Source organism: Sporacetigenium mesophilum DSM 16796 (assembly GCF_059569055.1).
The window spans coordinates 1-57,671 of sequence record NZ_JCANUR010000016.1; the positions used below are offsets into that span (position 1 = coordinate 1).

The following is a 57,671-nucleotide window of genomic DNA, read 5'->3' on the forward strand; positions in this document are numbered from 1 at the left end:
TTTTAATCAGGGTGTCCCGCGTTCGAGTCGCGGATGGGTCACCATATAACAAACTTAATAAGGCCCATTGGTCAAGCGGTCAAGACACCGCCCTTTCACGGCGGTAACAGGGGTTCGATTCCCCTATGGGTCACCAAAATTTGGGATTATAGCTCAGCTGGGAGAGCACCTGCCTTACAAGCAGGGGGTCACAGGTTCGAGCCCTGTTAATCCCACCATTTGCGGCCTGGTAGTTCAGTTGGTTAGAATGCCAGCCTGTCACGCTGGAGGTCGAGGGTTCGAGTCCCTTCCAGGTCGCCAAATTAATTTGTGAGAAAAATGTATATGCTAGTGTGGCTCAACGGTAGAGCAGCTGACTTGTAATCAGCAGGTTGTAGGTTCGATTCCTATCACTAGCTCCAATAAAAAATAACCTTAGGTATATACCTAAGGTTATTTTTTATTACAAACTATTTAATTTTACTTTCCCATCTTAAGTCATTTCCTACAAATTTAATTACTCTAAAGCTATCCAAAATTCTAGATAAAGTTCTTTGAGTATAAACTTTACCTATTTCCATAGGTGATAAGTTTGTAGATATTATCGTTTTCTTTCCTTCAACTAATCGAGAGTTTACTATATTAAATAGCTCGCTATTAGTAAAGGAATTAGTAACTTCTGTTCCTAAATCATCTATTATAAGAAGATCACATTCAAATAAATTTTTATAATTTTCTTCATTAATTACATCATTGCCTTTTTTAAACTTGTAGCTTTCTAATATATCCAAGATTTTAAATGATGTTTGATATATTACAACATAGCCTTTGTCTAGAAGCTCCTTAGCTATACAGTTACACATAAATGTTTTTCCTAATCCTGTTGAACCATAAAAAAGTAGGTTTTCTTCATTGTCATTTTCAAACTGTAAAACGAAATTTTCACATATAGATAGAATTGTTAAAATGTTTTCCCTAGGAGATATAGTACCATTTTCTGATTTAGAATTAGAAAATATAGATATATCAAAGTTTGAGAAGTTTTCTTTGTTTAACAATCTATCTAAATTAGACATTTTATAAGCTTCATTTATTATTTCCTGTTTAAGGCAATTACACTTTTCTCCATTAGATAAAAAACCCTTATCTTTACATGAGTCACAGTAGTACTTTAATTCTAAATAGTCAAGAGGTATGCCGTATTTAGATAATATTTCTTCTTTTTGATTTTTTAGATTATTCATCTTGTTTTTAGATTCATTTACAAGATTTTCACGCTTTTTAGGATCTAATAGAACAGCTCTTGCTAATTGTAAGCCTGTTTTAGATATTTCTTCGTCTATTTTTTTTATTTCTGAAATTTTATCATAAACTTCTTGTTTTCTTTTTTGAAGTGCATAGTCGTCATTATCTCTTCTTCTTTCATACTTTAAGAGTATTTCCCTTAACTTACTATCATTCATTTAATCACCTACTTAAATTTTTCTTTTTGGCTAGCTTCTATTAATTTTTCAAGTTCTTCAGGACTATATTTTGTAAAAGTTTCTTCAAAATTGTGAAACTTAGTTTTTGTATAAGTATTTGTTTGTTTATTTTGTTTTGGATGGCTATATTGTTTCGATTGATTATTTTGTATATTATCATTTGACTCTACATCCTTTATATTCTTGAATCCTTTTTCATTCCAACTTTTTAATACCCCATTTATATAAGCTATAGAAGGATTTGAAGTGTTTTTAGACTTAGAGCAGGCTTGTAATATAAGTTCTATATCAAAGTTCATTTTATCAATCCAATTATCTATAGTTTCCTTTTCTGACTTAGAAGGCTCCCTAGAAAATCCAAGTTCATTAAATATAGTTTTATATATAATATATCGTTCATTTCTAGTTGATAAAGATTCTTGTAAATCTTCAGGAGTATATATCTTAGCATCATACCAATTACGTATTATACCTTCTATATAATTAACTGTTTTTACTCCTCTTTTTTCTTTTGCAAATTCATATGCCATTTTTATCATATCTGGATTCATATTATATTTATCCATCATATCTAATATTTGAATTTTTTCATTTGGAACTAAAGGCCTGTTTATTGTTTCGTTTATAGAATTAAACATCTTTTGAACTTTAGGATTTTCATTTATGGATATTAAATCCTCTGTATTGCTATTTTTAGGCTGATTAGGTTTTAATATATTTTCTATATATAATTTCTTTAGATCTAAAAATTCAACAGAATAATCATATTCAGTTTTTTCATAATTTTTCTGCTTTCTTATAATACCTTTAGATTCCCAAAAATCCCAAGCGGCTAATACATCTGATAAAGGTACATTTAAATTTCTAGCTATAGAATTATTATTAAAATTAGGGTTATAAGATGAGTCACAAGCATATCTATATCCTAAGAGATAAACTTTGACGTATAAACCATTTGCCATGGGCATAAATATATCTATGAATATATTGTCAACAGGAGTTTCGCCTAAATCTATCTCATTAACTTCTTTAATGAACATACAAATCACCTCAGCATAAATTATAACACAAAATACAGTACAAAATTAGGTTATAGAAAATTAAAAAATTTATTCATTATTAAACAAGGAGGGAAATTATTTTGATTATAGTAATAACAAAAAAGGCAAGGAGAATATTTAGTTTATTATTATGTATAGCTATATTAATATGTGGATTTAATATATATAATAAACGTTATAAAGAAACATCTGCATTTAATAATATAAAAGAAGAACAAATAAATAATTATAGAATTAATGCAATATTTGATGAAGAAAGCAAGAGAATTATGTCTAGTCAAGTAGTTACATATGTAAACAATACAGGAGAAAATTTGAATGATATATATTTTCATATATACCCTAATGCCTTTTCAAAACCAGAATATGCACCTTTTGAAAAAGGCGAATTAAAGCAGGCATATCCTAAGGGGTTTAATGAAGGATACATAGATATAAAGAGAGTAGCTAATAAAAATAACATATTAGATTACAAAATAATGGGAGCTAAAGAAGATGTATTAGAAGTTAAACTAGATAAGAATTTAAAACCAAAGGATAAAATAGAAATAGAAATAAAGTATACAATAAAACTACCTAATTCAGTAGGTAGATTTGGATATGGAAATGACACTATAAATGTTACTAACTGGTTTCCTATAGCTTGTGTTTATGATGAGAGAGGTTGGAATACAAGCAGTTATGAATCTATAGGAGATCCATTTTATAGTGAGGTAAGTAATTATCAGGTAGATATATTGACTCCTAAAAAGTATGTTTTGGCCACTACTGGAAATATAGAAGATAAAAAAGTAAGTGAAGAAAAGACACTATACAAAGTTACTGCAAATAATGTCAGGGACTTTGCATTTATATTAAGTGACAAATTTAAGGTGAAATCAGATAATGTAGGTAAAACAAAAGTATTTAGCTATTATTTAAATGATAGTATGGGGGATATATCTTTAGATATGGCAAAGGAATCAATAAAGGTATTTAATAAATTATTTGGGCAATATCCACATGAAACTTATTCTGTTATAGCGAGTGACTTCTTTATAGGAGGAATGGAATATCCAACCTTAGTAATGATAGATAAAACATTATATAACAATAAGAGTAAGTTTATTTTAGAGTATATTATAGCGCATGAAACAGCACACCAATGGTGGTATTCAACTGTAGGTAATGATGAAATAAGTGAACCTTGGATAGATGAAGCTTTAACTGAGTACTCTACTGTATTGTATTTTGAACAAAGATATGGCAAAAACGCAAAACAGGAATTGATGAATCAGATGATTTATCAGTCAAAAAATCATTCTGTAGAAGATATATTTAAGCCTACTACAGAATACAAAGATTCTATAGATTATAGTTTAGGGGTATACACTAAAGGCGCAGTAGTATTTGATAATATAAGAGAAGATGTTGGAGATGAATTGTTTTTTAATGTTCTTCAACAGTATTATAAAATGTACTCATTTAAAAATGTAAGTGGAGACGAATTTGTTCAAATTTGGAGCAAAGAAGGGGTAGATATAAACAAGATGATAAGTCAATATAAATAAATTTCCATAAATAAGTCTTTGAATTTTTATTCAAAGACTTGTTTTTTTTGGTATAATATATCCTATGGCATGACGGAAAGGGGAACATTATGTTTAAATATTGTTCAGTAGGAAGTGGAAGTAGTGGCAACTGTCACTATGTAGGATATAAAAATACTAATTTAATTATAGATGCTGGATTAAGTGGAAAAAGAATAGAAACAAATTTATCTAAGGCTGATGTAGATATAAAAACTGTAAAAGGGATACTTATAACTCATGAGCATTCAGACCATATTAAAGGGGCTGGGATATTATCTAGAAAGCATGATATACCTATATATGCTAATAAAAATACTTGGGAAGCTATGAAAGATAAAATAGGAAATGTAAAGGATTATAATATAAAAATATTTGAAAGTAATAAACAATTTGAAATAGAAGATATTCTTATCAAACCATTTTTAATAGGTCATGATGCAGCAGAACCGGTAGCGTATAATTTCTATAATGGTAAGGAAAAAATATCAATAGCAACTGACCTAGGATGTATAAATGATAGTATAAGAGACAATGTATTTGATTCTAAATTAGTTGTATTAGAATCAAATTATGATGAGAGCATGTTAATGATGGGATCATACCCTTATTATTTGAAAAGAAGAGTATTATCAAGTAAAGGCCATCTTTCTAATGAGGATGCAGCAAACTTTTGTACGGAATTAATAAAAAAAGGGACACAGACAATATTACTGGCTCATTTAAGTAAGGAAAATAACTTCCCGGAATTAGCATATGAAACATCTAAGGGAATACTTAGTCAAAATAATATAAAAGTTGATAAAGATGTAAAACTTAAGGTTTTATTAAGAGAAGAATTATCAGAGCTATATGCTGTGTAAGGGAGTACTATATGAATATAAAAATAATAAGTGTAGGAAAAATAAAGGAAAAGTATATTAAGTTAGGAATAGATGAGTTTAGCAAAAGGCTATCTAAATACTGTAAACTAGATATAGTAGAAGTAGACGATGAAAAGGCACCAGAAAATTTAAGTGAAAAAGAAATGGATATAATAAAATATAAAGAAGGTCAAAAAATATTAGGTAACATTAAGAATAACACCTACGTAATAGCTTTAGCTATAGATGGGAAAAATTTATCTTCTGAAGAATTAGCAGATAAAATGAGTAACTTAAGTATAAGTGGAAACAGTAATATAGCATTTGTAATAGGTGGGTCCTTGGGTCTGTCTAAAGATGTATTAGATAGATCTGATTTTAAGCTGTCGTTTTCAAAGATGACATTTCCACATCAACTTATGAGGCTTATTTTATTAGAGCAAGTGTATAGAGGGTTTAGAATAATTAAAAATGAACCGTACCATAAGTAACGGAGCTTTTTATAGCTTTTAAACTAAAAGTCCTTATCATATTATAAAGAGTTTGAAATTATTTAAATTAACTAGAAAATGTCACGCAGAGCGTGACATTTTCTAGTTGTGATTATTAAGAGCGCTTTTATCCATTTTATTTGATATTATACATATTTTAAAGTTTATGATACCCTAGTGTATTTCTAATTTTGGACTAAATAATCAATAATTATGCAGTGAGAGTATATAAAAGGCATATAGTAAGGTATATTTATGGGAATAGATGTGTTTTATAACTTAAGGGATAAATTTATATCCAATTCCCCAAACAGTTAATATATGATTAGGGGATTTAAAATTATCCTCGATTTTTTTTCTTAAATTATGTATATATACCATAATTGCATTTTCATCAATAATAGTTTCGTCCCAAATATTTTTGTAAATTTGCTGTTTAGTAAAAACTTGATGAGGATTTTCTATAAAAAAATTCATTATCTGAGTCTCTTTATAAGATAAATCAATTAAAATTCCGTCTTTATAAAGCTTATAAGTTTTCAAATCGAACTTAAAAGATCCTCTAATAATAAAGCTTGATGGAGAAATCTGTAGCTTATTAAATTCTTTATAGATTCGAAGTTGAGCTTTTATATGAGCATTTAAAACAGCAGGGCTAAAAGGTTTAGTAATATAATTATCTGCACCAAGGCCTAGACCTAGAATTTTATCATAATCTTCGCTTCGTCCACTTAAAAGAAGTATAGAGGACTTAACTTCAAGGTTTTTAATTTCTTTAATTAATTCGAATCCATTATAATCTCCTAGCATGACATCTAAAATAATTAAATCAAACACTTTATTTTTAAGGATTTCAAGAGCTAATTCGCCGCAAGAGGCTTCTTCAAATAAATAATTTTCATGAGCTAAACTTTTCTTTACTAATTTTCTTATGTATTCTTCATCATCAACAATAAGAATTTTTTCTTTTGCCATATAAAGCCTCCTAGAGATTATATAAAGACTTAGATTCTAACCATAAAATATGTTATTATAATAACATATTTTATGGTGATTTTCAATTTATCCAGATTCAGAGGTTTAATATATGGAGGTATTTATTTGAAACATAACAGATCATTTTTCAAAACAGCATTAATCATATATTTAATATTGTTACCAATATTGATATTAATTGGATATAAGAACTTTTCACACCATAAGGATACCGTAGTAAGACAACAACAAGAACATCTTTTAACAATAGCAAAATCTATTTCAAGTAATATAAACGTATATTTTAATGATAAGACTGATAATCTATACTTATTATCACAAAATCTTGTAATAACGGACGCATTAAATGAGAATGAAACTATAAGAAAATATAGATTATGCCAAGTCACGATGCAAGATTTTTATAAAAAGTATGGCGATGAAATGGAGAGTATTTCACTATTAAATGATAAAGGAATGTTGGTATATAAGTATCCTGAGAATAGTCATAAAAAAGAAATAACAATAGATGATTCTACAATAAATAATGTATTAAAAAATAAAAAGGCATTTATCACAAAAGAATATGAAATTAAACCACACCAATTTGTAATTAGCATACTACAGCCAGTTGTTAAACATAATAAGGTCACTGGTATTTTAGTTAGTACAATCGATATAAATAAGTTATATAAGAGCTTAATTGATCCAATAAAGGCAGGGAAAAAAGGATATGCAATGATAAAGAATAGAGAAGGCATAATTGTAATGCATCCTGTAACGGAGCAAATAGGAATAGAATCAATAAGAGTAAGAAAAGAAAGGTTTCCAGAGTTTGATTGGAAGGAGTTAGAGGATTTAAATCGTAAACAACTAGAGGAAAAGGAAGGATACCATATTTACCACTCAAAATGGTGGCAGGATAATGAACTTAAACGGATAAAAAAAGTAAGTGCATATACAACTATACAAAATGATAGTATTTCTTGGATTATATCTGTACAAATGGACTATTCGGAAATTGAGCAACCAATTAAAGGAACACTTATCAATATTTCTCTAATTGCTGTAATTATTATAATTTTTATATTAGTAGCAACCTATATAATTTTTAAAATAGACAAGGAGCGAAAGGCCCTAGAAATAGAGGCTAAGTATCTAAAGGAATTAAACAAAGCTTGGGATAAACTTATTAAAAGTGAAGCTAGATTAAAGCATTCTCAAAAGCTTCAAACTATTGGAATGTTAACTAGTGGAATTGCTCATGAATTTAGAAATTTATTATCACCTATACTTGGTTATTCAGAAATAATATTAGAAAATATAGATAGTGAGGAGAGTATAACGGAAGATGTAATAGAAATAAAGAAAAGTGCTTTAAGAGGAAAAGAAATTATAGAACAAATTTTAAAATTTAGCAGGAATGAAAATGGTATAGATAAATTTAAGCTTTTAGAAATAGAGTACGTTATAAAGGAAAGTATTAAACTAATAAGATCTATTATACCTAACAATATAAAGATAGTAGAAAATATTAGTAGCAACGATATGGTACTTGGAAGTGCAACTCAATTAGAGCAAGTTTTGATTAACTTGTATACAAATTCATATCACGCTATGAAAAAAAATGGAGGTATATTGGAAATTAACGTAGAAAGGGTGTATATTAATTCACAGAGATATAATGAACTTAATTTGGGGGAAGGCACATATGTTAAGATACAAGTCAAGGATGCTGGTGTAGGTATGGATAAAGAAATATTGAGTCAAATATTTAATCCATTTTTTACAACAAAGGAAACAGGAGAAGGTACGGGTTTGGGATTATCTGTCGTCCAAGGGATTGTTAAGAAGCATAATGGGAATATTATTTTAAAAAGTCATATAAATGTAGGTACAGTTGCAGAGATATATTTACCTTCCGTAAAATATATTAAAGATGCATAAAAATAAATTTCATATTATATTAAAAGGTTTGCGTATTTATAAGAATATGCAAACCTTTTTGTGCTTAATTTAGAATAAATTTTTATATTCTTAATAAAATTTAAGATTTACTAAGAATATTTTAAGATTTGCTTATTATAATCTACCTTAGAGTAAGTTAAATAACAAACAAGATAGGAGGAAAAGGCAATGAAAAACTTTAAAAGAATTATAGCTACATGCCTTTCATTAGTAATGATATTGCTAATGGTAGGGTGTCAATCAACTGCAAGTAATGAGAATAGCGGGGTTTTTATAGGAGAAGCTAAGGGTAAAAATGGAAAAATTAAAATGGAAGTTACAATTGAAGATTCTAACATTAAAAACATCGAGGTTGTAGAAAATAATGAATCTGATTTCACAAAAAGTGTCTTTGAACAACTACCAAAAGATATTATAAATGCTAATACAGCAGATGTAGATGTTATTTCAGGTGCAACCCTTACATCAAATGCTATAATTGAAGCAGTTAAGAATGCTATAGAAAAATCGGGTATCATATTAGCAGCAAAAGCTACTTCAAAGGTAAGTGATAAGGAAGAAGATACATCTACCGATATTGTAATAATAGGAGCAGGTGGAGCTGGTCTTACAGCTGCAATTGAAGCTACTAAAGAAGGTAAGGAAGTAATAGTAGTTGAGAAAAATTCCTTTATGGGTGGAAATACAAATTATGCTACAGGTGGAATGAATGCTGCAGGAACAAAATATCAAGAAGCTGAGGGAATAAAAGATACTCCAGAGCTTTTTTATAAAGATACAATGGAAGGCGGACATAATTTAAACGATCCTGAATTATTAAAAACACTTACAGAGCAGTCAGCAGAAGCTATATATTGGCTTGAAGGTTTGGGAGCAGATTTATCAAAAATATCAAGATCTGGTGGACAGAGTGTTGATAGAATTCATACAACAAAAGACGGAGCACCTATAGGAAGTTATCTTATCAGTGTTTTTGAAGAAAATATTGATAAGTTAGGAATAGATGTTAGAGTAAACACAAAAGCAGTAGAAATACTTTCAGAGGGAAACAAGGTAAGTGGTATAAAGGTAGAAAATTCACAGGGACAACAATATAAAATAAATGCAAAGGCAGTTATTATTGCAAGTGGAGGTTTTGGAGCTAATAAAGAACTAGTTACTAAATATAAGCCAGAATTAAAAGACTTTAGTACAACAAATCAACCAGGTGCTACTGGTGATGCTTTTAAAATGGTTGAAAAACTAGATGTAGATTTAGTTGACATGGAACAAATTCAAATTCATCCAACTGCGGTAGGAAATGAATTAATTTCAGAAGGAGTAAGAGGAGAAGGTGCTATACTTGTTAATAAGGCAGGAAAAAGATTTATAAACGAACTTGAAACTCGTGATACTGTGTCTAAAGCAATTTTAAGTCAAGAAGATAAAAAAGCTTTCTTAGTACTAGATTCAGGAGTAGTTAGTAGATTAGCTGCTATTAAGAAGTATAAAGATGCTGGATTAATAACAGAAGCATCATCTTTAAAGGAACTAGCAGAAAAAGTAGGTGTTAGTGCAGAGGAACTAGAAAAAACTGTAAAAAATTATAATAGTTATTTTAAAAATAAGAATGATAAGGAATTTGGTAGAAGAGTCTTAGCTGGAGAATTAAATAAAGGTCCTTTCTATGTAGCGGAAGTTAAACCAGCAATTCACCACACTATGGGTGGAATTAAGATAAATACAAAAGCAGAAGTTTTAAATAATTCAGGTGAAATAGTAGAAGGCTTATTTGCTGCAGGAGAAGTTACTGGCGGTGTACACGGAGGTAATAGACTAGGCGGAAATGCTGTAGCTGATATAACTATATTCGGTAGAATTGCAGGTAAGAGCGCAGTTGATTTTATAAAATAAATAGATTTGTACATATTCAAAACAGATTTAGCACTTAGAAGTGCTGAGTCTGTTTTTTAGTTTTTATATAATTAAATAGGTCTACTGTTGAAGGCCACGAATAAATGTTATTCAGATAAAGGTATCAGTGGTAAATGTATAAATGCTAGACCCGTATTAGAAGAAATGTTAAAAGGAATAACTGATGTAGAATTAGCTCTTTCGATCATAAATTAATTAGATAAAGTAGGAAAATAGGTTTTGAGAAGAGAAGATATTGAACTAGAAAAATTAAATCATATAATAAAATCATGGATAAATGAAAACTAAATCTGTATTAAGATAGACTTTATACTTTTTGACGAGGTCTTAAAGGCATAGTATATAGTATAAAAACCTCATTTGAAGGTGATACGTGGAACCATATCATAAGTAAATATAAAAATATTATAGAATTATCTATAGAATAAAAGGAAATGGCAAAGTTAAAAAACAATGCCATTTTCTTTTATTCTATAGGAATTATAATCAATAAAGTATAATAGTGTAAGTAATTTTATATCATATAGCAAATAAGGTGTAATTAATATGTCCTAAGTATAAATGTAATAATAACTAAAATAGTCATGTGTGCAGGATAAAAAACATAGCCAATATACTTATTAAGCCTAACTCTGCTTGAATTTATCCTTTCAAAACTCAAGATAGGAATTAATGCAAGAGCTCCCCATGCATTAAAATAGTATTTTTGAATTTGCGAGAATCCGTTTTGAAAGCTAAGTTGACTCAATGCAAATTTTATATTGAAGAAATTGTTCCAAAGTATTGTCAATGAATATTGAGAGTTAAATAGGGCAACTCTGTAATAAACATGGAATGAGTATAATAATAAAATGCCCATTATAAGAGCCTTATAATTTTCCTTGAAGATATGAAACAATAAAACTAAAGTTAATGCAAGTAAGCCATATTCCAAAGAAAAACCTTTTACAATGAAGCTTATTACTTCAGGAAGGATGATTATTGCAACAGCCAATATGAGCAAGAATATTCCATATAAAAGGTGCTTATAATTTCTATCCTCAATGAAATTCTTAATCCTTAAGATTCCCATATCATAAACATAAAGCAATCCTATGGCTGTAATAAATGTAAACAGTACATTAAAATGAACAGGATTAAATTTAAGGTCTGGATTAAAAAAGGAATATGGTATTTGCGTTATTAAAGCAAATAAGGAAAGCCTAAAAACATATTTTTTGAGATTAGAGGTCTTAGAGTATCCTAACGCAATTTGATAGGCGAATATAGGAAAAGCCAATCTGCCTATAATTCTGAAAATAACCTCATCTGGAAAATACATATATCCAATATGATCAATAAGCATTGTTACAAATGCCAGGAGCTTTAATATATCATTGCGATGCGTATTTCTCTGTAGAACTTCTTTTTCAATAAGCGATGTTTCAATCATAATGTCCCCCTATAATGTATATTTATTCCAAATAATTATAACACTTATAATCTAAATTAATATCCTAAAATTTACAGATAAGTTGGTAATTTATGTAATTATGTATTAAGATTATAGTGTAAATATTTACATACTAAAAACAAGGGGGATAAAGGTTTGAAAAGCTATATAAAAACAATATTTTTATTAACTGCAATGATACTAGTGATAATTATTTCAACAGGTTGTCAGAAACAAACAGCATATGATACGGTTGAATCCTACGGGGATAAATGGGGAAAAAATGACTATGAAGGTATGTATAAAATGCTTTCAAGTAATGCAAAAGAAAGAATAAGTAAAGATGAATTTATAAGTAGACACACTAATATATATAACGGAATAGAAGCAGAAAATATAGATATAAGAATTAAAGACGAAGATAAAGATAAGTCTAATATACATTTTTCTATTAATATGGATACATTAGCAGGGAAGTTAGAGATATCAGATTATATTGTAGTTATGAAAAAGGAAAAGCTAGATGGTAATAATCAGTGGACAGTAGATTGGAATGAATCTATGATATTTCCGGGTATGGATAAAGACGATAAGGTTAGCGTAGAACGATTTAACGCTAAACGTGGAGAGATATATGATAGAAATGGGAAAGGATTAGCTATAAATGATACAGTTATTAATATAGGGATACACCCGAATAAGTTTGAACAAAACAAAGAGTCTAGCATATCTCAGATGGCCAAGATATTAGATATTAAAGAATCATATATAGAAGATAAGTTAAGTAAAAATAGTAATCCTGAAAACTTTGTTCCAATAGTCAAAGTATTACCAAGTGAAAAAGATAAAATAGCTCAAGTTATGGAAATACAAGGAGTATTACATACTAAGTCAGAGGGAAGAGTATATCCTGGAGGAGAAGCATTTGGTTCTTTAGTAGGGTATATTAGACCGATAAATGCAGATGAGTTAGAAAAAAGAAAAGGACAAGGCTATAGCTCTACTAGTATGTTGGGAATAATTGGGTTAGAGCAAGAATATGAAAAAAGACTTAAAGAAGATAAGGGTGGAGTAATATATATATCAAAACAAGAAAATGGGAAAGAAATAGAAAAAATTGAAATTGCTAAAAAACAACCTAAAAATGGAGAGGATATAAAGTTATCTATAGATTTTGAAATACAAAAGAAAATATATGATGAAATGAATAAAGACCTAGGGGCTTCTACAGCAATAAATCCTAAAAATGGAGAAATATTAGCTATGGTAAGCTCTCCATCATTCGACTCAAATTTATATACTACATATATACCTGAAAGCCTAAGAAAGGAATGGGAAGATAACTCAAATAAACAATTTGAAAATAGATTTAATAATGTATATTCTCCGGGATCTACCTTTAAGCTTATTACTGCTGCAGTAGGCTTAGAAAAGGGAATTATAAATCCTAATGAATCTGTAGAGATAAATGGAAGTAAGTGGCAACCTAATGCTTCTTGGGGAGATTATAAAGTTACTAGAGTTTCAGATACAAAGAATTCTGTTAATTTAAATGATGCATTTATATATTCTGATAACATATATTTTGCCATGAAAGCCCTTGAAATAGGGAAAGATAATTTTATAAAAGAAGCTAGTAAGTTTGGATTTAATGAAAGATTACCAATAGACTATACTATAGAGAAATCAAAGATAGCTAAAGATAATATTATTAAAGATGATATGTTATTAGCTAATACAGGTTATGGGCAAGGAGAGGTACTTATGAGTCCTCTACATGTAGCTTTAGTATACAGTTCTATTGTAAACGATGGAAATATTATGACACCAATACTAGAAATTAAAGAAGAAAAAAATCATAAGGTATGGAAGAAAAATGTGATTTCAAAAGAAAATGCAAAAGTTTTATTAAATTCTCTTACCGAAGTTATTGAAAATAAATTAGGTACAGGTCACGATGCTAAAATTAATGGAGTACAATTAGCAGGTAAAACGGGGACAGCTGAACTAAAGAAGAGTTTAGATGATAAAGAAGGAAAAGAAAATGGATGGTTTGTTTGTATGGATACAGATAACCCTGAAATAGTAGTGTCTATGATTATAGAAGATGTGAAAAATCGCGGCGGAAGTCATTATGTTGTTTCTAAGGTAAAAAATATAATGGATTACTATTTAAATAAGTAAAGGATTATTGCTTCAGTATAAATAAATAGAGCGTAAAAGGGACTAACTTTATTAAAGTTAGTCCCTTTTTATATCCAAGAATTCAATAGCGTAAATTAAAGGCTCTTAAAGATAAAATCTCCAAAATGAAAGATTTAATATATATAATTCATTTTATTGTATTTTTAAAAAATACAAAAAACATATTGATTATTTATAAAATGTGTAATATTATATGTTTAAGGCGAAATGGACATATTTATATTAAAAAATAATTAAACCAAAAGTGAATTATAAATTAAATATCATGCAAAATATATTTAAATATTTAAAGAATGAATGTATAAACCTTATAAATAACTAACCTAAGGAGGTAAAGAAGTATATGTGTATAATAAATAAAATAAATTCTAAAGAGATAAAAATAGTAGATACAACATTAAGAGATGGCGAACAAACTGCAGGAGTTGTATTTGCAAATCATGAAAAGGTTATGATTGCACAAATGCTAAGTGATCTTGGGATAAACCAATTAGAGGTTGGTATACCGGCTATGGGTGGAGATGAAAAAGAAACTATTAAAGCTATATGTAAAAGAAATTTAAAATCTAGTATTATGGCATGGAACAGAGCGGTAATAAAAGATATAGAGCACTCTATTGATTGTGGTGTAGATGCTGTAGCTATATCAGTATCAGTATCAGATATTCATATAAAGAACAAATTAAAAACATCTAGAGAATGGGTAATAGAAAACATGGTGAAATCTGTCGAGTACGCAAAGAAAAATGGATTATACATATCTGTAAATGGAGAAGACGCATCTAGAGCAGATTTAGATTTTTTAACGCAATTTATAGAAGCAGCAAAAGGTGCAGGGGCAGATAGATTTAGATACTGTGATACAGTAGGTGTAATGGAGCCATTTACTATTAGAAAAAATATAGAAAAATTATATGAAAGAACTAAATTTGATATAGAAATGCATACTCACAATGATTTTGGAATGGCAACTGCTAATGCTTTAGCGGGGGTAGCCGGTGGTGCAAACTATATAGGTGTTACAGTAAATGGATTAGGTGAAAGAGCAGGGAATGCAGCGTTAGAAGAGGTATTAATGTCTCTTAAACATGTTTATGGATATGGCATAAATATAGACACTAGAAAGTTTAAAGAATTATCTGAGTACGTTTCACGAGCATCAGGAAGAGAACTTCCTGCATGGAAGGCGATAGTTGGAAGTAACATGTTTAGACATGAGTCAGGTATACATGCAGACGGAGCTTTAAAGAATCCTAAAAACTACGAAGCCTTTGATCCAAGTGAAGTAGGGCTTGAAAGACAAATTGTAATAGGAAAGCACTCAGGAAAGGCAGCTATAGTAAATAAGTTTCTAGAATATGATATTGAACTTTCCGATATTATGGCAAGTGAATTGTTAGAAAAGATTAGATCTTTTTCTATAGGAATGAAGAGAAGTCTATTTGATAAAGAGATAGTTCAAATATATCATGATTTGGTAAATTATAAAAATTTGAACAGGGGGTAAGAACATTGACAGAAAACTTGGTTTATAAAATTTTAAAAAAACATTTAGTAGAAGGAAATCTTAACTCAGAGAATTCAGTAGGTATAAAAATAGACCAAACACTAACACAAGATTCAACAGGAACTATGGCTTATCTTCAATTAGAAGCTATGGGTATAGATAAAGTAAAAACAAAAAGAAGCGTAGCCTTTGTAGACCATAATATGCTCCAACAAGGATTTGAAAATGCCGATGATCATAAATATATACAAACAGTAGCTGACAAACATGGAGTATATTTCTCAAGGCCTGGAAACGGGATTTGCCATCAAGTGTTTTTAGAAAGATTTTCAACTCCTGGGGATACACTTTTAGGATCAGATAGTCATACTCCAACTGCCGGAGGAGTAGGAATGATTGCAATTGGAGCAGGAGGACTTGATGTTGCATTAGCAATGGCTGGAGGTACATACTATATAAACACGCCTAAGATTTGTAAAGTAAATTTAATAGGAAGGCTAAATAATATGGTATCTTCTAAGGACATCATATTAGAGGTACTTAGAAAAGTAAGTGTTAAAGGTGGAGTAGGAAAAATATTTGAATACTGTGGAGAAAGTTTAAAATATTTATCAGTACCTCAAAGAGCGACAATAACAAATATGGGAGCAGAATTAGGAGCTACAACCTCAATATTCCCAAGTGATGAAAGAACACTAGAATTTTTCAAGGCTCAAGGAAGAGAAAATGAATGGATAGAACTAAAGGCAGATGAAGATGCAACTTACGATGAAGAAATTACTATAGATTTATCAAAGTTAAAACCATTAGCAGCTATACCTCATAGTCCTGATAATGTAGATGATATTGAAAATATTGGAGAAATTAAGATAGATCAAGTAGCAATAGGAAGTTGCACAAATTCTTCATATGAAGACTTAATGAAGGTAGCTCAAATATTAAAAGGGCATAAGGTTCATAACGATGTAAGTTTAGTTATAGCTCCAGGTTCAAGACAAGTTATGGAGATGCTAGCTAGAAATGGAGCTTTGGCAGATATAATAAGTTCAGGAGCTAGAATTTTAGAAAATTCATGTGGTCCATGTATAGGAATGGGTCAATCTCCTGGAACTAACTCGGTTTCACTGAGAACATTTAACAGAAACTTCTATGGTAGAAGTGGAACATTATCAGCAGATGTATATTTAGTAAGTCCTGAAACAGCAGCAGTAAGTGCCATATATGGAAAGCTAACAGACCCAAGCAAATTCGATGTGAAATTTGAAAATTTAACAGTAGATAAATTTTTAATAGATGATAGTATGATTATAAAACCTTCAACTAATGGAAAAAATGTAGAAGTTGTTAGAGGGCCAAATATAAAGCCATTCCCTGTAAATAAAGAATTAGAAGAAGAATTAGAAGGGAACATTATATTAAAAGTAGAGGACAACATTACAACAGACCATATAATGCCATCAGATTCAAAATTACTTCCATTTAGAAGCAATATACCTCATCTTTCAAATTATTGCTTCAATACTATAGATACAGAATTCCCGAAGAGAGCAAAGGATAATGCTGGAGGATTTATAGTTGGAGGAGACAATTACGGTCAAGGTTCAAGTAGAGAACATGCAGCCTTAGCACCTCTTTATCTTGGTGTTAAAGGAGTAATAGTAAAAAGTTTTGCAAGAATTCATAAAGCAAATTTAATAAATAGCGGAATAATTCCTATGGAATTTTGTGATGACAAAGATTATGAAAACTTAGCTCTTTTAGATAAATTACAAATAGCAGATATATTAAATAAGTTAGATTCTAATGAAGTAGAAGTAAGAAATATGACTAAAGGAAATTCATTTAAAGTTAAATTAGATTTATCATCGAAAGAAGTAGAAGTACTGAAAGCCGGAGGGAAGTTAAACTATACAAAGATAAAAGCAGAGTAACTAAAAGACTGGAGGATTGGAGTATGTATAAAATAACGCTCATACCAGGAGACGGAATAGGTCCAGAAGTATCAAAGGCTATGAAAAGAGTAGTGGAAGCTACTGGAGTTAATATAGAATGGGAAGAAATAAATGCAGGGGAAGGCGTTATGGAGGAGTATGGGACTCCACTTCCACAACATGTAATAGATATTATAAAAAAGAATAAAGTTGCAATAAAAGGACCAGTAACTACCCCTGTTGGCAAGGGTTTTAGAAGTGTAAATGTAACACTTAGACAAGAATTAGATTTATATGTAAATTTAAGACCTGTTAAAAGTTTTAAAGGTATAAAGAGTAGATATGAAAATGTAGATTTAGTAATAGTTAGAGAAAATACAGAAGACCTATATGCAGGAATAGAGCACAAACTTGGTGACTATGGAGCTGAAAGCATAAAAATAATAACAAAAGGAGCAAGTGAAAGAATAGTAGATTTTGCTTGTAAATATGTAAAAGATAACAAAAGAGACAAATTAACAGCAGTACATAAGGCAAATATAATGAAGTTATCAGATGGATTATTTTTAAGTGTATTTAGAGATATAGCATCAAAATACGATATAGAATCTGATGATTTAATAGTAGATGCAGCTGCTATGAACCTTGTATTAAATCCAGAAAAATATGATGTTATGGTAATGCCAAATCTTTATGGTGATATACTATCTGATTTGTGTGCAGGACTTGTTGGAGGACTTGGTATAATACCTGGAGCAAATATAGGCAAAGAATATGCTATATTTGAGGCAGTTCATGGGAGTGCTCCTCAAATAGCAGGTCAAAATAAGGCTAATCCAACTGCTCTTATTCAGTCTGCAGTTATGATGCTTAGATATATAGGTGAATATGACAATGCAAAAAGAATTGAGGATGCTTTATCAGAGGTGTTTTTAAGAGGTGAAAAGATTACCGTAGATCTTGGGGGTAGTGCTAGTACTGACGAATTTGCTGATGAGATTTGCAAGTATATTTAAAATATAAATATTATATAAAAAGAGTTGCCTTAAATGAATCTAGTCATATTAAGGCAACTCTTTATTTTAAAGCAGTTTTTCTATATGTACTATAATATCTTTAGGTTCTGAAGTAGGCTCAAATCTATCTACTACATTTCCGTTTCTATCTACTAAAAACTTAGTAAAGTTCCATTTTACTGAATTTCCTTCTAAAATATCGGGGAAGTTTTTTTCCAAAATATCAGTTAAAGGTTGTCCAATTGGGTGATTTAAGTCAAAACCTTTAAAAGGAACAGATTCACTTAAATATTTAAATAGTGGATGAGCATTATCTCCTCTTACATCTGTCTTTTCAAATAATGGGAATGTAACTCCATAGTTAAGTGAACAGAAATTCTTTACTTCGCTATTCTCGCCAGGTTCTTGTTCAGCAAATTGATTGCTTGGAAAACCTAATATCTCAAGTCCTTGTGATTTATATTTTTTGTATATTTCTTCAAGTCCTTCATATTGAGGAGTAAATCCACATTTACTTGCAGTATTAACTATAAGTAATACCTTGCCTTTGTATTGTTCAAAAGTTATTTCATCTCCATCTATTGTTTTTGCTTTAAAATCGTAAATTGACATAACAATACCTCCATTTATTTTATTTTTACGAAGGGAATAATAATAAACCCTAGATATTAATAATTTACCCAGATAAATACATATTAAACTATTGATATAAAATAAATTAAAGGTAAAATAGTATAGGGCGATAACTTATATAAGTAATAAAATATAAAAAGGGGAATGATTAAATGAATTATATAGTGTATTTAATTAATGGGGAAAAGATAGCTACATTTACTAGTGACTGGAAATTTAAAGAGAAGGAACAAATATTTATTCATTTAAAAGATGGTAAGAAGAACTTTGTAATAAAACATATTACACATGATTTAGGGCTAAATAATGAACATGTTATTAGATTATATGGACATGAAAAGAAAGTATATTAAGAAATTTTAAGGTATAGTTTTAATGGAATATAGTGTTTTTTAGTAATGTTTGATAATATATAACTAACTGCATTTAATATAACATTAAAAAAGAGGTGCTATATGAGAGATATTTACAAAATACATTATAATTCGCCTTTAGGACTAATACAAATAACGGCATTAAAGGATAAAATATTATCGTTAGATTTTGTTGAAGATAAAGATTATATAAATGAAGATGTTCCTAATATACTTAAAGAAGCATATAAGCAGCTAGATGAATACTTTAAAGGAATTAGGAAAAATTTTGATTTAGATTTATTTTTTGGTGGAACAGAATTTCAAAATAAAGTTTGGAATGAACTATGCAATATACCTTATGGTGAAACAGCAACATACAAAGATATGGCTATAAGAATAGGAAATGAAAAAGCTTGTAGGGCAGTAGGGAATGCTAATAATAAGAATAATATAGGTATAATTATACCTTGTCATAGAGTTATAGGCAGCAATGGAAAGTTAGTAGGCTATGAAGGCGGGTTATGGAGAAAAGAATGGTTGTTAGAACATGAAAAAAGACATAGATAATTTATCTATGTCTTTTTTGCTAAAATGCCCAGTTACCATCTTTAAATATATCTATACTTGCTCCATCATAAGTTTCCCCTATTATATTCATATCAGAAGAACCTACCATGAAGTCTACGTGAGTCAAACTATCGTTAACTCCACTAGCTTCCTTTTCTTCTTTACTCATATTAACTCCATTTTCTATACATCCAAGGTAAGCAGAACCTATAGCTAGGTGACAAGATGCATTTTCATCATAAAGAGTATTATAGAAAACTATATTAGTATCTGAAATAGGAGATTTAAATGGGACTAAAGCTACTTCTCCTAAATAATGAGAACCTTCATCTGTATCTATTAAATTTGCCAAAGTTTCATATCCCTTTTCGGCAGTAAATTCAACTATCTTTCCATCTTTAAAGGTTAGAGTAAAGTTATCTATAGTATTTCCACCGTATATAAGAGGTTTAGTACTTGAAACTATACCATTAACACCAAATTTTGAAGGCATAGAGAATATTTCTTCAGTGGGTATATTTGCAATGAAATCTATACCATTAGGGTCTTGAGAAGCTCCACCGCTCCATATATGATCTTTAGGTAACTCTATAGTTAAATCTGTTTTAGGTGATTTAAAATATAATTTTTTAAATTTCTTTTCATTTAAGAAATTCATTCTATTTTTCAAATCATCGGTATGTTTTTTCCATGATTCTACAGGGTCTTCTTGATCTACTCTTGTTACTTTAAATATAGCATCCCATAATTTTTGAGTTCTTTCTTCCTCAGAAAACCCAGGAAAAATTTTAGCTGACCATTCTTTAGTTGGAACAGAAACTATACTCCATCTACACTTATCAGCTGATACATATTCTCTCCATTTTTTTCTTGCTATACCAGAAGATTTTTGAGCATTAGCTACTCTTTTAGGGTCTACATCTTTTAATAAATCTGGATTTTGAGCATATATACTTAAAAATGCTGCACCTTCTTCAGCCATATCTTCATATCCTTTAGCTAGCCACATAGGATATTCATTAAAGACCTCATCAGGAGCATTTAAATATTTTATTAAGGTGCATTCTTCGTCTGACCATTCTATATGTACATTTTTTGCCCCACATTCATATGCTTTTTTTGCTATCTTTCTAACGAAAGGTGCAGTTTCTATAGGTGCATTTATAACAAGTGTTTGCATTGGTTGAATATTTACGCCAATTTTTACTGCAAGTTCGGCATATTTCTCTAAATTTTTCTCTAAAACCATTTACATACCTCCTTAAATATTATTAAAAATAATATAACATTAATTAAATTTAATGTCATAAAAAATATACATTTTTTGGAATATAATTATGTATTTAATATTGTTTTATAAAATAAAAAGGTAGCTAAAAAGCTACCTTAATGCCATGTATTATAATAGATTACTTACCAGAGCCTATACCTTGTTCTTTAAGTTTTTTAAGCATATCTTCAGTCATCTTGTCTAAATCATACTCATATTTAAAGCCCCATTCGTTTATAGCAGCAGATGGGTCTATTGAGTTAGGCCATGAGTCAGCTATAGTTTGTCTTACAGGGTCTACATTGTATCTCATTTCAAATTCAGGCATAAATTTCTTTATTGATGCTGCTATTTCATCAGGCTCAAAACTCATCGCAGTTATATTAAATGCATTTCTGTGTATTAGTTTTTTAGGATCAGCTTCCATTAAATCTACTATAGCTTGTAGTGCATCAGGCATATACATCATGTCCATTTTTGTGCCTTGAGCTATGAAAGATTCATAACTTTTATTTTTAAGTGCTTCATAGTATATATCTACTGCATAGTCAGTTGTACCACCACCAGGAGGTGTTACATAAGATATAAGACCTGGGAATCTAACCCCTCTTGTATCTAAACCAAATTTATTAAAGTAGTAATCACATAATAATTCTCCAGCAACTTTAGTTACACCATACATAGTATTAGGTCTTTGTATAGTATCTTGAGGAGTAAGATCCTTTGGAGAGTTAGGACCAAATGCAGCTATAGAACTTGGTGTAAAGAATTGAGCGTTAATTTCTTTAGCAACTTCTAATGCATTTACAAGTCCCCCCATATTTAACTGCCAAGCAAATAAAGGATTTCTTTCACCTACAGCTGATAGCAATGATGCTAGATGAATAATAGAATCTACGTTATATTTTTTAGCTAAACTTCCCATTCTATCCATATCTTGAACATCTAGTATTTCAAAAGGTCCACTATCTGCAACTATATTATTTTCTAATTTTCTTATATCTGTAGCTATAACATTATCATTACCGTATTCTTTTCTTAATTTCATTGTTAATTCAGAGCCGATTTGGCCAAGAGATCCGGTTACAAGTATTTTTTTCATGATAATATCCTCCTAAGTTTAATATTATTTTATAATGTCTAATTCTTTGCCAACCTTTTCATAAATAGATAATGCTTTATCTAACATTTCTTTAGTGTGCGCTGCTGTCGGCATATTTCTAACTCTACCAGTTCCTTGAGGAACAGTAGGAAATACTATTGCCTTAGCATAAACGCCTTCTTCATATAATCTCTTACTAAACAATTGAGTTTTAGATTCATCACCTATTATACAAGGAGTTATAGGTGTTTCACTGTTTCCTATATTAAATCCTAATTTTTTAAGACCTTCTTTTAGGTAGTTACCATTTTCCCAAACTTTTTTTACTAATTCATCACTTTCAATTAGAATATTTATAGCCTCTGTGGCAGCTGCAGCAGCTCCTGGAGTCAATGAAGTAGAGAATAAGAATGGTCTACCTCTAACTTTTAACCAATCGATAAGCTTTTGAGAACCTGCTACATATCCACCCACAGCTCCTATAGCTTTAGATAAAGTTCCTATTTGAAAATCTATTTTATCTGATAATCCAAAATGTTTAGCTGTACCAGCACCTTTTCCTGTTACTCCTGATCCATGAGCATCATCTACATATGTAATTAGATTAAATTCTTCAGCTATTTCAACGATTTCAGGAAGCTTAGCTATGTCTCCATCCATTGAAAATACACCGTCTGTTATTATCATTACCTTTTTATATTGTCCACTTTCTACTGCTTCTTTAGCTTTAGCTCTTAAGTCATCCATGTCTGAATGTTTATATCTTATTACCTTTGCTCTAGACAATCTAGAACCATCTATTATAGAAGCGTGATTTAATTCATCAGATAATATTGCGTCATTTTTATCCATAACAGCTTGAATAGCCCCCATATTACAGTTAAATCCGGATTGGAAAGCGATAGCTGCTTCAGTACCTTTAAACTCAGCTATTTTCTTTTCTAAAATATCATGTATATCTAGTGTTCCATTTATTGTTCTAACAGCGCCAGCACCAGCACCATATTTTTGAGTAGCTTCGATAGTAGCCTTTTTCAATCTATCATCACTAGCTAAACCTAGATAGTTGTTTGAAGATAGATTTATAAGTTCCTTATCATTTATATGTATTGTAGGTCCATTAGGTCCCTGTAAAGGCTCTATTGTATTGTAAAGACCCTTGTCTCTTAAGTCATTTAAATTTTCATCTAAAAATAACTCTAAGGCATTATGTTTAGAATTTGAATTATTAGCCATTGTAATCACTCCTTTTAGAATTAATTATCTATTATAGAATTACCCACATTAATAAATAATAAACATTTTTCAAAATTTATTTAATTTTTTGTCAAAATATAGGGCATCTAAAAATAAGGCAGCTAAAATGCTACCTTATTTAAGTTATTCAGCGAAGCTAACTTCTGAATTTATGCCTTTTTCTTTTAGTTTTTGCAACATGTCTTCTGTCATCTTGGCTAAATCATAACTAACTTTAAATCCCCATTCAACCATAGCGCAAGTCGGATCTATTGAATTAGGCCAAGAATCGGCTATAGATTGTCTAATAGGATCTACATTATATGTTATCTCAAAATCTGGTATATGTTTTTTTATTTCATCTGATATATCTTTAGGCGTAAAATTCATAGCGGTGATATTAAATGCATTTCTATGTACTAGCTTACTAGGGTCATACTCCATTAAGTCTATTATAGATTGTAGGGCATCAGGCATATACATCATATCCATCTTTGTATCTGGAGCTATATAACATTCATAATTTTTGTTTTTAAGTGCCTCATAGTATATATCTACTGCATAATCAGTTGTTCCACCACCAGGAGGTGTCATATAAGATATAAGGCCTGGAAATCTAACTCCTCTTGCATCTACACCAAACTTACTAAAATAATAATCGCACAATAGCTCTCCAGCAACTTTAGTTATACCATACATGGTATTAGGTCTTTGTATAGAATCTTGAGGGGTATAATCTTTAGGAGAATTAGTGCCAAATGCAGCTATAGAACTTGGAGTAAAGAATTTACAGTTAAGTTCCCTAGATACTTCAAGAGCATTAACAAGTCCACCCATATTTAAATCCCAAGTATGAAGAGGTTTTTGTTCACCTACAGCTGACAATAAAGATGCTAGATGTATAATAGTATCTACTTTATATTTATTAGCTATATTGCCCATTGACTTAATATCTGCAACATCTAATATTTCAAAAGGTCCACTGTTTACAATAGCATTATCCTCATGCATTCTTATGTTTGTAGCTATAACATTATCTTTACCATATTCATTTCTTAATTTTATTGTTAACTCAGATCCAATTTGACCAAGTGCACCAGTTATAAGTATTTTCTTCATATTACTAATCCCCCCGCTAAAATAAAAATAAGTCCTTTAGGTATATTGTAAGTTTCCTAAACGATAATTGTAAATAATAATCGTAGTCGAAAATCTTCTATATTTATACAAATAAGTTAATAAAAATTTATAAGAATACATACTATAAGGACAGGATACAAACTATGATATTAATTTTAATTAATGAGTATTGACAATTAGGTTTAGAAATATTAATATTAAAGCTAATTTGAAAAATTCTAGACATAAAGGGGGTTAAGATAAGATGCTTATAGACCAAAATAAAACTCCGTTATTCGATGCATTAAAATCTTATCATGAGAGAAATGTTATACCTTTTGATGTGCCAGGGCACAAACACGGAAGTGGATTAAAAGAGTTTGGAAACTATGTAGGAAATACTGTTTTAGAAATAGATGTTAACTCTATGAAATGTTTAGATAACCTTAGTAACCCTATAAGTGTTATAAAGGAAGCAGAAACTTTAATGGCCAACGCATATGGGGCTGACCATGCATTCTTTTTAGTAAACGGGACTTCATCAGGGGTTCAGGCTATGATAATGGCTATGTGCAAGCCTGGTGATAAAATAATAATACCTAGAAATGTTCATAAATCAGCTATAAATGCCATTATACTTTGTGGTGCGATACCTGTTTATGTTCAACCAGAAGTAGATTACAACTTAGGAATAAGTATGGGAGTTTCAGTTGAAAAAATAGAAAAAGCTATAGCAGAAAACTCAGATGCAAAAGCTGTATTTCTTATAAATCCCACTTACTATGGAGCAACTTCTGACCTGAAAAAGATAATAAAAAGAGCTCATAATCATGGGTTAGCTGTACTAGTAGATGAAGCACATGGTGCGCACTTTGGTTTCCATAAGGAAATACCTAGAGGGGCTATGAGTCTTGGAGCGGATATGGCAGCTGTCAGTGTACACAAAACAGGTGGGTCATTAACTCAAAGCTCAGTTCTTTTATTAAATGAAGGTCTTGTAGACAAAACTCATGTTAGAACTACATTAAATTTAACACAGACAACAAGCGCATCTTATCTTCTTATGTCTAGTTTGGACGTGGCTAGAAAAGCCCTTGCAACAGAGGGAGATAAGATTATAGATAGAGTTTTAAATTTATCAAGAAAAGCTAGGGAAGAAATAAATAAAATAGATGGATTATATGCTTTTGGAAAAGAGTTAATAGGAAATCCTGGTGTATATGATTTTGACGAAACAAAATTAAGTGTTTGCGTAAAAGGTTTAGGCCTTACAGGATTTAAAGTATATGATATATTAAGGGATGAATATAACATACAATTAGAACTAGGAGATGTATGTAATATATTAGCAATAATAAGTGTCGGAGATACTGAGGAAAGTATAATTGAATTAATTAAGGCTCTACAAGATATAGCTATTAAATATAAGACTAAACCTATAGAATTTGAAAATATAGCTTTAGAGAATCCTGAAATAGTAGTAAGCCCAAGAGATGCCTTTTATACAAGGAAAAAGGTAATAAAACTTGATGACGCAGAAGGACAAATAAGTGGAGAGTCAATAATGGCTTATCCTCCAGGAATACCAATAGTAACCCCAGGAGAAAGAATAAATAAAGAAATAATAAACTATATAAAATTCTTAAAAACACAACATAGTATGTTGTCAGATACAGAAGATCCAGATGTTGAAACTATAAAAGTATTAGGGATGTAGGCATAAAGGAATAAAGTTATATAACTTTATTCCTTTATTTTTGGAAAAACCCTTGACAAATTTTCAAAAAACATTATATTTAATATGTAGAAACTTTTAGTTTACCAAAATGAAACACATTAAATAACTATTAGTTTACTAAAATGAAACAAAATAAATTTCAAATAAAAGCCTTTGTTTAAAAACATTATAGGGCTTATTATTTTGTTTAATAACTCAAAAGTGGAAAATAATACAATAGTTAATTTTATAATATTTCAGATAATAAAGATAATAAGACATATTATGTAACAAATAAATTTTATATAAATGTAAAGGAGATTATAAAAATGAAAATAGAACAATTAGGAAGACATATATTAGTTGAGTTTTATAACTGTGATAAAGATATATTAAACAATCATACATTAGTAGAAAAGTATATGGTAGAAGCAGCTGAAGCATCTAAAGCTACAGTTGTTGAAAGTGTATTTCACATGTTTAATCCATGGGGAGTAAGTGGAGCTGTTATAATACAAGAATCTCACTTAACGATACACACTTGGCCAGAATATGGATATGCTTCAGTAGATTTATTTACTTGTGGAGATACAGTAAATCCATGGGATGCTTTTGATTATCTAGAAAGAACACTAAAAGCTGAGAGAAGTGAAACTACAGAAGTTGCTAGAGGTATAGTTGATAAAGTTAAGAGATTTTCTGGGGTACAAGAAGATGTAGTTGTATGCCATAAACCAATAATAAACGAGTAATAATAAATAATATATAAAAAAATAACCAATAATATATACAGTAATTATAAACCAATGTATAAACTAATGAACGGAGGAATTTTTGATGGAATTATGGTACACAGAAGAGTGGACAGAAAATGTTAGATTTTCTTCAAAGGTTAAAGAAACTTTATTTTCTGGACAAAGTGACTTTCAAAAAGTAGATGTAATAGATACAGTAGAATTCGGAAAAATGCTTACGTTAGATGGGCTTGTTATGGTTAATGAAAAAGATGAATTTGTATATCACGATATGATTTCTCATATAGCTATGGCAACTAACCCACAAATAAAGAATGTATTAGTTATAGGTGGCGGCGATGGCGGTACTGTAAGAGAAATAACTAGATATTCTACAGTAGAAAAAATAGATATGGTAGAAATAGATGAAATGGTTGTTAGAGTATCTCAAAAGTATCTACCTATAACAGCTGAAAAATTAGAAGACCCAAGAGTTAATTTATACTTTGAAGATGGTATAGAATTTGTCAAGGGAAAAGAAAATATGTACGACCTAATATTAGTAGACTCAACTGATCCAATAGGACCTGGAGAAGGACTATTTACAACAGAATTCTATACAAATTGTTTTAAGGCATTAACAGAAAACGGAATACTAGTTAACCAAAACGAAAGTCCTTATTTTGCTCATAATGCTAGAGAAATGAGAAGAGCTCATAATAAAATAAAAAATATATTCCCTATATCAAAAGTATATCAATGCCATATACCAACTTATCCATCAGGGCATTGGTTATTTGGATTTGCATCTAAGAAACTAGATCCTATAAAAGATTTAGATGCTAGCAAGTGGAATTCATTAGGAATAAAAACTAAGTACTACAATACAGATTTACACGTAGGATGTTTTGCATTACCAAGCTATGTTAGGGAGATGCTAGAAAATGAAGCTGAATAAAAACGTATCTACTTTTATAGGTTTTGATAATGAATATAATGAATCTGAGATAGTAGTATTTGGAGCACCATTTGATGGAACAACATCATTTAGACCAGGAACTAGATTTGCTCCAAACATAATGAGAAATGAATCATATGGACTTGAAACTTACAGCCCATATTTAGATAAAGATTTAGAAGACATAAATGTATTTGATGCAGGTGATTTAGACTTTCCATTTGGAAATCCTCAAAAGGTTCTAGATGAGATATATGGTTTCACTAAGAATATAGTAGAAGATGGTAAAAAGCCTGTTATGATAGGAGGAGAACACTTAGTTTCATATTCTCCGATAAAAGCAATATATGAAAAATATCCAGACTTACACATAATACATTTTGATGCTCATACAGATTTAAGAGAAAACTATATGGGAGAAAAATTATCTCATGCAGCAGTAATAAAAATGGCTTGGGATCTTTTAGGAGATGGAAAGATATATCAATTTGGAATAAGATCTGGAGAAAAAGTAGAGTTTGAATGGGCAAAACAACATACTAAACTTACAAAGTTTTCTTGTGAAGGCTTAAAGGAAGCCGCTAAAGAACTAAAAGATAAACCAGTATATATAACTATAGATTTAGATATTTTAGATCCATCTATATTCCCGGGGACAGGAACAATAGAACCTGGAGGAATAACATTCAAAGAAATGATGGATGCTATAAATGATATAAAAGACTTAAATATAGTCGGGGCAGATGTAGTAGAACTATCCCCTCATTATGATCCAAGCGGGACTTCAACTGCTGTAGCGTGTAAAGTGCTTAGGGAGTTAGTCTTAGCTATAGATAAGTAAAAAACGGGATAATAATCCCGTTTTTTTAATGAAGATTTTTAATAAAATCAATTATAACTTGGTTAAGGGGGCTAAGTATGGATATATATGATGCAATTTTTTATAGAAGATCTATAAAAAAATACTCTAATAAAAGAATAAGTAAGGATTTAATGCAAGTGATAAAGGACATAACAGATAGTTTAGATAGCTTAGATAAAGATATAGATATACAAGCTCATATAATAGAGAGAGAAGATAAGATAAAAAGGAATAAAACATTTAGATTAAATGCCCCATATTATATACTTCTAACTTCAGAACAAAAAGAAGGATACTTGCAAAATACAGGATATACATTACAAAAGGTGTTATTAGAGTTAGTAACATTGGGATTAGGAACATGTTGGATAGGCTCGTCTTTTAATAAAAAAGATATAGCAGATAATATAGATATTAAAGAAGGACATATACCTGTTATTATGATGGCTTTTGGATATGCAGATAAAAATGAAAAATTATTTAGAAAAGATATAGAAGAATTTAAAAGAAGAAGTATAAAAGATATATGCAAGAAGGTTGATAGTAATTGGAATGATATATTAGAATCTGCTAGATTAGCTCCATCTTTTAAAAACTCACAACCGTGGTTTTTTTATCAAGGAAATGGATGTATAAATTTATATAGAAAAATAGGAATGCATAAAGGTAAATTAGAGTATATGAATAAAATCGATATAGGAATAGTATTAAGACATATTCATATATCAGGAGAGCATTATGGAAGAGAAATATATACAAAGAAACTTGGCTTAAAAGATAAATTAGCTAAATCCTATGAAATAAGTATAATACCTAAAACTTAATAGCTAAATGTTTCACGTATAACCTAAAAAATAAATTAATTTAAAACATTAGTGAATAAAGTGAATATAATAATTATATAATTTACTATGAATTATTGATATATATATTGGTAAATATAATAAAAGGAAATCTCTTTTTAGGAGGTTTGAATAAATGGACAACAAGTTAAAACAATTAAGTAATGGATTTAAATTATATTTATTAATATCTCTTATAGGTTATACTGCATTATCTCTCATAGTACTAACTTATATATATGTAATTCCTCTAGATTTTGACTCTATAAAAACTAATATATTCTTGACCTTAGGAGTAGTATCAGTACTAGGAATGACATCAGTAATAGGTATACTGTACTTTAGAAAATGGGGAGTATATTGGTTTATATTAGCACTTCTAATAACTAGTGCTATATCATTTATAGTAAAAGAGTTTCCTCAGATACTATTATATATTACACTAGTTGGAATACTTATGAGAAATATAAAACCTATATGGAGCGAATTTAAGTAAGCCCTATTATTATGGGGCTTATTTTTTTAGACATATAAAAACCTTATATACATATCATTCATTTAAGTATGTATATAAGGTATGTAAATTTATTTGCTATTTAAATTCATTTAATCTTTCTTTTCTATGTTCTTGCTTTTTTTCTAATCTTTGTAAATCTTTATTGTTTATATGGTCTTTATTGTTTTGTAAATATCCTTGTGCATATTCATATCTTTTTTGAACACTTTCATATTCACTTGGAGCAGTATTGTGTTCTCCATATGCAATTAAATTTTTAAGATTTTCTATTTCTGACTCTCTATTGTGTTGTACTTCTTTAGCTCTTTGCAAAGACTCTGGAGAACTTATATTAGAATACTGCTCTAAATGTCTTTCAGTTCTAGTATGTTTATCAACTAAATTAACTAAGTGAGCTACTCTCCTGGAGTTTTCGTTTTGAGTAAATGAGTTTTTATTGTTCATAAGAAAATCCTCCTTTTATATTAGTAAGTCTTAACTTAGACTCAATAATATTATTGCACTTAAAGAGGATATGAATTCTTTATAATCTTTACCAACTAATATAGTACTGAAATATATTAGTTGGCAAAGATTATCCTTGGTCTGGTGTTGGCGGAGTATAAACTCTTTGAGCTAATTCTTGATCTAGCATCAACAAACCAGCAGGATTATTATTTAATAATCTTAACTTTTTAACAATTTTATCCATGCTTTCTTCTTCTTCTGCTTGTTCATTTACAAACCATTGTAAAAAGGCTGATGTAGTGTGGTCTCTTTCGTCTATAGCTATATCTAATATTTCGTGAATAGATTTAGTTATGAATTTTTCGTGGCCTAGAGCTAGTTCAAATATCTCAAGGGGACTTGAAAATTCAGACTGTGGCTTTTCTAAAGCTTCAAGAACTACTTTTCCTCCAGCTCTACCTATATAATTAAATATCTTATATGCATGGTCTCTTTCTTCTCTTGCTTGAGCATTAAAGAAATTTGCAAAACCATCTAGATTATTATCTAAGAAATATGCTTCCATAGATATGTAAAAATATTCAGAAAAAAATTCTTTTTGAACTTGGTCATTTAAAGCACTTATCATTTTTTCACTTGCCATAAAAAACACCTCCATATAATATTAAATACCATAAGAATACTTAATCATATCCTATATATTATATTATTAAGTATCGATAATAATTTATTACCTATAAATTATTAAATTTAAACATATCAAATTAAAACTAATAGAATATAAAATAAAAAACTAATAAAACTATATAGTAAATATAAAAAGCAATATGATATAATACTTAAATTGATGTTATTACATAGGAGGTAAGAAATGTTATTATTAGCGGACAAATGGAAGCAATATGAACTTATAGATACAGGAGATGGAGAAAAGTTAGAACGTTGGGGTGATTATGTATTAAGAAGACCAGACCCTCAAATAGCATGGCCTTTGGAAGAAGAATGGAATTTATGGAAAAATCCACATGGACATTACCATAGAAGTAGTAAAGGCGGAGGAGAATGGGAACACAAAAAGAAATATCCTCAGCAATGGACTATAGATTATAATGAATTAAAGTTCCATATAAAGCCTACTGGTTTTAAGCATACTGGATTATTTCCAGAACAAGCAGCTAACTGGGATTGGATGATAGAAAAAATAAAAAAGTCAGGTAGACCGATAAAAGTGTTAAATTTATTTGCATATACTGGTGGAGCTACTGTAGCTTGTGCCTATGCAGGTGCAGAAGAAGTGTGCCATGTGGATGCATCTAAAGGTATGGTAAATTGGGCCAAAGAAAATATAGAATTATCAGAACTTCAAGATAAAAAAGTTCGTTTTATTGTAGATGATGTATTTAAGTTTGTACAAAGAGAAATTAGAAGAGGAAAGAAGTATGATGCTATAATAATGGATCCTCCTTCTTATGGGAGAGGACCTAAAGGTGAAATATGGCAAATAGAAGAAAAGCTTCATGAGTTTATTGAACTATGTATGAATATTTTATCAGATGACCCGTTATTTTTCTTGATAAATTCATATACAACAGGTTTTTCACCTATAGTTTTAGAAAATTTATTAACTATGTCTGTAGGTAAAAGGTATACTCACGGGAAAGTATACGGTGGAGAACTAGGCATACCTATAAGCAAATCGAATATGGTGCTTCCTTGTGGTATATTTGGGAGATGGGAGTCTAAATAATGGTACATATTATATATGAAGACAACCATTTGCTAGTTGTTCAAAAACCTGTCAATGTACTATCTCAAGAGGATGAAACTAATGATAAAGATATGCTCACTATATTAAAGGAATATATAAAGGAAAAATATAATAAACCTGGAAATGTGTATCTAGGCCTTGTTCATAGACTAGATAGACCTGTTGGTGGAGTGATGATATTCGCCAAAACTTCTAAGGCAGCATCTAGATTATCTGAGCAGGTGAGAAATAAGACCTTTAAAAAAACTTATTTCGCAGTAATACACGGGAATATGAATAAAAAGGATACTTTAAAAGACTATTTATATAAAGATAGTAAAACTAACATAGTTACTGTAGTTAAAAAGGGATATCCAAATTCCAAGGATGCAGAATTGGATTATGAAATACTTGAATCAGAAGATAATTTAAGTTTAGTAAAAATCAATTTGAAAACAGGAAGATCTCATCAAATAAGGGTACAGTTTGCAAGTAGAGGACATGCTTTATATGGAGATCAGAAATATGGGAAAAATGTGAATAAGGTAGGGCAACAAATAGCTCTATGGTCTAATTCTATAGAAATAGTACATCCTATAACCAAAGAAAAACAAATATTCAAGTCAATTCCACCAGATGAATATCCTTGGAATTTATTTAACATAAAATAAAGGCTAAAATTTTTAGCCTTTATTTTTTCTATAGGTCTCTGCTATTTTTAGTCCTGAATTTATATCTTTTTTATTTATAGATTCAATATATTTAATTATATCCCCAACATAAGGTATATTCTCTCCAAAATACTGAACTTCTAATTCTTCTCTAGCTTTATTGATAGAGCAAGACCCCTCTGAACACTTACCACAGCCTTTACATTGAGCAAGGACTTGTCCAAGTTTTTCTTGATAATGTTTATCCCTTGATATTACATTATATCTAAGAACTAATAATACTAACAATGCTATAATACCTAAATAAGCGACTATATTAATAGGATTTATAGCATAACCATATCCAGATGACCTTAAAGAATTATATAAGCCTAAGCTACCGAAAAATATAAATATTACAGATGCTAACATTTTCATAGTAGCCTCAGGTATTTTCTTACCTAATAATTTACCAACTATTATACCGATACCGCCTACTACAATCATTCCTGTTACAGTACCTAGTAATGTAAACAATGGATATTGAGCTGTAGCCCCTAATGTCATAGCTGTAAGTTGAGTTTTATCTCCTAGTTCTCCTATAAAGAATGCAAGCGCCACAGTTACAACAGGTCCATAGTTACCTTTCGTTTCATTTTCTTCATCTTCTTCAGCCTCAAATTTTAGAGACCATAATCCAAAAAATATAAATAAGAAGGCTGCGAATATTTGAATAATACCTATAGGTATGAATTTGGTTAAAAGACTTCCTAAAACTATAGCTAAGCCATGATTTGCTGCAGAACCTATAGCTATACCAGTTATAACACTAGACATTTTATATTTTGAGCCAAATGCTAAGGCTAAAAACTGAGTTTTGTCTCCCATTTCTGCAATGAATATCAAAGCAAATGCAGTTAAAAAAGATTGTAACAATAGGTACACCTCCATAAATAAAATACACATAAATAAATATATCATATGTATATAAATAAAATTGTAGATTTTTGTTAAAAAGATATAAATTTATTTATAATATATAATAGATATTAATAACGATGAGATAAAAAGGAGCTCTTATGACATATTACAATGGATTTTTTATAAATGAACCTATGGGAAATAATGAATTTTCATATTATGAAAGAAAAAATAAAAGTATATATGTACCACCATTATTAGAAGGTGACCTGAATGATGTTTGTATAGGTGATAATATCGTTTTTAGCGAAATTGAAGATAATAAAGAAATAAATGCTATAGGATTAAAGAACATAGTTAAATATAAGCTAGGAACAAAGGATATATATATATTTGATAATCACAATCATGCATTTTATTTTTGGATAATTAGCTTACAAAATGGAAAATTTAATAAGGGATGTAAGTTAGTACATATAGATCAACATAAAGATATGAGAGAGCCTGAAGACTATACCGTAGACATTAACGATATTAAAAATGTTTTTAGATATACTAATTATGTTTTAAACGTTGGGAATTTTATAAAACCTGCGTTATATCATAATATATTTTCTGACGTTGTAATAATAGATAGCTCATATGGATTTACAATTGATGTTAAAGATGATTACGTACTAGATATAGATTTGGATATATTCTCCAGAGATATGGATTATATTGATTATAATATAAAAATAAATAAAATAAGAAATTATATAAATAATACTAATGTTATAACGATAGCTACAAGCCCATTCTTTATAAATCAAAACTATGCTATAAAAGTGTTAAAAGATATGTTTAATTATGGTATAATATAGAGGTTAATGAAATACTAAGGAGGAAAAAAATGAACTTATATACAAAATGGAGAAATTTAAGCGAAAATCATGGACAACATGAAGAAGAAGTGAAATTCTGGGAAGATTATCTAAGAAAAGAAATGGAAATATACAACGAAATATTAAATAATAAAACAGAAGTTGTAGAAGGTAAAGTATCAGAATTAGCAGCTAAACACAATATATCAGTTGAATATTTCATGGGATTTATAGATGGTATTAGTGAAAGCTTAAAAAATGAAGTAAACTTAGAAGAAATAGAAGAAGATACTAATATAAAGCTAGATATAGATTGGGAAAAGCTATACTACAACATGGTTCAAGTAGAAGCTCATTGGTTATATAATTTAGATGGATGGAAAGATATATTACCAGAAGACTTAAGAAACCAAATTGAAAAAACTTATAAATCTTCTAAAACTGTAGTTAGAGAAGATAAAATAGGAAGAAATGATCCATGCCCATGTGCAAGTGGAAAAAAATATAAAAAGTGTTGTGGAAAGTAAGGATTATAAATGTTTATACTTAAATATATAGATGAAGATGATAATCTTTCTACAAAAGAATTTGATACTTTAAGTGATTTAAAGGATTATGTTAAAAATAATAAATTTGAAAATATATGGCATCAAGTAGAAGAGATAAAAAAGGTAATTCCGAATTTAAAAGCAGAATAATAAAAGGTTCCTAGAAAAAATCTAGGAACCTTTTATTATTTATTTCTATATAGACTAGATAACTCACTTGCTAATTGTGCTGCAACTATTGCATTATTATAAACTAGCTTTATATTAGACTCTAAGCTCTTACCTGATGTTGTAGTTTTTACCTTGTCCAGTAAGAAAGGAGTAACTTTTTTTCCAGATATATTATTTTCTGCTGCCTCAGCTAAAGCATTCTTTATAGCTGTATTTATAAGATTATAATCCATTTCATATTCTTTTGGAATTGGATTTCCTACAACAACTCCTCCTTTTAAATTTAAGTCCCATTTTGATTTTAGCGCAATTGCCAGTTCTTTTGCAGAGTCTACTCTGTAGTCAACCTTAAATCCACTTTGTCTAGTATAAAAAGCCGGGAATTCATCTGTTTTATATCCTACAACAGGAACACCATTAGTTTCTAAATATTCTAATGTAAGGCCTATATCTAGTATAGACTTAGCTCCTGCACAAACAACAGCCACATTAGTATTAGCAAGCTCTAATAAATCTGATGATATATCAAATGTTTGCTGTGCCCCTCTATGGACACCTCCTATACCACCTGTAGCAAATATCTTAATGCCGGCAAGAGATGCTATTATCATAGTAGATGCAACTGTAGTAGCGCCAGTTAACTTTTTTGATATTATAAAAGGTAAGTCTCTTCTGCTAGCTTTTACAACATTATTACTGTTAGCTAATAGCTCTATTTCTTCATCGGTAAGTCCTACTTTTAATTTTCCATCTATTATAGCTATAGTGGCGGGTATAGCTCCGTTATCCCTAATTAGTTTGCTAACTGTTTTTGCCATTTCTATGTTTTGAGGATAAGGCATTCCATGCGATATTATAGTTGACTCCAAAGCTACCACAGGTTCACCTGATCTTAAGGCTTTTTTAACCTCTTCGTGTATTTCTAAATAATTTTCTAACATAATGTCATCTCCTTTAGTAAATTTTCAATATTTTCAACAGACATATTTGGATTTATAGTATTTTTGTGCGATAGGGCAAGTAACGATGCTTCTGTAGAAAATCTAGCATTTTGTTCTAAATTAAAATTATTCACATACTCTATAGAATTTTATACATATAAAATATAGGTATAAGCTCTATGATAGCAATAGTGCTTAGTTCGTTATATTATACTCACTATAAGAGGAACATTATTTTTTCTTGAACATAAAATATATTAATACTATTTGATATAAGGGAGGACAATTATGAGAGTAGGAGACATGGTAGTTAGAAAGTCCCATAATAAGGATATAGTTTTTAGAATAGTAGGGTTTGTTGAAGATGACTCAAGAAAAAAAATGGCTTTATTAAAAGGGGTAGCTCTTAGAATAATAGCAGATTCCTATATTGATGATTTAGAAAGAATAGAGGAATATGATATTCATAGGTATATAATAGACCGAGAAGTTGAGAGTTTGCTTTATAAGGTATTAAGAGATATGAAGGAAAAGGAAAAAAAGTATTATAGACAGACTAATACTAATGCAACAAATACCTATGGAAGACCAGGAAAGGTACTTCATTTAGATGGAGATAGCGAATATCTCAAAATATGTTTAGAAGTATACTCTAAACTAGGAATACCAGCAGTAGGAAAGGCTATATCAGAAGAAAATCAATATAAGGAAATAAGAGCTCTTCTTGAAGAGCATAATCCAGATATATTAGTTATAACTGGACATGACTCAATATTAAACAGTAAGGGCGATTTAAAAGATGTAGGTAACTATAGAAACACTACTAACTTTATAAAGGCAGTAAAAGAAGCAAGAAAATATGAACCTAGTTTAGATAATTTGGTTATATTTGCTGGAGCTTGTCAATCTAATTACGAAGAGATATTAAAATGCGGAGCAAACTTTGCAAGTTCGCCTCACAGAATAATGATCCATGCATTAGATCCAGTTTTTATAGTAGAGAAAATAGCATGTTCTAGAATAGATAAAGTAGTTCCTTTGGAAGAAGTATTTGAACATACTATAACAGGAACTAAAGGTGTCGGTGGTCTAGAGACAAAGGGTAAATATAGACTAGCGATGCCCAAGTCTATATACAATTAATGGAAAATGATAAAAAAATATATAAAAGCATATAATTTTAAAAAGTATAGTATTGACTTTTATAAAAAAAATATATAAAATATTTAGTTTATATTTGACAAATAACGATAAATGTGATATTATGTAAACATCAAAGGATTAAAGAAGGTGATCAAATGGCCACTGTACAAACCCTAAACAAAATAAGACAAAACTTAGAGAAATATTTAGGTAAACACATATTGCTTAAGGCAAATAAGGGAAGAAAGCAGATAATAACTAGAAAAGGTATTCTTGAAAAAGTATATCCTAGCGTCTTTGTTATAAAAGTAGATGATGAAAATGGATGCACTAGACTATCTTATAGTTATTCAGACTTATTGACATCTAATGTGAAACTCCAAGTATTTAAAAATCAAGATAAATTAAATGTAAGCTAAAAAATTACACCTATTAAAAATAGGTGTAATTTTTTTTGCATTTTATAAATATAAATATAATGTGATAAATTATATATTTTTAACAGGGGGGAAAACATATGGATTTAATAAAAGACATAATCAAAGTAGATAATAGAGTCGATTTTGGTAGATTCCAAACATTTATTGAGGCAGAAGTTGTAGTTCCGGATAAGAAAGATGATGTATATGACATAATAAAAACTGAAGGATACATATCTCTAAAAAAACAAGAAGTTTTAGATGGAAAGATAATATTAAGAGGTAGCTTCAATTATAACGTTATATACTTAAGTGAAGATAAAAAAACTGTATCTAATGTAGAAGGTAGAATAGACTTAAATGAGGTAGTTGAAAAAGATAATATAATAGCTGAAATGGAAAATATGTTAAAAGCAGAGGTTGAGCATATAGATTGTAATATAGTAAATGAGAGAAAAATAAGAGTAGGAGCTTTGGTAAATGTAAAAGGAAGCCTATTTGAAAAATCAAGAATAGACATAGTAAAAGATATCGCTCAAGTAGAAGATATACAAAAACATAGAAAAGAAGTTCAATATGAAGATATAGTTGGAATAGAGAAATCAGAAAGTGTTATAAGAGACACTGTTTCTATAAATAATCAAGAAATAGAAAGTTTAGTATCATTAAGCCCGAAGGTAAGATTAAAAGAAACTAGAGTTTCAGACAATAAGGTTATAGTAGGTGGAACATTAGAAATAAATCCGGTTGCATACACATATGAGGGAGAATTAGTAGAGTTAGACAGATTTGGACTAGATTTTACTCAATTTATAGAGGTGCCAGGGGCTTCTGAAGGCATGAGAGAAGAAGCTATGGTTGAAATAGTAGACTTTATGTACACATTAAAACAAAATGAGGAAAACACAGCTAGTTTATTAGAAATAGATGCAACGTTAAGATCTAAGGTTAAAGTTTGTGAAGATGTATCAAGAGAAGTACTACAAGATGCATATTGTCCATATAGAAACTTAAAATTTGAAAATAGAAATGTAGAATTAAATAAAATAGTTGACGGTGGAGTAGAGTACTTTAATATAAGAGAAACTATAAGAAATAGTAATGAAGACATACAAATAAAAGATATAGTTAATGTAGATGCTAATATATTCTTAGAAAATAGTTCTTTAATAGAAGGTAAAAATACTGTAGAGGGAATCGTTAAAGTAGATTTATTATATACTCCAGTAGAAGGATTAAGACCTGTTTATAAGTTAACTGAGGAGATTCCATTTAAGCATACTATAGACTTACCACAAGATAAGGATACTATGAGTTCATATAGTACAGTAGAAGTTGATAGAGTTGAGTATGATTTAAATAGAGATCAAATAGATATAAGCATAAAAGCTAAAAGATATACTGAAGTATTAGATAGAGTTAAGGATACTTTTATAGTTAAAGGTGAAGACCATGGAGTAATAGATATGTCTTTAAGACCAAGTATAACTATATATATAGCAAAAGATGGAGATAAAATATGGGATGTTGCTAAGAGATATAACACTACAATAGACGAAATAATAGAAGTAAATGAGTTAAAGAAAGAAGATGGATTAAGAGAAGGTCAGTGTTTAATAATAGAAAAAAAGGTAGTATGTGAACTTTAAAACAAATTTTATAAAAAATAGGGTTTAGTAGCCCTATTTTTTTTTATTTTGTAGTATAATATAAATGTTATACGTTATACAAAATACAAGGAGGAACATATGGCCTGTATAAATTTGAAGAGTAGAGCTAAAATCAACTTATCTATAGATGTATTAGGAAAAAGAAATGATGGATACCATATAGTTGAAATGATTATGCAAACGATAGATTTATATGATTATATAGAGATAAGTGAAAGAGATGATAATAAGATAAACATAAAAAGTAACAATGTAAATATACCTTTAAATGAGGATAATATAGTTTATAAGGCTTCAAATCTAATAAAAGGAAAGTTCAATATAAATAAAGGGTTAGATATATATATACAAAAAAATATACCTGTAGCAGCAGGTATGGCAGGTGGAAGTTCTAATGCTGCTGCTATTTTAGTTGGATTAAATGAAATGTGGAATTTAAATATAAGCGAGCAAGATCTTATGGATATAGGCCTCAAATTAGGAGCAGATGTCCCGTTTTGTATAAATGGAGGAGCCTCATTAGCACAAGGCATAGGAGAAAAGCTTACAAAGATAAACTGTTTAAATGGGACATACATCCTTGTATGTAAACCTGATATATTTGTATCTACAGCAGAAGTATATAAAAATTTAGATATGAATAAGGTGCCTAAGAGACCTAATAATAAATTTTTAATAAATTGTTTAGAAAATCAAGAAATTAAAGTATTAGCTGAAAATATGGTAAATGTATTAGAAAGTGTTACATCTAATAATTATGAAGATATAAATAAGATAAAAAATATAATGATTGAATATGGCGCATTAGGATCTATGATGAGTGGTAGTGGACCAACTGTCTTTGGATTATTTGATGAATATGAAAAGGCAATTAAGGCAAGTGAGTACCTAAAAAAACAATATAATCAGACATATTTGGTAGGAAGCAGTGAGAGGGGTGTTGAATTTGAAAGATAGTTTAGAAAAATTAAATTTAGATGATTACAAGCCATTAAGGGATATAGTATTTGAAAATTTAAGAGAAGCTATATTAGAAGGAAGATTAGAACCAGGCCAAAGGCTTATGGAAGTTCAATTGGCTGAACAGCTAGGGGTAAGTAGAACTCCAGTGAGAGAAGCTATAAGAAAGTTAGAATTAGAAGGTCTAGTTATTATGCTTCCTAGAAAAGGCGCTTATGTTGCAAATGTGTCTTTGAAAGACATAATAGATGTACTAGAGATAAGAGCATCATTAGAAGGGTTAGCTGCCTTTCTTGCAGCAGAAAGAATAAGTGATGAAGAAATAGTAAAGTTAAAGAAAATAGCTGAAGAATTTAAGCAAAGCTTTATAAATAATGAAGATATAGAAGTACAATTAAAAAAAGATATCGAGTTTCATGAATGTATATTTAATGCAACTAACAATAAAAAGTTAGTTCAATTAATAAATTCTATATGGGAACAAGTTCATAGATTTAGAGTAACATATCTATCTGATATTGATATGTCGTTAAGGATAATAGAAGAACATCAAAGGATATTAGATGCAATATCAAATAGAGACTCTGAATTAGCTCAAAAATGTGCTATAGAACATATAGAAATAGCAGAAAGTTTTATGATGGATAAAGCTGGGAAAAGCGGTATTATATAAAAAGCCTTGTGTAAATCACAAGGCTTTTTTTATTTTATAAAAATATTGCACATAAAACATTTATAAATGGGAAAAATAAGTTTAAAAAAAACATTTTTAAATATGTATAAATAAAAAATAAATGGGAATAATTCAAATGTAAATAATAAATCGGGGGGATAAAAAAATGAAAATAAGAAAGAAGTTAGTAATGTTGTTTACTCTACTGTTGATAATAATAGGTAGTACAACTGTTTATATAAAAGGTGAAATGAAAAAGGTAGATAATACAGTTCCTGTATTTAAAGAAAAGCTAATAAGATTCCATGTTATAGCTAATAGCGATTCTGACGAAGACCAAAAATTAAAGCTTAAGGTTAGAGATGAAATCATAGCATATTTAGATCCTATGTTAGATAAATCAAAAAGTATAGAACAAAGCGAACAAATAATAAATGAAAATAAAGATAAAATAGTAGAAATTTCAAGCAAGGTAATTAAAGAAAATGGATATAAATATGATGTAAAAGCTGAATTAGGATATAGTAATTTTCCAACAAAACAATATTCAAATATAGTTTTACCAGCAGGAAATTATAAAGCTTTAAAAGTAGTGATAGGAGAAGGCAAAGGCAAAAACTGGTGGTGTGTCATGTTTCCGCCATTATGTTTTGTAGATATAGATAATGGTATAACAAGTGAAAAAACAGAAGATAATCTAAAAAAAGTATTAAGTGAAAAAGAATACAATATGATAGCAGAACAAGGAAAAACGAACATAGAAGATATAGAGTTAAAGTTTAAAATAATAGAAGTTATTCAAAATATAAAAGACAATAAATCATCATTTGCTAGGAATTAAATAAATTAGGGTTATAAGGAGGAAAAATATGCGGTCATTTATTTTAAAAACTATATTAATACTTACTATGGTGTTAATTGTTAGCTTTTCATTTAACATAACTTATGCATATGACTTAGATTTTAATATAAATTATTATGAAAAAGAAATAAATAAAGAAGAAATAAGAGACAAAACAAATAGAGGGCAAATAAAAAGAGAACAAATAAATACAGGACAAATAAATACAGAATCAGAAGCCAAAGAAGTAATCAGTTTTAGTAACGATGATTTATATTTATTATCAAAGCTTATAACGGGTGAAGCAAGAGGAGAGTCATATGAAGGCCAATTAGCTGTGGCAGCTGTTGTAATAAATAGGGTACAAGATCCTAGATTTCCAAAAACCATAAAAGATGTAATATATCAGCCTAAAGCTTTTTCAGCAGTATCAGATGGACAAATAAATTTAACACCAACAGATACATCAATAAAAGCTGCTAGGGAAGCTTTAGAAGGTCAAGATCCTACTAAAGGAGCTATATTTTATTGGAATCCAGATATAGCAACTTGTAATTGGATAAAGACACTAGAACCCCATGAAAGAATAGGTAATCACGTATTTGCAAAATAAAAGTCATACAAGAATAACAATGAGGAGTGCAATTTGCTCCTTTATTTTTTTGTCGTAATCAACTATAATCATTTAAGTAACTATTTGCATATAATAATACTCATAGTAATAAATATATGAAAAAATTATTATTAGAAAGAAGGGTAAGTTATGATGAAATTAAATATAGGATTAATATTTGGCGGAAAATCTGGAGAACATGAAGTATCTCTTGCATCATCATCATCAATATATAAGTTTATGGATAAAGAGAAATATAACATATATACTATAGGAATAACTAAAGAAGGCAGATGGCTTTACTATGAGGGAATTCCAGAAAATATACAAAATGGAAAATGGATAGAAACCGCTCGCGAAAATGTAGAAATAAACTTGATACCTGTTGGAAATAAAGAAATAGGATTAAGATTCGAAGATGGGAAAATTGTAAAAATAGATGTGTTATTCCCAGTTTTACATGGACCTTATGGAGAAGATGGAACTATTCAAGGCCTATTTGAAATAAGTGGAATACCTTATGTTGGATGTGGAGTTTTAGCATCTAGTGTAGGTATGGATAAGTTAATATGTAAAAAGGTATTTTCTCAAGCAAACCTTCCACAAGTAGAGTATACTTATACTACAAAGTGGGAATTTAATAAAAATAAAGACGAAGAGATAAATAAAATAGAATCAATCTTAAGCTACCCAATATTTGTAAAACCTGCAAATTTAGGGTCTAGTGTAGGAATATCTAAGGTTAACAATAAAGAAGAACTTATAAAGGGAATAGAAGATGCACTAAGATACGATAAAAGAATAGTATTAGAGCAAGGCGTAAATGCTAAGGAAATTGAAGTTTCAGTTTTAGGAAACGAGGAAGTTTATGCATCTATACCAGGAGAAATAGTTCCAGCTAAAGAGTTTTATGATTATGAAGATAAATATATTAATGGTGCATCTAAGATAATAATACCAGCACCTGTAGACGAAGATATTCTGGGTAAAATAAGAGAAATGGCTATAGAAGCTTTTAAATCAATAGATGGTTCTGGACTTTCTAGAGTAGACTTCTTTGTAGAAAAAAATACAAATGAAATATATATAAATGAAATAAATACAATGCCAGGCTTTACAAATATAAGTATGTATCCAAAAATGTGGGAATCTACGAATTTACCATATTCTAAGCTTATAGATAAACTTATAGAACTAGCTATAGAAAATAGCGAAGAAAAGAAATTAAGAGGTGTATAGACATTGATAAATAATCCTATAGGCGTATTTGATTCAGGTTTAGGTGGATTGACTGTTTTAAAAGAAATAATGGATATTTTACCTAATGAAAATATAATTTATTTCGGAGATACAGCTAGAGTTCCGTATGGACCTAGATCAAAAGAAACAGTTATAAAGTATACATTTCAAGCTATAAACTTTCTCTTAACAAAGAATGTAAAGGCTATAGTTATAGCTTGTAATACAGCGACAGCTACAAGTTTGGTTATAGCACAACAGCATTATAATATGCCTATTGTTGGGGTTATAGAAGCTGGAGCTAGAACAGCAGTTGAAATGACAAAAAACAATAAGGTAGGAGTAATAGGTACTGAGGGAACTATAAATTCAAAGGCATATGAACAAGAAATTTGCAAATTAGATAATTCTATAGAGATATTAGGAAAATCATGTCCTCTATTTGTACCTATAGCAGAGGAAGGGTGGTCTGATACTGAAGTAGCATATTTGACAGCAAAGAGATATTTGCAAGACTTAAAAGATTCAAATATAGATTCGTTAGTATTAGGATGTACACATTACCCACTACTTATAAACACCATATCCAAGGTTATGGGGGATAATGTTACTTTAGTAAATCCAGCAAGAGAAACAGCTAAGGATTTAAAGAATATATTATCACATGGGAATTTATTGAGGGAAGAAGAGACTAAACCATACTATAGCTATTATGTTTCTGATGCTCCAGATAAGTTTTCATATATCGGTCAAGGTTTCCTGAACAAACATATAGAAAATATAGATCAAATAGAAATACAGAAATATTAATTTTTGAATATAAACTTTAGATTAAGTAAAATCTGAAGTTTATATTTAGTTTTTGAGGTGATATTATGAAAAAAGTTATTGTTAAGATTAAATCTGAACAGATAAATGAAAATGGCGAAAAAGATATAATGGAGTTTATAAGTGAAGGTAAACTATATAATAAAAACAATAATATATATGTAACTTATGAAGAGTCAGAAATAACGGGAATGGAAAATACTACTACAACGATAAAAGTACAAGATGATGAAGTTACTATAAAAAGGTTTGGCAAAAATAATTCTACAATGGTATTTGGCAAAGATAAAAGATATATTGTTAAATATGAAACTACACAAGGAATTTTCAATATGGAAATAATAACAAGTGACATAAATATAAGTATAAATGAAGAAAATAAAATAAATATATATGTAAATTACAAAATAAAAATAGATGGTTTATTTGAAGGAAAAAATACTATAAATATAAATGTAAAATAAGGTGATAATTTTGAAACATATATATGATGCATTAGAAGAATATCTAAAAAATGAAAAAATAAAAGATGTTAAGGTGGAAGTTAGAGATAATAAAGACAAGGAAAATGGAGACTTTTATACAAACTTATCTTTTAAATTAAGTAAAACATTAAAAAGCCATCCTTATGATATAGCAACTTCTATAAATCAATATATATATCCTAAAATAAATAAATATTATAAAACAGTAGTATCGGATAATGGATATATAAATTTTTATGCAACATCTAATAATTATAAATATACATTAAAAGAAATTCAAAAAATGGATATCGAATTTAATATAAAAAATGTAGATTTAACAAATAATAATAAAGAAATAATATATATATATACTAGGTTAGAAAACATAATAAATGTTTTGAAACTAGAAAAAATATATGTTGATATAGAAAAAATTAATATAGACAATATGAGTAAACAACTAAAAGCTATATTAGACAAATCTATAAATATTTATGAAAAAATTAAATGTAATATAAAGTTATATGCATTAATTGAAGGATTAAATGAAATATCTAAGATGATATTAAACTATGAACAGGTAAATATAATAAGAGATTTAGAAAAGGATGAACTATATAATTTTATAGTAATATCAAATACCATAAATACACTGATAAAAAACGCATTAATCAATTTAAGTAATGACTAAACAAAAGAGGATGTGAAATTATGAGTGGATTTCAAGGGAGTATTGTATCATTAATTGCTGGATTAATAGTAGGAGTTATATTCCAAATAATTTATCTTCCTATACCAGCTCCAGGAAATATTCCAGGTTTCATGGGTATATTTGGAATATGGTCGGGTTCATATATAACACAAAAATACTTTAAAAAAGGGGGGCGCAAATAATGGAATCACAGTGGATAATAACAGTATTACTTGCAATTTTAGCTGGAGCTATACTAGGAGCTATATTCGAAAAACTAGATCTTCCGATACCTGCGCCTCCAGTTTTATCAGGTGTATTAGGCATATTTGGCGTTATAGTTGGAAGTAAAATTGGAGTCTTAATACAACAAATGTTTAGATAGGTAGTGTAAAACACTACCTTTTATTTAATTTATTTGTTATTATAGTATGTATACATATTTTTATTTTTTGTAAAATATTACAAGGGATTAAACATATTCTATAGAAAATATATTAAAGTTAATAATTTATATTAAATTTGAGCTTAAGAGGGAGAATTATGATTATAGATAAGGTAAGAAATACTATAGCAAATCATGATTTAATACAAAAAGGGGATAAAATTGTATTAGGGCTTTCTGGAGGACCTGATTCAGTATGCCTTTTACATATATTAAAATCATTAAAAGATGAATTAAATATAGAGATATATGCAGCGCATCTAAATCATCAAATAAGAGGATTAGAAGCTCAAAAGGATGCTATGTATGTTTCTAAATTATGTGATAGTCTTGATATAATATATTTTGTAAAATCAATAGATGTTCCGACCTATTGTAAAGAACATGGATTATCCATAGAAGAAGGAGCTAGAATATTAAGATATGAAATGTTTTTTCAGATAAAAGAAAAAACAGGTGCAAATAAAATAGCAATAGCCCATAATTTAAATGATCAAGCTGAGACAGTTCTTATGAGAATGATGAGAGGAACAGGTCTTCAGGGGCTACAGGGGATTAGTTATAAAAGAGAAGATGGAATAATAAGACCATTAATAGATGTACATAGAGATGAAATAGAAGAATATTGTAAAGCTAATAATTTAAGTCCTAGATTAGATGAGACTAACTTAGAAAGTGTATATACTAGAAATAAAATAAGGCTAGAACTCATACCTTATATGAAAGAGAATTTTAATCCTAATATAATAGATGCTTTAGTTAGAATGAGTCACACTATAAAAGAAGATAATGATTATATAGATATTGAATCTAATAAAGCATTTGAGGAGTCATGTGAAAAAGAAAATGAGAATATAAATATATATGTAGAAAATTTTCATGGTTATCATAAATCAATAAAAAGCAGAATAATAAGAAAGAGTGTAAACTACATATTAGGAGATTTAAAAGGAATAGAACAAAAGCACATAGATGATGTTCTAGAAATGGAGCTTGAAGATAAAATAGGCAAAAAAATTAATTTGCCTAGAGGAATAGTGGTTTATAGAAACAAAAATTATATATCTATAACTAATAAAGAAATTGTATATGAAGATATAGAGTACTATTATAATGTTCCTACTAATGGATATATAAAAATAAAGGAATTAAATATGGTAGTTGAAAGTAAAATATTAAATATAGATAAGATTAAAAATATGAAAAGCGATAAAAATGCAAAATTATTTGATGCAGACAAAGTAGAAGGGGGTATAGTAATAAGAAATAGAATGCCTGGAGATAAAATAAGAATTTCTGGTTTAGGAGGAAGCAAAAAAATAAAAGATTTGCTCATAGATCTAAAGGTACCAAAAGAGCAAAGAAGTAAAATACCTATAATGGCTGACCAAAAGGGTATTATGTGTGTTGGAACATACAGAGATAGTGAAGGTTATAAGGTAGATACTAGCACAACTGAAGTAATAAAAATATGCTTTAAATACCTCTAAAATATTATAAAACAATCTAGGAAGGAGGGCTCTTTTTGAGAAAATTTCTAAAGGGAGCAAGTTTTTACTTATTAATATTTGTAGTAATAGTAGCTATAGTTCAATTTTATGGTAAACCAACTGAACAAGTGGAGGACATAAAATTTTCTGAAGCATATAAATCATTAGTAAGTGAAGATATATCTAATATACATTTTTTAGATAATAGAACAGTAGAAGGCACTATAAAGAGTACTAATCAAAAATTCAAAACATATATACCTCAGGCTATGGAAAGTGATACTTTTTCAGATGAAATACTGAAACAAGCTGCAGAAGGAAAAGTTATACTAAGTGGTGATCCACCAGCAACTACACCGTGGTTCTTTGAAATACTACCTTCAATATTTACTATTTTAATATTTGTTATATTTTGGTTTGTATTTATGCAACAATCTCAGGGCGGCGGTAGTAAAGTAATGAGCTTTGGAAAGTCTAAAGCTAAAATGCATAAAGACGATGAAAAAAGCAGAGTTACTTTTAATGATGTTGCAGGATTAGAAGAGGAAAAAGAAGATTTAGCAGAAGTAGTAGACTTCTTAAAAAATCCTAAAAAGTATATAGAGTTAGGTGCTAGAATACCTAAAGGTATACTTATGGTAGGGCCTCCAGGTACAGGAAAAACTTATTTATCAAGAGCTGTAGCTGGGGAAGCAGGAGTTCCATTTTTTAGTATAAGCGGATCTGACTTCGTTGAAATGTTTGTCGGAGTTGGTGCATCGAGAGTAAGAGATTTATTCGAGCAAGCGAAGAAAAATGCTCCTGCTATAATATTTATAGATGAGATCGATGCTGTTGGTAGAAAAAGAGGAGCAGGACTTGGCGGAGGCCATGATGAAAGAGAGCAAACCCTAAATCAATTACTTGTTGAAATGGATGGTTTTGGAGTAAATGAAGGAATTATAATAATGGCAGCTACAAATAGACCAGATATATTAGATCCAGCATTACTAAGACCAGGTAGATTTGACAGACAAGTGGTTGTAGGACCTCCAGATATTAAGGGTAGAGAAGCTATATTTAAGGTTCATTCTAAGAATAAACCTTTAGAAGATGATGTAGATGCAAAGGTTCTTGCTAGAAGAACTCCAGGATTTACGCCAGCTGATATAGAAAACTTAATGAATGAGGCAGCTATACTTACAGCAAGAAAAAGAGAAAAGAAAATCCATATGGAGACTATAGAAGAGTCTATTACTAAGGTTATAGCTGGTACAGCTAAAAAATCTAGAGTAATAAGTGAAAAAGAAAGAAAATTAACAGCATATCATGAGGCTGGTCATGCAGTGGCAGCTCATTTATTGCCTAATGTAAGCCCAGTACACCAAGTTACTATAATACCTAGAGGTAGAGCCGGCGGATTTACTATGCAGCTACCTGTAGAAGATAAGTTCTATGCTACTAAAAATGAAATGAAAGAAAATATAATAGTTTTATTAGGTGGTAGAGTTGCAGAAGAAATTGTACTTGAAGACGTATCAACAGGGGCTCAAAATGACTTAGAAAGAGTTGGAGATACTGCTAGGAACATGGTAACTAGATATGGTATGTCAAAACTTGGTCCTATGGCCTTTGGAGATCCTTCAGACGAGGTATTTGTAGGAAATAACTTTGCTAGCAAAAGAAACTACTCTGAAGAAGTTGCTTCACAAATAGATAAGGAAATAAAGTTTATAGTTGATGATGCACATAAATCTACAAAGAATATACTTGTAGAAAATCTAGATAAATTACACAATGTAGCAAAGGCGCTGTTAAAATACGAGACATTAGATGCTGACCAGTTTGTAAAAGCATTTAATGGAGAACTATCTTTATATGATGATACTGCTACAACTAGTGAAGAAATTCAAGAAGATATAGATAACAAAAAAGAATAATATATTTGATAAGGCTAGAATTATATTCTAGTCTTATTATTTTGCAAAAAACTAAAAAGGAATTTTCTGATTATTTTAATTTTTACAATTATTTTAAAATTGTAAAAACAGGGATAATATGTCCTCCTATTGAATATATAATACTAAGTTAAAAAATAAACAGGGGGGGATAACATGCAATTTAGTTTTGCCGAGGTTTTTATGAGCCAATATATGCTAATGTTTCTAGCGATAGCAACAGGACTTATATTTGGCAAAATAAGGTTTGGTAAATTTAACTTCGGAATATCTGGAGCTTTATTTACCGGTCTAGTAATAGGTTGGATAGCATTTAGGTATGCTAATTCTGTTACAGAAGCAAGTTCAGCTTATGAATCAGCTCAGAAGTTATTATCAGCGGGGGTAGTTTCAGAAGGGTTTTTTACTATATTCTTAATACTATTTGTTGCATCAATAGGATTACTAGCAGCTAAGGATATGGGAGTTGTTCTAAAAAAATACGGATTTAAATTCGTAATTTTAGGGCTAGTTATAACATTTATAAGTGCGATGGCTACATATGGAGCTACATTATTTAGTGAGGATTCTAATCCTTATGAAGTTTCAGGGGTATATACTGGGGCTCTTACAAGTTCGCCAGGTCTTGCAGCAGCATTAGAGACAGCTAAAAGTCATGCTATAGAAAAATCAGAAAAATATGAGTCAATGGCACCAGAAGAAAAGGCAAAATATTTAAATATGGCTGGAATAGAAAAAAGTGAAGGATCAGGTGCTGTAGAAGTATTCAATGCGACAGATGCAGAAAAATTCCAGATGACAGATGAGATAAAAGAACAATTTGTTAAAAATGCTCAAGCCAGTATAGGGGCTGGTCATGCAATAGGATATCCATTTGGAGTATTAATAGTTATACTTGCCGTTAACTTCTTCCCAGCTATATTTAAAATCGATGTTGAAAAGGAAAGAAAAGACTTTAAAAGAGAAATGGAAGAAGCTAGACAATCAGCAGGTGGTAGACAAATTGAAGAAACTAAGTTCAATATATTAGGTTTTACAATAGCATGTTTATTTGGATATATAGTAGGAAGCATAAATATATATTTACCTGTAATAGGCTATGTTGGACTAGGTTCAACAGGAGGAGTACTAATAGGCTCTCTAATTTTAGGATATATAGGTAAAATAGGAAATATAAACTTTAGAATGGATTCAAAAACATTAGGGGTAATAAGAGATATTGGGCTAGTATTTTTCTTAGCTATAGTAGGTTTAAGATATGGATATAAGGCAATAGATGCTCTAGTTGGAGCAGGAGCTTACTTGGGATTAATATCAACTGTAGTTGGAGTTATAGGGATGTTAGTTGGATTTATAATTGGAAAATATGTGCTTAAGATAAACTGGATAATGTTATCAGGTGCTATTTGTGGTGGTATGACATCCACACCAGGCTTAGGTGCAGCGGTAGAAGCTATTGGAAGTGATGATCCTGCAGCAGGATATGGTGCGACCTATCCATTTGCATTGCTAGGCATGGTTATATTTACCATAATGTTGCATAAACTTCCAATGTAAAAAATAATAATAAATGTGGTATTACCTTAATACCACAAAATATTAATGTTATAACTGGTAATATCATATTACCATATATAATAAATTTTATACATTTAACAAGGCCTTATAAGTATTTATGTCTAATAAATACTTATAAGGAGTAATATAGGAGGGGTGTTATGAATACAAGATTGAGATGTGAAAAACTGAAAGATAAGGTTATGACTGCAGAACAAGCTGCTAAGCTATTTGAAGACAATATGATTGTTGGAACAAGTGGATTTACTCCGGCAGGATATCCTAAAGCTGTACCAATGGCCCTAGCTAATAGAGCTAAAAATAGTGAAAGCATAGGAATAACATTAATAACAGGAGCATCTGTAGGACCTGAACTTGATGGGGCGCTATCAGAAGCTAAAGTGATAAAAAGAAGATACCCTTATCAAACACAAAGTATGTGTAGAAATGGTATAAATGAAGGAAGTATAGAATATGCTGATATGCATTTAAGTCATACTCCTCAATGGGTAAAATCCGGATTCCTAGGAAAAGTAGATATAGCATTAGTAGAAGCAGTCGCTATAACTGAAGAAGGTTATATAATTCCATCTACATCTATAGGTAATTCAAATGTATTTGTTGAATGTGCAGATAAAATCATAATAGAAATAAACACAACTCAACCTCTTGAATTAGACGGAATACACGATGTATATAGTGTTGAAAATCCACCATATAGAAAACCTATTCCATTGGTAAGTGTAGAAGATAGAATAGGAACTACATATATACCATGTGATATAGATAAAATCGTTGCTATAGTATTTACCGATATGAAAGATCAAACTAGACCTGTAGCGCCGATTGATGAAAAATCAAAGAAAATGGCGGATAATCTAATAAAATTTTTAGAATCTGAGGTAGACGAAGGTAGACTACCTGAAAACTTACTTCCTCTACAATCTGGAGTAGGAAGTGTAGCTAATGCCATTTTATCTGGACTTACAGAATCAAACTTTAATGATTTATCAGTATACTCTGAGGTTATACAAGATTCAGTTTTAGATTTAATAGACGCAAACAAGATTAAATTTGCTTCTGGAACATCATTAACAATATCTCCTGACAGACTAGATAGTTTTTATAAAGATTTCAGTAAATACAAAGATAAGCTAATACTAAGACCTCAAGAAATAAGTAATAGTCCTGAAGTTGCAAGAAGACTAGGTGTTATAGCGATAAATACAGCTATAGAAGTTGATATATATGGAAATGTAAACTCTACTAATATAATGGGAAGTAGAATGATGAATGGAATAGGCGGATCTGGAGATTTTGCAAGAAATGCTTATTTAACTATATTTACTACAGAATCTATAGCGAAAAATGGAGATATATCAAGTATAGTTCCTATGGTATCACACCATGACCACACAGAACATGATGTAATGGTTATAGTTACAGAACAAGGGGTAGCTGATTTAAGAGGTTTAAGTCCTAGAGAAAGGGCTAAATGTATAATAGAAAATTGTGCTCATCCAGATTATAAGGAAGAATTATATGATTATTTAGAAAGATCTATGGCAGGTAAATTTAAACATACTCCACATATATTAGAAGAAGCTTTATCTTGGCACGAAAGATTCTTAAAATTTGGAACAATGAAAAAAATATCTAATGTAAGCACTAATGAATAGATTTGTGCGAATAACTTAATATAACAAGGTAAATTATATATAAACCATAATTAATATAAGAAAATAGGCATATATGCTTATATAAAAAAATGCAACTTAATCTTCAGAAATATATAAATCTGCAACCTATTATTCTCTTTTATGGTAAAATATAGTTAATTAAAATAACTAAGGGGGGTTATGAATGAATAAAGATTTTAGTTCTCTACAAGAATCATTTAAAGTATGGGAAGAAAAAAAGGTTGGGAAAACATTATCAAGATTTCCAGAAAGAAAAGAAGGGTTTGAATTTGATACAGGGGAAACAGTAAAAAGACTATATACACCATTAGATGTTCCAAATTTTGACTATGAAAATGACTTAGGATACCCAGGGGAATATCCTTTTACTAGAGGTGTTCAACCTACAATGTATAGAGGTAAGTTTTGGACTATGAGAATGTATGCAGGATTTGCTACAGCAGATGAGTCAAACAAGAGATATAAGTATCTTATAGATCAAGGATCTATGGGTCTATCTGTTGCATTTGACTTACCTACACAAATGGGATATGACTCAGACGATGCTATATCTGAAGGTGAAGTAGGTAAAGTAGGGGTTGCTATCGACTCATTAGCGGATATGGAAATATTATTTGATGGAATACCATTAGATAAGGTTTCTACTTCTATGACTATAAATGCACCAGCATCAGTTTTACTTGCTATGTATATAGCTGTTGCTGAGAAGCAAGGAGTTAGCCCAGACAAATTAAGAGGGACTATACAAAACGATATACTAAAGGAATATGTAGCAAGGGGTACATATATATTCCCTGTTCAGCCATCAATGAGATTAATAACTGATATATTTGATTATTGTTCAAAAAAGGTTCCAAATTGGAACACTATAAGTATATCAGGGTATCATATAAGAGAAGCCGGAGCAAATGCAGTTCAAGAAGTAGCTTTTACATTAGCAGATGGAATAGCTTATGTTCAAGCAGCAATTGATTCTGGCCTTGATGTAGATGATTTTGCGCCAAGACTATCTTTCTTCTTCAATTCACATAACAATATGTTAGAAGAAATATCTAAATTTAGAGCTGCTAGAAGGTTATGGGCTAAAATAATGAAAGAAAGATTTAACGCTAAGAATCCTAAGTCTTGGTCTCTTAAATTCCACACTCAGACAGCTGGATGTACATTAACAGCTCAACAACCAGAAAATAATATAGTTAGAGTTGCTATTCAAACATTAGCAGCAGTTCTTGGAGGTACTCAATCATTACATACTAATTCAAAGGATGAGGCATTAGCTTTACCAACTGAAGATTCAGTAAGAGTAGCATTGAGAACTCAACAAATAGTAGCTAATGAAAGTGGAGTTGCTGATAGTATAGACCCATTAGCAGGATCATACTACATAGAAAGTTTAACTAATAGTATAGAAACAGAAGCTATGAGTTTAATAAGCAAAATAGACGAATTAGGTGGAGCTCCATCTGCAATAGAAAAAGGATTTATACAACAAGAAATAATGGAAAGTGCTTATAAATATCAAAGAGAAATAGAAGATAATAAGAGAATAATCGTAGGAGTTAACAAATTCCAAGTGGAAGAGGAATCACCTAAAGGATTGTTAAGAGTTGATCCAAGTGTAGGTGAAGGTCAAAAACAAAGAATAAATGAACTTAAAAATAAGAGAGATAATGATAAAGTTAAAGAAGCTTTAGAAGCATTGAGAAAAGCTTGTAACTCAAATGAAAACATGATGCCATATATACTAGATGCCGTTAGAGAATATGCAACATTAGGGGAAGTATGTGGAGTAATGAGAGAAGAATTTGGTGAGTATAAGCAAACTGTAATGATATAATGAAAAAATGTAATTTAAGGGGGATAAAATATGAGACCTATTAGGGTATTAGTTGCAAAACCAGGATTAGATGGTCATGATAGAGGAGCTAAAATTATAGCAAGAGCATTAAGAGATTCAGGAATGGAAGTTATATATACAGGGCTTAGACAAACGCCTGAGCATATAGTTCAAGCTGCTATCCAAGAAGATGTAGATGTAGTGGCTATGAGTATACTATCTGGAGCTCATAATCACTTATTACCAAAGGTAGTTGAATTGCTTAAAAATGAAGGTGCATATGATGAAATATTAGTATTAGGTGGAGGGGTTATACCTGATGAAGATATACCTTTCCTTAAAGAAAAAGGTATAGCTGAAATATTTACTCCAGGTACTCCAACTTCTGTTACCATAGAATTTATGAAAAACAACTTAAAGAGACCGTTAGAATAGATGGTTGATAATATGAATACTCTTGTGCAAGATCTTCTAGATGGTAAGAAAAGGGCTTGTGCTAGACTTATAACTATGGTCGAAAATGAGTCTGTAGGATACTTAGATTTGCTTAAAGAGATTTATAAACACACAGGTAGGGCATATGTTATCGGCATAACTGGCCCTCCTGGTGCTGGTAAATCAACATTTACCGATAAAGTTGCTAAATATTTTAGAACACAAGGTAAAAAAGTTGGAATTATAGCAATAGACCCTACAAGTCCCTTTACAAAAGGAGCAATACTTGGAGATAGAATACGAATGAATGACTTAAGTTTAGACCCAGGGGTTTTTATTAGATCTATGGGAACTAGAGGTAGTCTAGGTGGATTATCAAAAGCTACTCAAGCTGCCATAAAGATATTAGATGCTTATGGATGTGACTATATATTTATAGAAACAGTAGGAGTAGGCCAATCTGAGGTTGATATAGTTAAAACAGCAGATACTACAGTTATTGTAATGGTTCCAGGATTAGGGGATGATATACAAGCTATAAAGGCTGGAGTTATGGAAATAGCTGATGTATTTATTGTCAATAAGGCTGACAAAGATGGAGCTAAAAAAACTTCATTAGAAATAGAAATGATGTTAGATTTCAAAAAAGACTGGGAGTTTAGACCACCAGTTAGCTTAGTTATATCTCAAGAAGGTAAGGGAATAGAAGAAGCAGTAGATAATATATTCAGTCATAAAGATCATTTAGTAAATAACGATATTTTAACTCAGAAAAGATTAGAAAGAAATAAATTAGAGTTAAAAGAATTAATATATAGAAAAATAGAAGGTTTAGTAAAAACAATGGAAGATACAAAAGAAATAGATGAATTATTGGCAAAGACTATAAATAAGGAGTTAGATCCTTATACAATAAGTGAAATGATATTTAATAAATTAACAAATAAAAACTATATAAGTTCTGAGGGGGATTAAATATGGATATAAGCAAGGTAGATCATATAGGAATAGCTGTTACAAATCTTGAAGAAACATTAAAGTTTTATGAAGAAGTTTTAGGTCTTAAGTGCGGTGGTACTGAAGTTGTTGAAGATCAAAAGGTTAAAGTTGCATTCTTACCAGTTGGGGACAGTGAAATAGAGTTACTAGAGTCAACTACTGAAGATGGACCTATAGCTAAGTTCATAGAAAAGAATGGCGGAAGAGGCGGAATACAACACATAGCAGTAAGAGTAGATAATATAGAAGGTGCTATAGAGGAAGTTAAAGCTAAAGGTTATAAAATGATAGATGAAACTCCAAGATATGGAGCAGGTGGAGCAAGAATAGCTTTTTGTCATCCAAAGAGTACTCATGGAATACTTTTAGAATTAAGTGAACGAAAATAAATTTACTTTAGGGGGTAATTCGATGTCACAAGAGAAGTTAGATCTCCTTCGAGAAAAAAGAAGAAAGATAGAATTAGGTGGGGGAGAAAAGAGAATTCAAAAACAACACGAATCAGGAAAGTTAACAGCAAGAGAAAGACTGAACTTGCTTTTTGATGAAAATAGTTTTGTAGAAGTAGATGCTTTCGTTAAACATAGATGCACTAATTTCGGAATGGAAAAGCAAGAAGCTCAAGGCGAAGGTGTTGTTACCGGTTATGGAAAAGTTGATGGAAGATTAGTTTATGCTTTTGCTCAAGACTTTACTGTATTAGGTGGGTCTCTAGGAGAAATGCACGCTAAAAAAATAATAAAAGTAATGGATTTAGCTTTAAAGGTAGGAGCTCCAGTAGTAGGATTAAATGATTCTGGAGGAGCTAGAATACAAGAAGCTGTTGATGCTCTAGCAGGATATGGCGGGATATTTTATAAAAACACTATATCATCAGGGGTTATACCACAAATATCAGCTATAATGGGGCCTTGTGCTGGAGGGGCTGTTTATTCTCCTGCTTTAACAGACTTCACATATATGGTAGATAAAACTAGTCAAATGTTTATAACTGGACCTCAAGTAATAAAAACTGTTACAGGAGAAGATGTTTCAGCAGAAACTTTAGGTGGAGCATCAACTCATAATACAACATCAGGAGTTGCACACTTTATTGCGTCTAATGATGAAGACTGCTTAGCTCAAATAAGAA

At 29.8% G+C, this 57,671-nt stretch carries 59 protein-coding genes and 4 tRNA genes (1 of these 63 running past the window's edge); 49 read left to right on the forward strand and 14 right to left on the reverse strand.

Annotated features, from left to right (window positions below; translation table 11 throughout):
* Positions 1–61: 61 nt before the first annotated feature.
* The 4 genes from BS62_RS11885 (at position 62) to BS62_RS11900 (ending at position 401) form a co-directional block, all read left to right on the forward strand.
* Positions 62–136 (forward strand) — tRNA-Glu (locus BS62_RS11885).
* A 6-nt stretch (positions 137–142) separates the two neighbouring features.
* Positions 143–218, forward strand: a tRNA-Val gene (locus BS62_RS11890).
* Positions 219–223: 5 nt separating this feature from the next.
* A tRNA-Asp gene (locus BS62_RS11895) sits at positions 224–300 on the forward strand.
* Between the two features lie 26 nt (positions 301–326).
* A tRNA-Thr gene (locus BS62_RS11900) sits at positions 327–401 on the forward strand.
* Between the two features lie 48 nt (positions 402–449).
* Here the strand turns inward: BS62_RS11900 and BS62_RS11905 are convergent.
* Together BS62_RS11905 and BS62_RS11910 are read right to left on the reverse strand one after the other, a co-directional pair.
* The gene (locus BS62_RS11905) at positions 450–1,442 is read right to left on the reverse strand and encodes an ATP-binding protein (RefSeq protein ID WP_496491499.1); all 993 of its coding nucleotides are present in this window, start codon (positions 1,440–1,442) and stop codon (positions 450–452) included.
* Positions 1,443–1,450: 8 nt separating this feature from the next.
* On the reverse strand, positions 1,451–2,503 hold the full coding sequence (locus BS62_RS11910) for a DnaD domain protein (RefSeq protein ID WP_496491500.1): 1,053 nt from the start codon (positions 2,501–2,503) through the stop codon (positions 1,451–1,453).
* A 101-nt stretch (positions 2,504–2,604) separates the two neighbouring features.
* Between BS62_RS11910 and BS62_RS11915 the strand changes: the two genes are divergently transcribed.
* From BS62_RS11915 to rlmH, 3 genes are all read left to right on the forward strand, one after another.
* Positions 2,605–4,074, forward strand: a complete 1,470-nt coding sequence (locus BS62_RS11915) for a M1 family metallopeptidase (RefSeq protein WP_496491501.1) — start codon at positions 2,605–2,607, stop codon at positions 4,072–4,074.
* Positions 4,075–4,163: 89 nt separating this feature from the next.
* Positions 4,164–4,955: an MBL fold metallo-hydrolase gene (locus BS62_RS11920; protein ID WP_496491502.1), complete on the forward strand. Its 792-nt coding sequence runs from the start codon at positions 4,164–4,166 to the stop codon at positions 4,953–4,955.
* A gap of 11 nt (positions 4,956–4,966) precedes the next feature.
* Positions 4,967–5,446, forward strand: a complete 480-nt coding sequence (gene rlmH / locus BS62_RS11925) for a 23S rRNA (pseudouridine(1915)-N(3))-methyltransferase RlmH (protein WP_496491503.1) — start codon at positions 4,967–4,969, stop codon at positions 5,444–5,446.
* Positions 5,447–5,725: 279 nt separating this feature from the next.
* Here rlmH and BS62_RS11930 read toward each other — a convergent pair whose 3' ends face one another.
* A complete protein-coding gene (locus tag BS62_RS11930; RefSeq protein WP_496491504.1) occupies positions 5,726–6,421 on the reverse strand; it encodes a response regulator transcription factor in 696 nt (231 codons plus the stop codon).
* A gap of 126 nt (positions 6,422–6,547) precedes the next feature.
* Here BS62_RS11930 and BS62_RS11935 point away from each other — a divergent pair, with 126 nt between their 5' ends.
* The 3 genes from BS62_RS11935 to BS62_RS11945 all read left to right on the forward strand — a co-directional run bounded on the left by BS62_RS11935 (position 6,548) and on the right by BS62_RS11945 (position 10,498).
* Positions 6,548–8,368 carry a cache domain-containing protein gene (locus tag BS62_RS11935; RefSeq protein WP_496491505.1) on the forward strand — a complete coding sequence of 607 codons (1,821 nt, stop codon included), beginning with the start codon at positions 6,548–6,550 and terminating at the stop codon, positions 8,366–8,368.
* A 189-nt stretch (positions 8,369–8,557) separates the two neighbouring features.
* Positions 8,558–10,282 carry a flavocytochrome c gene (locus BS62_RS11940; protein ID WP_496491506.1) on the forward strand — a complete coding sequence of 575 codons (1,725 nt, stop codon included), beginning with the start codon at positions 8,558–8,560 and terminating at the stop codon, positions 10,280–10,282.
* 87 nt (positions 10,283–10,369) lie between these two features.
* Positions 10,370–10,498 (forward strand): hypothetical protein, encoded by a 129-nt coding sequence (locus BS62_RS11945; protein WP_496491507.1) that lies wholly within the window; start codon positions 10,370–10,372, stop codon positions 10,496–10,498.
* 346 nt (positions 10,499–10,844) lie between these two features.
* On the opposite strand, the gene BS62_RS11950 is transcribed toward BS62_RS11945, so the two are convergent.
* Entirely contained in the window at positions 10,845–11,735 is an 891-nt protein-coding gene (locus tag BS62_RS11950; RefSeq protein WP_496491508.1) for a TraX family protein, read from the reverse strand.
* A gap of 156 nt (positions 11,736–11,891) precedes the next feature.
* Here BS62_RS11950 and BS62_RS11955 point away from each other — a divergent pair, with 156 nt between their 5' ends.
* The 4 genes from BS62_RS11955 to BS62_RS11970 all read left to right on the forward strand — a co-directional run bounded on the left by BS62_RS11955 (position 11,892) and on the right by BS62_RS11970 (position 18,394).
* Complete coding sequence (locus tag BS62_RS11955; protein WP_496491509.1) at positions 11,892–13,919, forward strand: penicillin-binding transpeptidase domain-containing protein; 2,028 nt, start codon at positions 11,892–11,894, stop codon at positions 13,917–13,919.
* 364 nt (positions 13,920–14,283) lie between these two features.
* Positions 14,284–15,447 (forward strand): homocitrate synthase, encoded by a 1,164-nt coding sequence (gene nifV / locus BS62_RS11960; protein WP_496491510.1) that lies wholly within the window; start codon positions 14,284–14,286, stop codon positions 15,445–15,447.
* Between the two features lie 5 nt (positions 15,448–15,452).
* Complete coding sequence (locus BS62_RS11965) at positions 15,453–17,378, forward strand: aconitate hydratase (RefSeq protein WP_496491511.1); 1,926 nt, start codon at positions 15,453–15,455, stop codon at positions 17,376–17,378.
* Positions 17,379–17,401: 23 nt separating this feature from the next.
* Complete coding sequence (locus BS62_RS11970) at positions 17,402–18,394, forward strand: isocitrate/isopropylmalate dehydrogenase family protein (protein WP_496491512.1); 993 nt, start codon at positions 17,402–17,404, stop codon at positions 18,392–18,394.
* Between the two features lie 66 nt (positions 18,395–18,460).
* On the opposite strand, the gene BS62_RS11975 is transcribed toward BS62_RS11970, so the two are convergent.
* A complete protein-coding gene (locus BS62_RS11975) occupies positions 18,461–19,006 on the reverse strand; it encodes a glutathione peroxidase (RefSeq protein WP_496491513.1) in 546 nt (181 codons plus the stop codon).
* Between the two features lie 173 nt (positions 19,007–19,179).
* Between BS62_RS11975 and BS62_RS11980 the strand changes: the two genes are divergently transcribed.
* Entirely contained in the window at positions 19,180–19,380 is a 201-nt protein-coding gene (locus BS62_RS11980) for a hypothetical protein (protein ID WP_496491514.1), read from the forward strand.
* A gap of 102 nt (positions 19,381–19,482) precedes the next feature.
* Entirely contained in the window at positions 19,483–19,950 is a 468-nt protein-coding gene (locus BS62_RS11985; protein WP_496491515.1) for a methylated-DNA--[protein]-cysteine S-methyltransferase, read from the forward strand.
* 19 nt (positions 19,951–19,969) lie between these two features.
* On the opposite strand, the gene BS62_RS11990 is transcribed toward BS62_RS11985, so the two are convergent.
* The 4 genes from BS62_RS11990 to BS62_RS12005 form a co-directional block, all read right to left on the reverse strand.
* Complete coding sequence (locus BS62_RS11990) at positions 19,970–21,199, reverse strand: aminopeptidase (RefSeq protein WP_496491516.1); 1,230 nt, start codon at positions 21,197–21,199, stop codon at positions 19,970–19,972.
* A gap of 160 nt (positions 21,200–21,359) precedes the next feature.
* A complete protein-coding gene (locus BS62_RS11995) occupies positions 21,360–22,322 on the reverse strand; it encodes an L-threonine 3-dehydrogenase (protein ID WP_496491517.1) in 963 nt (320 codons plus the stop codon).
* A 24-nt stretch (positions 22,323–22,346) separates the two neighbouring features.
* Entirely contained in the window at positions 22,347–23,558 is a 1,212-nt protein-coding gene (locus tag BS62_RS12000) for a glycine C-acetyltransferase (protein ID WP_496491518.1), read from the reverse strand.
* 144 nt (positions 23,559–23,702) lie between these two features.
* Positions 23,703–24,677 (reverse strand): L-threonine 3-dehydrogenase, encoded by a 975-nt coding sequence (locus tag BS62_RS12005; RefSeq protein WP_496491519.1) that lies wholly within the window; start codon positions 24,675–24,677, stop codon positions 23,703–23,705.
* 265 nt (positions 24,678–24,942) lie between these two features.
* Between BS62_RS12005 and BS62_RS12010 the strand changes: the two genes are divergently transcribed.
* The 6 genes from BS62_RS12010 (at position 24,943) to BS62_RS12035 (ending at position 30,286) form a co-directional block, all read left to right on the forward strand.
* The gene (locus BS62_RS12010) at positions 24,943–26,394 is read left to right on the forward strand and encodes an aminotransferase class I/II-fold pyridoxal phosphate-dependent enzyme (protein ID WP_496491520.1); all 1,452 of its coding nucleotides are present in this window, start codon (positions 24,943–24,945) and stop codon (positions 26,392–26,394) included.
* Positions 26,395–26,723: 329 nt separating this feature from the next.
* Positions 26,724–27,146 (forward strand): adenosylmethionine decarboxylase, encoded by a 423-nt coding sequence (gene speD, locus BS62_RS12015; RefSeq protein WP_496491521.1) that lies wholly within the window; start codon positions 26,724–26,726, stop codon positions 27,144–27,146.
* Positions 27,147–27,231: 85 nt separating this feature from the next.
* Positions 27,232–28,086: a polyamine aminopropyltransferase gene (gene speE / locus BS62_RS12020; RefSeq protein WP_496491522.1), complete on the forward strand. Its 855-nt coding sequence runs from the start codon at positions 27,232–27,234 to the stop codon at positions 28,084–28,086.
* Positions 28,073–28,927, forward strand: coding sequence for an agmatinase (gene speB, locus BS62_RS12025; RefSeq protein WP_496491523.1), 855 nt, complete (start codon positions 28,073–28,075; stop codon positions 28,925–28,927). Before speE ends, speB begins: the two co-directional genes overlap by 14 nt.
* Before the next feature lie 77 nt (positions 28,928–29,004).
* On the forward strand, positions 29,005–29,772 hold the full coding sequence (locus tag BS62_RS12030; protein WP_496491524.1) for a nitroreductase family protein: 768 nt from the start codon (positions 29,005–29,007) through the stop codon (positions 29,770–29,772).
* Positions 29,773–29,926: 154 nt separating this feature from the next.
* Positions 29,927–30,286, forward strand: coding sequence for a hypothetical protein (locus BS62_RS12035; protein ID WP_496491525.1), 360 nt, complete (start codon positions 29,927–29,929; stop codon positions 30,284–30,286).
* A 96-nt stretch (positions 30,287–30,382) separates the two neighbouring features.
* On the opposite strand, the gene BS62_RS12040 is transcribed toward BS62_RS12035, so the two are convergent.
* Together BS62_RS12040 and BS62_RS12045 are read right to left on the reverse strand one after the other, a co-directional pair.
* Positions 30,383–30,751 carry a hypothetical protein gene (locus BS62_RS12040; protein WP_496491526.1) on the reverse strand — a complete coding sequence of 123 codons (369 nt, stop codon included), beginning with the start codon at positions 30,749–30,751 and terminating at the stop codon, positions 30,383–30,385.
* A 130-nt stretch (positions 30,752–30,881) separates the two neighbouring features.
* Complete coding sequence (locus BS62_RS12045) at positions 30,882–31,397, reverse strand: ferritin (protein ID WP_496491527.1); 516 nt, start codon at positions 31,395–31,397, stop codon at positions 30,882–30,884.
* A gap of 228 nt (positions 31,398–31,625) precedes the next feature.
* Here BS62_RS12045 and BS62_RS12050 point away from each other — a divergent pair, with 228 nt between their 5' ends.
* Positions 31,626–32,501: a class I SAM-dependent methyltransferase gene (locus BS62_RS12050; protein WP_496491528.1), complete on the forward strand. Its 876-nt coding sequence runs from the start codon at positions 31,626–31,628 to the stop codon at positions 32,499–32,501.
* A complete protein-coding gene (locus BS62_RS12055; protein WP_496491529.1) occupies positions 32,501–33,172 on the forward strand; it encodes an RluA family pseudouridine synthase in 672 nt (223 codons plus the stop codon). Before BS62_RS12050 ends, BS62_RS12055 begins: the two co-directional genes overlap by 1 nt.
* A gap of 12 nt (positions 33,173–33,184) precedes the next feature.
* Here the strand turns inward: BS62_RS12055 and BS62_RS12060 are convergent, their stop codons facing one another.
* Positions 33,185–34,087, reverse strand: a complete 903-nt coding sequence (locus BS62_RS12060) for a TMEM165/GDT1 family protein (RefSeq protein ID WP_496491530.1) — start codon at positions 34,085–34,087, stop codon at positions 33,185–33,187.
* 143 nt (positions 34,088–34,230) lie between these two features.
* Between BS62_RS12060 and BS62_RS12065 the strand changes: the two genes are divergently transcribed.
* Genes BS62_RS12065 through BS62_RS12075 form a run of 3 tightly spaced genes read left to right on the forward strand, consistent with a single transcriptional unit; the run spans position 34,231 to position 35,633 of the window.
* Positions 34,231–34,935 (forward strand): peptide arginase family protein, encoded by a 705-nt coding sequence (locus BS62_RS12065; RefSeq protein ID WP_496491531.1) that lies wholly within the window; start codon positions 34,231–34,233, stop codon positions 34,933–34,935.
* 29 nt (positions 34,936–34,964) lie between these two features.
* Positions 34,965–35,462 carry an SEC-C metal-binding domain-containing protein gene (locus tag BS62_RS12070; protein ID WP_496491532.1) on the forward strand — a complete coding sequence of 166 codons (498 nt, stop codon included), beginning with the start codon at positions 34,965–34,967 and terminating at the stop codon, positions 35,460–35,462.
* A gap of 9 nt (positions 35,463–35,471) precedes the next feature.
* Positions 35,472–35,633: a hypothetical protein gene (locus BS62_RS12075; RefSeq protein ID WP_496491533.1), complete on the forward strand. Its 162-nt coding sequence runs from the start codon at positions 35,472–35,474 to the stop codon at positions 35,631–35,633.
* A 35-nt stretch (positions 35,634–35,668) separates the two neighbouring features.
* Here BS62_RS12075 and BS62_RS12080 read toward each other — a convergent pair whose 3' ends face one another.
* Together BS62_RS12080 and BS62_RS12085 are read right to left on the reverse strand one after the other, a co-directional pair.
* The gene (locus BS62_RS12080) at positions 35,669–36,595 is read right to left on the reverse strand and encodes a pseudouridine-5'-phosphate glycosidase (protein WP_496491534.1); all 927 of its coding nucleotides are present in this window, start codon (positions 36,593–36,595) and stop codon (positions 35,669–35,671) included.
* The gene (locus BS62_RS12085) at positions 36,589–36,729 is read right to left on the reverse strand and encodes a hypothetical protein (RefSeq protein WP_496491535.1); all 141 of its coding nucleotides are present in this window, start codon (positions 36,727–36,729) and stop codon (positions 36,589–36,591) included. The genes BS62_RS12080 and BS62_RS12085 overlap by 7 nt, the downstream gene beginning before the upstream one ends.
* A 154-nt stretch (positions 36,730–36,883) precedes the next feature.
* On the opposite strand from BS62_RS12085, the gene yabG reads away from it, so the two are divergent.
* The 22 genes from yabG to mmdA form a co-directional block, all read left to right on the forward strand.
* The gene (gene yabG, locus BS62_RS12090; RefSeq protein WP_496491536.1) at positions 36,884–37,738 is read left to right on the forward strand and encodes a sporulation peptidase YabG; all 855 of its coding nucleotides are present in this window, start codon (positions 36,884–36,886) and stop codon (positions 37,736–37,738) included.
* A 155-nt stretch (positions 37,739–37,893) separates the two neighbouring features.
* Positions 37,894–38,157: a Veg family protein gene (locus BS62_RS12095; protein ID WP_496491537.1), complete on the forward strand. Its 264-nt coding sequence runs from the start codon at positions 37,894–37,896 to the stop codon at positions 38,155–38,157.
* Positions 38,158–38,255: 98 nt separating this feature from the next.
* Entirely contained in the window at positions 38,256–39,806 is a 1,551-nt protein-coding gene (locus BS62_RS12100) for a DUF3794 and LysM peptidoglycan-binding domain-containing protein (RefSeq protein WP_496491538.1), read from the forward strand.
* Positions 39,807–39,905: 99 nt separating this feature from the next.
* Positions 39,906–40,784, forward strand: a complete 879-nt coding sequence (ispE, locus tag BS62_RS12105) for a 4-(cytidine 5'-diphospho)-2-C-methyl-D-erythritol kinase (RefSeq protein WP_496491539.1) — start codon at positions 39,906–39,908, stop codon at positions 40,782–40,784.
* Positions 40,774–41,460, forward strand: coding sequence for a GntR family transcriptional regulator (locus BS62_RS12110; protein ID WP_496491540.1), 687 nt, complete (start codon positions 40,774–40,776; stop codon positions 41,458–41,460). The genes ispE and BS62_RS12110 overlap by 11 nt, the downstream gene beginning before the upstream one ends.
* A gap of 166 nt (positions 41,461–41,626) precedes the next feature.
* On the forward strand, positions 41,627–42,301 hold the full coding sequence (gene spoIIR / locus BS62_RS12115; RefSeq protein WP_496491541.1) for a stage II sporulation protein R: 675 nt from the start codon (positions 41,627–41,629) through the stop codon (positions 42,299–42,301).
* A 28-nt stretch (positions 42,302–42,329) separates the two neighbouring features.
* Positions 42,330–42,914, forward strand: a complete 585-nt coding sequence (locus BS62_RS12120) for a cell wall hydrolase (RefSeq protein WP_496491542.1) — start codon at positions 42,330–42,332, stop codon at positions 42,912–42,914.
* Between the two features lie 150 nt (positions 42,915–43,064).
* A complete protein-coding gene (locus tag BS62_RS12125; protein WP_496491543.1) occupies positions 43,065–44,153 on the forward strand; it encodes a D-alanine--D-alanine ligase in 1,089 nt (362 codons plus the stop codon).
* A gap of 3 nt (positions 44,154–44,156) precedes the next feature.
* Positions 44,157–44,963, forward strand: coding sequence for a glutamate racemase (gene murI / locus BS62_RS12130; protein ID WP_496491544.1), 807 nt, complete (start codon positions 44,157–44,159; stop codon positions 44,961–44,963).
* Positions 44,964–45,028: 65 nt separating this feature from the next.
* Positions 45,029–45,445, forward strand: a complete 417-nt coding sequence (locus tag BS62_RS12135) for a YwiB family protein (protein ID WP_496491545.1) — start codon at positions 45,029–45,031, stop codon at positions 45,443–45,445.
* Positions 45,446–45,455: 10 nt separating this feature from the next.
* Positions 45,456–46,139, forward strand: a complete 684-nt coding sequence (locus BS62_RS12140; RefSeq protein WP_496491546.1) for a hypothetical protein — start codon at positions 45,456–45,458, stop codon at positions 46,137–46,139.
* 20 nt (positions 46,140–46,159) lie between these two features.
* Positions 46,160–46,342, forward strand: coding sequence for a XapX domain-containing protein (locus BS62_RS12145; RefSeq protein ID WP_496491547.1), 183 nt, complete (start codon positions 46,160–46,162; stop codon positions 46,340–46,342).
* Complete coding sequence (locus BS62_RS12150) at positions 46,342–46,524, forward strand: XapX domain-containing protein (RefSeq protein WP_496491548.1); 183 nt, start codon at positions 46,342–46,344, stop codon at positions 46,522–46,524. The genes BS62_RS12145 and BS62_RS12150 overlap by 1 nt, the downstream gene beginning before the upstream one ends.
* Before the next feature lie 158 nt (positions 46,525–46,682).
* Complete coding sequence (tilS, locus tag BS62_RS12155) at positions 46,683–48,074, forward strand: tRNA lysidine(34) synthetase TilS (protein ID WP_496491549.1); 1,392 nt, start codon at positions 46,683–46,685, stop codon at positions 48,072–48,074.
* Positions 48,075–48,109: 35 nt separating this feature from the next.
* The gene (gene ftsH, locus BS62_RS12160) at positions 48,110–49,993 is read left to right on the forward strand and encodes an ATP-dependent zinc metalloprotease FtsH (RefSeq protein WP_496491550.1); all 1,884 of its coding nucleotides are present in this window, start codon (positions 48,110–48,112) and stop codon (positions 49,991–49,993) included.
* A gap of 174 nt (positions 49,994–50,167) precedes the next feature.
* Positions 50,168–51,568: an aspartate-alanine antiporter-like transporter gene (locus BS62_RS12165; protein ID WP_496491551.1), complete on the forward strand. Its 1,401-nt coding sequence runs from the start codon at positions 50,168–50,170 to the stop codon at positions 51,566–51,568.
* A gap of 161 nt (positions 51,569–51,729) precedes the next feature.
* Positions 51,730–53,247, forward strand: coding sequence for a succinyl-CoA:acetate CoA-transferase ScpC (gene scpC, locus BS62_RS12170; protein WP_496491552.1), 1,518 nt, complete (start codon positions 51,730–51,732; stop codon positions 53,245–53,247).
* Between the two features lie 184 nt (positions 53,248–53,431).
* Positions 53,432–55,105 (forward strand): acyl-CoA mutase large subunit family protein, encoded by a 1,674-nt coding sequence (locus BS62_RS12175; protein WP_496491553.1) that lies wholly within the window; start codon positions 53,432–53,434, stop codon positions 55,103–55,105.
* A 30-nt stretch (positions 55,106–55,135) separates the two neighbouring features.
* Complete coding sequence (locus BS62_RS12180; RefSeq protein WP_496491554.1) at positions 55,136–55,540, forward strand: cobalamin B12-binding domain-containing protein; 405 nt, start codon at positions 55,136–55,138, stop codon at positions 55,538–55,540.
* A gap of 12 nt (positions 55,541–55,552) precedes the next feature.
* Complete coding sequence (meaB, locus tag BS62_RS12185; protein ID WP_496491555.1) at positions 55,553–56,515, forward strand: methylmalonyl Co-A mutase-associated GTPase MeaB; 963 nt, start codon at positions 55,553–55,555, stop codon at positions 56,513–56,515.
* Positions 56,516–56,517: 2 nt separating this feature from the next.
* A complete protein-coding gene (gene mce, locus BS62_RS12190; protein WP_496491556.1) occupies positions 56,518–56,928 on the forward strand; it encodes a methylmalonyl-CoA epimerase in 411 nt (136 codons plus the stop codon).
* Between the two features lie 22 nt (positions 56,929–56,950).
* Positions 56,951–57,671, forward strand: the start of a protein-coding gene (gene mmdA / locus BS62_RS12195; protein ID WP_496491557.1) for a methylmalonyl-CoA decarboxylase subunit alpha. It continues 827 nt past the right edge of the window; 721 of the gene's 1,548 nt are visible here — the first part of the coding sequence; it begins with the start codon at positions 56,951–56,953; its stop codon lies off the right edge, out of view.

What these genes read in the sequence shown, in the direction of transcription:
- BS62_RS11905 (WP_496491499.1), bottom strand. Translation starts at nt 1,442, where the DNA reads ATGAATGATAGTAAGTTAAGGGAAATACTCTTAAAGTATGAAAGAAGA.
- BS62_RS11910 (WP_496491500.1), bottom strand. Translation starts at nt 2,503, where the DNA reads ATGTTCATTAAAGAAGTTAATGAGATAGATTTAGGCGAAACTCCTGTT.
- BS62_RS11920 (WP_496491502.1), top strand. Translation starts at nt 4,164, where the DNA reads ATGTTTAAATATTGTTCAGTAGGAAGTGGAAGTAGTGGCAACTGTCAC.
- rlmH (WP_496491503.1), top strand. Translation starts at nt 4,967, where the DNA reads ATGAATATAAAAATAATAAGTGTAGGAAAAATAAAGGAAAAGTATATT.
- BS62_RS11930 (WP_496491504.1), bottom strand. Translation starts at nt 6,421, where the DNA reads ATGGCAAAAGAAAAAATTCTTATTGTTGATGATGAAGAATACATAAGA.
- BS62_RS11940 (WP_496491506.1), top strand. Translation starts at nt 8,558, where the DNA reads ATGAAAAACTTTAAAAGAATTATAGCTACATGCCTTTCATTAGTAATG.
- BS62_RS11950 (WP_496491508.1), bottom strand. Translation starts at nt 11,735, where the DNA reads ATGATTGAAACATCGCTTATTGAAAAAGAAGTTCTACAGAGAAATACG.
- nifV (WP_496491510.1), top strand. Translation starts at nt 14,284, where the DNA reads ATGTGTATAATAAATAAAATAAATTCTAAAGAGATAAAAATAGTAGAT.
- BS62_RS11970 (WP_496491512.1), top strand. Translation starts at nt 17,402, where the DNA reads ATGTATAAAATAACGCTCATACCAGGAGACGGAATAGGTCCAGAAGTA.
- BS62_RS11975 (WP_496491513.1), bottom strand. Translation starts at nt 19,006, where the DNA reads ATGTCAATTTACGATTTTAAAGCAAAAACAATAGATGGAGATGAAATA.
- BS62_RS11980 (WP_496491514.1), top strand. Translation starts at nt 19,180, where the DNA reads ATGAATTATATAGTGTATTTAATTAATGGGGAAAAGATAGCTACATTT.
- BS62_RS11985 (WP_496491515.1), top strand. Translation starts at nt 19,483, where the DNA reads ATGAGAGATATTTACAAAATACATTATAATTCGCCTTTAGGACTAATA.
- BS62_RS11990 (WP_496491516.1), bottom strand. Translation starts at nt 21,199, where the DNA reads ATGGTTTTAGAGAAAAATTTAGAGAAATATGCCGAACTTGCAGTAAAA.
- BS62_RS11995 (WP_496491517.1), bottom strand. Translation starts at nt 22,322, where the DNA reads ATGAAAAAAATACTTGTAACCGGATCTCTTGGCCAAATCGGCTCTGAA.
- BS62_RS12000 (WP_496491518.1), bottom strand. Translation starts at nt 23,558, where the DNA reads ATGGCTAATAATTCAAATTCTAAACATAATGCCTTAGAGTTATTTTTA.
- BS62_RS12005 (WP_496491519.1), bottom strand. Translation starts at nt 24,677, where the DNA reads ATGAAGAAAATACTTATAACTGGTGCACTTGGTCAAATTGGATCTGAG.
- BS62_RS12010 (WP_496491520.1), top strand. Translation starts at nt 24,943, where the DNA reads ATGCTTATAGACCAAAATAAAACTCCGTTATTCGATGCATTAAAATCT.
- speD (WP_496491521.1), top strand. Translation starts at nt 26,724, where the DNA reads ATGAAAATAGAACAATTAGGAAGACATATATTAGTTGAGTTTTATAAC.
- speE (WP_496491522.1), top strand. Translation starts at nt 27,232, where the DNA reads ATGGAATTATGGTACACAGAAGAGTGGACAGAAAATGTTAGATTTTCT.
- speB (WP_496491523.1), top strand. Translation starts at nt 28,073, where the DNA reads ATGAAGCTGAATAAAAACGTATCTACTTTTATAGGTTTTGATAATGAA.
- BS62_RS12030 (WP_496491524.1), top strand. Translation starts at nt 29,005, where the DNA reads ATGGATATATATGATGCAATTTTTTATAGAAGATCTATAAAAAAATAC.
- BS62_RS12035 (WP_496491525.1), top strand. Translation starts at nt 29,927, where the DNA reads ATGGACAACAAGTTAAAACAATTAAGTAATGGATTTAAATTATATTTA.
- BS62_RS12040 (WP_496491526.1), bottom strand. Translation starts at nt 30,751, where the DNA reads ATGAACAATAAAAACTCATTTACTCAAAACGAAAACTCCAGGAGAGTA.
- BS62_RS12045 (WP_496491527.1), bottom strand. Translation starts at nt 31,397, where the DNA reads ATGGCAAGTGAAAAAATGATAAGTGCTTTAAATGACCAAGTTCAAAAA.
- BS62_RS12050 (WP_496491528.1), top strand. Translation starts at nt 31,626, where the DNA reads ATGTTATTATTAGCGGACAAATGGAAGCAATATGAACTTATAGATACA.
- BS62_RS12055 (WP_496491529.1), top strand. Translation starts at nt 32,501, where the DNA reads ATGGTACATATTATATATGAAGACAACCATTTGCTAGTTGTTCAAAAA.
- BS62_RS12065 (WP_496491531.1), top strand. Translation starts at nt 34,231, where the DNA reads ATGACATATTACAATGGATTTTTTATAAATGAACCTATGGGAAATAAT.
- BS62_RS12070 (WP_496491532.1), top strand. Translation starts at nt 34,965, where the DNA reads ATGAACTTATATACAAAATGGAGAAATTTAAGCGAAAATCATGGACAA.
- BS62_RS12075 (WP_496491533.1), top strand. Translation starts at nt 35,472, where the DNA reads ATGTTTATACTTAAATATATAGATGAAGATGATAATCTTTCTACAAAA.
- BS62_RS12080 (WP_496491534.1), bottom strand. Translation starts at nt 36,595, where the DNA reads ATGTTAGAAAATTATTTAGAAATACACGAAGAGGTTAAAAAAGCCTTA.
- yabG (WP_496491536.1), top strand. Translation starts at nt 36,884, where the DNA reads ATGAGAGTAGGAGACATGGTAGTTAGAAAGTCCCATAATAAGGATATA.
- BS62_RS12095 (WP_496491537.1), top strand. Translation starts at nt 37,894, where the DNA reads ATGGCCACTGTACAAACCCTAAACAAAATAAGACAAAACTTAGAGAAA.
- BS62_RS12100 (WP_496491538.1), top strand. Translation starts at nt 38,256, where the DNA reads ATGGATTTAATAAAAGACATAATCAAAGTAGATAATAGAGTCGATTTT.
- ispE (WP_496491539.1), top strand. Translation starts at nt 39,906, where the DNA reads ATGGCCTGTATAAATTTGAAGAGTAGAGCTAAAATCAACTTATCTATA.
- spoIIR (WP_496491541.1), top strand. Translation starts at nt 41,627, where the DNA reads ATGAAAATAAGAAAGAAGTTAGTAATGTTGTTTACTCTACTGTTGATA.
- BS62_RS12120 (WP_496491542.1), top strand. Translation starts at nt 42,330, where the DNA reads ATGCGGTCATTTATTTTAAAAACTATATTAATACTTACTATGGTGTTA.
- BS62_RS12125 (WP_496491543.1), top strand. Translation starts at nt 43,065, where the DNA reads ATGATGAAATTAAATATAGGATTAATATTTGGCGGAAAATCTGGAGAA.
- BS62_RS12135 (WP_496491545.1), top strand. Translation starts at nt 45,029, where the DNA reads ATGAAAAAAGTTATTGTTAAGATTAAATCTGAACAGATAAATGAAAAT.
- BS62_RS12145 (WP_496491547.1), top strand. Translation starts at nt 46,160, where the DNA reads ATGAGTGGATTTCAAGGGAGTATTGTATCATTAATTGCTGGATTAATA.
- BS62_RS12150 (WP_496491548.1), top strand. Translation starts at nt 46,342, where the DNA reads ATGGAATCACAGTGGATAATAACAGTATTACTTGCAATTTTAGCTGGA.
- tilS (WP_496491549.1), top strand. Translation starts at nt 46,683, where the DNA reads ATGATTATAGATAAGGTAAGAAATACTATAGCAAATCATGATTTAATA.
- BS62_RS12165 (WP_496491551.1), top strand. Translation starts at nt 50,168, where the DNA reads ATGCAATTTAGTTTTGCCGAGGTTTTTATGAGCCAATATATGCTAATG.
- scpC (WP_496491552.1), top strand. Translation starts at nt 51,730, where the DNA reads ATGAATACAAGATTGAGATGTGAAAAACTGAAAGATAAGGTTATGACT.
- BS62_RS12175 (WP_496491553.1), top strand. Translation starts at nt 53,432, where the DNA reads ATGAATAAAGATTTTAGTTCTCTACAAGAATCATTTAAAGTATGGGAA.
- BS62_RS12180 (WP_496491554.1), top strand. Translation starts at nt 55,136, where the DNA reads ATGAGACCTATTAGGGTATTAGTTGCAAAACCAGGATTAGATGGTCAT.
- meaB (WP_496491555.1), top strand. Translation starts at nt 55,553, where the DNA reads ATGAATACTCTTGTGCAAGATCTTCTAGATGGTAAGAAAAGGGCTTGT.
- mce (WP_496491556.1), top strand. Translation starts at nt 56,518, where the DNA reads ATGGATATAAGCAAGGTAGATCATATAGGAATAGCTGTTACAAATCTT.